59 protein-coding genes (1 of these 59 running past the window's edge) are annotated in these 54509 nt (G+C 69.8%); 23 read left to right on the forward strand and 36 right to left on the reverse strand.

All coding sequences use genetic code 11. The annotated features are described in order from the left end of the window. Positions 1 to 400 precede the first annotated feature (400 nt). Positions 401 to 607, forward strand: a complete 207-nt coding sequence (locus ACFY9N_RS16605; protein ID WP_391480002.1) for a CsbD family protein — start codon at positions 401 to 403, stop codon at positions 605 to 607. 94 nt (positions 608 to 701) lie between these two features. Here the strand turns inward: ACFY9N_RS16605 and ACFY9N_RS16610 are convergent, their stop codons facing one another. Next, a complete protein-coding gene (locus tag ACFY9N_RS16610; RefSeq protein WP_391480004.1) occupies positions 702 to 866 on the reverse strand; it encodes a hypothetical protein in 165 nt (54 codons plus the stop codon). A gap of 166 nt (positions 867 to 1032) precedes the next feature. Between ACFY9N_RS16610 and ACFY9N_RS16615 the strand changes: the two genes are divergently transcribed. The 3 genes from ACFY9N_RS16615 (at position 1033) to ACFY9N_RS16625 (ending at position 3914) form a co-directional block, all read left to right on the forward strand. Beyond that, the gene (locus ACFY9N_RS16615; protein WP_391480005.1) at positions 1033 to 1299 is read left to right on the forward strand and encodes a Rho termination factor N-terminal domain-containing protein; all 267 of its coding nucleotides are present in this window, start codon (positions 1033 to 1035) and stop codon (positions 1297 to 1299) included. Between the two features lie 9 nt (positions 1300 to 1308). Then, positions 1309 to 2430 carry a YbdK family carboxylate-amine ligase gene (locus tag ACFY9N_RS16620; RefSeq protein WP_391480006.1) on the forward strand — a complete coding sequence of 374 codons (1122 nt, stop codon included), beginning with the start codon at positions 1309 to 1311 and terminating at the stop codon, positions 2428 to 2430. A gap of 74 nt (positions 2431 to 2504) precedes the next feature. Then, positions 2505 to 3914 carry an MFS transporter gene (locus ACFY9N_RS16625; protein WP_391480008.1) on the forward strand — a complete coding sequence of 470 codons (1410 nt, stop codon included), beginning with the start codon at positions 2505 to 2507 and terminating at the stop codon, positions 3912 to 3914. Positions 3915 to 4047: 133 nt separating this feature from the next. Here ACFY9N_RS16625 and ACFY9N_RS16630 read toward each other — a convergent pair whose 3' ends face one another. Together ACFY9N_RS16630 and ACFY9N_RS16635 are read right to left on the reverse strand one after the other, a co-directional pair. Continuing rightward, positions 4048 to 6264, reverse strand: coding sequence for a glycoside hydrolase family 10 protein (locus ACFY9N_RS16630; RefSeq protein WP_391480009.1), 2217 nt, complete (start codon positions 6262 to 6264; stop codon positions 4048 to 4050). A 144-nt stretch (positions 6265 to 6408) separates the two neighbouring features. Continuing rightward, positions 6409 to 6978: an NADPH-dependent FMN reductase gene (locus ACFY9N_RS16635; RefSeq protein WP_391480010.1), complete on the reverse strand. Its 570-nt coding sequence runs from the start codon at positions 6976 to 6978 to the stop codon at positions 6409 to 6411. Positions 6979 to 7067: 89 nt separating this feature from the next. On the opposite strand from ACFY9N_RS16635, the gene ACFY9N_RS16640 reads away from it, so the two are divergent. From ACFY9N_RS16640 to ACFY9N_RS16660, 5 genes are all read left to right on the forward strand, one after another. After that, positions 7068 to 7967 carry an endo alpha-1,4 polygalactosaminidase gene (locus ACFY9N_RS16640; protein WP_391480011.1) on the forward strand — a complete coding sequence of 300 codons (900 nt, stop codon included), beginning with the start codon at positions 7068 to 7070 and terminating at the stop codon, positions 7965 to 7967. Positions 7968 to 8000: 33 nt separating this feature from the next. After that, complete coding sequence (locus ACFY9N_RS16645) at positions 8001 to 8960, forward strand: hypothetical protein (RefSeq protein ID WP_391480012.1); 960 nt, start codon at positions 8001 to 8003, stop codon at positions 8958 to 8960. A 100-nt stretch (positions 8961 to 9060) separates the two neighbouring features. Continuing rightward, positions 9061 to 9741 (forward strand): CPBP family intramembrane glutamic endopeptidase, encoded by a 681-nt coding sequence (locus ACFY9N_RS16650; RefSeq protein WP_391480014.1) that lies wholly within the window; start codon positions 9061 to 9063, stop codon positions 9739 to 9741. 50 nt (positions 9742 to 9791) lie between these two features. Next, positions 9792 to 10223 carry a DUF3995 domain-containing protein gene (locus ACFY9N_RS16655; protein WP_391480015.1) on the forward strand — a complete coding sequence of 144 codons (432 nt, stop codon included), beginning with the start codon at positions 9792 to 9794 and terminating at the stop codon, positions 10221 to 10223. A gap of 87 nt (positions 10224 to 10310) precedes the next feature. After that, positions 10311 to 10505, forward strand: coding sequence for a hypothetical protein (locus tag ACFY9N_RS16660; RefSeq protein ID WP_391480017.1), 195 nt, complete (start codon positions 10311 to 10313; stop codon positions 10503 to 10505). A gap of 51 nt (positions 10506 to 10556) precedes the next feature. Here ACFY9N_RS16660 and ACFY9N_RS16665 read toward each other — a convergent pair whose 3' ends face one another. Next, positions 10557 to 10775, reverse strand: a complete 219-nt coding sequence (locus tag ACFY9N_RS16665; protein WP_391480018.1) for a DUF6458 family protein — start codon at positions 10773 to 10775, stop codon at positions 10557 to 10559. A gap of 198 nt (positions 10776 to 10973) precedes the next feature. Beyond that, entirely contained in the window at positions 10974 to 11939 is a 966-nt protein-coding gene (locus ACFY9N_RS16670; RefSeq protein ID WP_391480019.1) for a LacI family DNA-binding transcriptional regulator, read from the reverse strand. 91 nt (positions 11940 to 12030) lie between these two features. Between ACFY9N_RS16670 and ACFY9N_RS16675 the strand changes: the two genes are divergently transcribed. From ACFY9N_RS16675 to ACFY9N_RS16695, 5 genes are read left to right on the forward strand one after another with little or no spacing between them, the layout of a single operon-like run. Beyond that, positions 12031 to 13587 carry a mannitol dehydrogenase family protein gene (locus ACFY9N_RS16675; RefSeq protein WP_391480020.1) on the forward strand — a complete coding sequence of 519 codons (1557 nt, stop codon included), beginning with the start codon at positions 12031 to 12033 and terminating at the stop codon, positions 13585 to 13587. Next, on the forward strand, positions 13584 to 14588 hold the full coding sequence (locus ACFY9N_RS16680) for an L-idonate 5-dehydrogenase (RefSeq protein ID WP_391480021.1): 1005 nt from the start codon (positions 13584 to 13586) through the stop codon (positions 14586 to 14588). The genes ACFY9N_RS16675 and ACFY9N_RS16680 overlap by 4 nt, the downstream gene beginning before the upstream one ends. A gap of 38 nt (positions 14589 to 14626) precedes the next feature. Beyond that, complete coding sequence (locus tag ACFY9N_RS16685; RefSeq protein ID WP_391480022.1) at positions 14627 to 16018, forward strand: MFS transporter; 1392 nt, start codon at positions 14627 to 14629, stop codon at positions 16016 to 16018. 22 nt (positions 16019 to 16040) lie between these two features. Beyond that, positions 16041 to 17267, forward strand: a complete 1227-nt coding sequence (manD, locus tag ACFY9N_RS16690) for a D-mannonate dehydratase ManD (RefSeq protein WP_391480023.1) — start codon at positions 16041 to 16043, stop codon at positions 17265 to 17267. 7 nt (positions 17268 to 17274) lie between these two features. Beyond that, positions 17275 to 18282 carry a sugar kinase gene (locus ACFY9N_RS16695; RefSeq protein WP_391480025.1) on the forward strand — a complete coding sequence of 336 codons (1008 nt, stop codon included), beginning with the start codon at positions 17275 to 17277 and terminating at the stop codon, positions 18280 to 18282. Positions 18283 to 18288: 6 nt separating this feature from the next. On the opposite strand, the gene ACFY9N_RS16700 is transcribed toward ACFY9N_RS16695, so the two are convergent. After that, positions 18289 to 18639: a hypothetical protein gene (locus ACFY9N_RS16700; RefSeq protein ID WP_391480026.1), complete on the reverse strand. Its 351-nt coding sequence runs from the start codon at positions 18637 to 18639 to the stop codon at positions 18289 to 18291. 114 nt (positions 18640 to 18753) lie between these two features. Between ACFY9N_RS16700 and ACFY9N_RS16705 the strand changes: the two genes are divergently transcribed. Further along, complete coding sequence (locus ACFY9N_RS16705) at positions 18754 to 19023, forward strand: hypothetical protein (protein WP_391480028.1); 270 nt, start codon at positions 18754 to 18756, stop codon at positions 19021 to 19023. Positions 19024 to 19046: 23 nt separating this feature from the next. Here the strand turns inward: ACFY9N_RS16705 and arr are convergent, their stop codons facing one another. Together arr and ACFY9N_RS16715 are read right to left on the reverse strand one after the other, a co-directional pair. Next, positions 19047 to 19457, reverse strand: a complete 411-nt coding sequence (gene arr / locus ACFY9N_RS16710) for an NAD(+)--rifampin ADP-ribosyltransferase (protein ID WP_391480029.1) — start codon at positions 19455 to 19457, stop codon at positions 19047 to 19049. Positions 19458 to 19483: 26 nt separating this feature from the next. Next, entirely contained in the window at positions 19484 to 20119 is a 636-nt protein-coding gene (locus tag ACFY9N_RS16715) for a hypothetical protein (protein ID WP_391480030.1), read from the reverse strand. 142 nt (positions 20120 to 20261) lie between these two features. On the opposite strand from ACFY9N_RS16715, the gene ACFY9N_RS16720 reads away from it, so the two are divergent. Continuing rightward, positions 20262 to 20669 (forward strand): hypothetical protein, encoded by a 408-nt coding sequence (locus tag ACFY9N_RS16720; protein WP_391480032.1) that lies wholly within the window; start codon positions 20262 to 20264, stop codon positions 20667 to 20669. Between the two features lie 3 nt (positions 20670 to 20672). Here the strand turns inward: ACFY9N_RS16720 and ACFY9N_RS16725 are convergent, their stop codons facing one another. Further along, a complete protein-coding gene (locus ACFY9N_RS16725; protein ID WP_391480033.1) occupies positions 20673 to 21161 on the reverse strand; it encodes a pyridoxamine 5'-phosphate oxidase family protein in 489 nt (162 codons plus the stop codon). Between the two features lie 193 nt (positions 21162 to 21354). Here ACFY9N_RS16725 and ACFY9N_RS16730 point away from each other — a divergent pair, with 193 nt between their 5' ends. Together ACFY9N_RS16730 and ACFY9N_RS16735 are read left to right on the forward strand one after the other, a co-directional pair. Further along, the gene (locus tag ACFY9N_RS16730; RefSeq protein ID WP_391480035.1) at positions 21355 to 22899 is read left to right on the forward strand and encodes a LuxR C-terminal-related transcriptional regulator; all 1545 of its coding nucleotides are present in this window, start codon (positions 21355 to 21357) and stop codon (positions 22897 to 22899) included. A gap of 91 nt (positions 22900 to 22990) precedes the next feature. After that, positions 22991 to 23680: a DedA family protein gene (locus tag ACFY9N_RS16735; protein WP_391480037.1), complete on the forward strand. Its 690-nt coding sequence runs from the start codon at positions 22991 to 22993 to the stop codon at positions 23678 to 23680. Positions 23681 to 23691: 11 nt separating this feature from the next. On the opposite strand, the gene ACFY9N_RS16740 is transcribed toward ACFY9N_RS16735, so the two are convergent. The 4 genes from ACFY9N_RS16740 to ACFY9N_RS16755 form a co-directional block, all read right to left on the reverse strand. Next, positions 23692 to 24006: a DUF2277 domain-containing protein gene (locus ACFY9N_RS16740; RefSeq protein WP_391480038.1), complete on the reverse strand. Its 315-nt coding sequence runs from the start codon at positions 24004 to 24006 to the stop codon at positions 23692 to 23694. A gap of 42 nt (positions 24007 to 24048) precedes the next feature. Next, positions 24049 to 25047 carry a proline racemase family protein gene (locus tag ACFY9N_RS16745; protein ID WP_391480039.1) on the reverse strand — a complete coding sequence of 333 codons (999 nt, stop codon included), beginning with the start codon at positions 25045 to 25047 and terminating at the stop codon, positions 24049 to 24051. Then, the gene (locus ACFY9N_RS16750; RefSeq protein ID WP_391480040.1) at positions 25044 to 26057 is read right to left on the reverse strand and encodes an Ldh family oxidoreductase; all 1014 of its coding nucleotides are present in this window, start codon (positions 26055 to 26057) and stop codon (positions 25044 to 25046) included. The genes ACFY9N_RS16745 and ACFY9N_RS16750 overlap by 4 nt, the downstream gene beginning before the upstream one ends. Before the next feature lie 83 nt (positions 26058 to 26140). Beyond that, the gene (locus tag ACFY9N_RS16755) at positions 26141 to 26995 is read right to left on the reverse strand and encodes a LuxR C-terminal-related transcriptional regulator (RefSeq protein ID WP_391480042.1); all 855 of its coding nucleotides are present in this window, start codon (positions 26993 to 26995) and stop codon (positions 26141 to 26143) included. 94 nt (positions 26996 to 27089) lie between these two features. Here ACFY9N_RS16755 and hxlB point away from each other — a divergent pair, with 94 nt between their 5' ends. Together hxlB and hxlA are read left to right on the forward strand one after the other, a co-directional pair. After that, positions 27090 to 27671, forward strand: a complete 582-nt coding sequence (gene hxlB, locus ACFY9N_RS16760) for a 6-phospho-3-hexuloisomerase (RefSeq protein WP_391480044.1) — start codon at positions 27090 to 27092, stop codon at positions 27669 to 27671. Between the two features lie 44 nt (positions 27672 to 27715). Next, on the forward strand, positions 27716 to 28339 hold the full coding sequence (hxlA, locus tag ACFY9N_RS16765) for a 3-hexulose-6-phosphate synthase (RefSeq protein ID WP_391480046.1): 624 nt from the start codon (positions 27716 to 27718) through the stop codon (positions 28337 to 28339). 161 nt (positions 28340 to 28500) lie between these two features. Here the strand turns inward: hxlA and ACFY9N_RS16770 are convergent, their stop codons facing one another. Together ACFY9N_RS16770 and ACFY9N_RS16775 are read right to left on the reverse strand one after the other, a co-directional pair. Further along, entirely contained in the window at positions 28501 to 29589 is a 1089-nt protein-coding gene (locus ACFY9N_RS16770; protein ID WP_391480166.1) for an alkene reductase, read from the reverse strand. Between the two features lie 71 nt (positions 29590 to 29660). Beyond that, positions 29661 to 30203 carry a TetR/AcrR family transcriptional regulator gene (locus ACFY9N_RS16775; RefSeq protein WP_391480047.1) on the reverse strand — a complete coding sequence of 181 codons (543 nt, stop codon included), beginning with the start codon at positions 30201 to 30203 and terminating at the stop codon, positions 29661 to 29663. A gap of 90 nt (positions 30204 to 30293) precedes the next feature. Between ACFY9N_RS16775 and ACFY9N_RS16780 the strand changes: the two genes are divergently transcribed. Next, positions 30294 to 31259 carry an SDR family NAD(P)-dependent oxidoreductase gene (locus ACFY9N_RS16780; protein WP_391480049.1) on the forward strand — a complete coding sequence of 322 codons (966 nt, stop codon included), beginning with the start codon at positions 30294 to 30296 and terminating at the stop codon, positions 31257 to 31259. Positions 31260 to 31332: 73 nt separating this feature from the next. On the opposite strand, the gene ACFY9N_RS16785 is transcribed toward ACFY9N_RS16780, so the two are convergent. The 10 genes from ACFY9N_RS16785 to ACFY9N_RS16830 all read right to left on the reverse strand — a co-directional run bounded on the left by ACFY9N_RS16785 (position 31333) and on the right by ACFY9N_RS16830 (position 44938). Then, a complete protein-coding gene (locus tag ACFY9N_RS16785) occupies positions 31333 to 35505 on the reverse strand; it encodes a PQQ-dependent sugar dehydrogenase (protein ID WP_391480050.1) in 4173 nt (1390 codons plus the stop codon). 216 nt (positions 35506 to 35721) lie between these two features. Beyond that, entirely contained in the window at positions 35722 to 36849 is a 1128-nt protein-coding gene (locus tag ACFY9N_RS16790; RefSeq protein ID WP_391480052.1) for a glycerate kinase, read from the reverse strand. A gap of 10 nt (positions 36850 to 36859) precedes the next feature. Further along, the gene (locus ACFY9N_RS16795; protein WP_391480053.1) at positions 36860 to 37753 is read right to left on the reverse strand and encodes a sugar phosphate isomerase/epimerase family protein; all 894 of its coding nucleotides are present in this window, start codon (positions 37751 to 37753) and stop codon (positions 36860 to 36862) included. Next, complete coding sequence (locus ACFY9N_RS16800) at positions 37750 to 38952, reverse strand: dihydrodipicolinate synthase family protein (RefSeq protein ID WP_391480054.1); 1203 nt, start codon at positions 38950 to 38952, stop codon at positions 37750 to 37752. The genes ACFY9N_RS16795 and ACFY9N_RS16800 overlap by 4 nt, the downstream gene beginning before the upstream one ends. Positions 38953 to 38957: 5 nt before the next feature. Beyond that, a complete protein-coding gene (locus ACFY9N_RS16805; RefSeq protein WP_391480055.1) occupies positions 38958 to 40175 on the reverse strand; it encodes a Gfo/Idh/MocA family protein in 1218 nt (405 codons plus the stop codon). 42 nt (positions 40176 to 40217) lie between these two features. Beyond that, positions 40218 to 40967, reverse strand: a complete 750-nt coding sequence (locus ACFY9N_RS16810) for an ABC transporter ATP-binding protein (protein ID WP_247633912.1) — start codon at positions 40965 to 40967, stop codon at positions 40218 to 40220. Continuing rightward, positions 40957 to 41709: an ABC transporter ATP-binding protein gene (locus tag ACFY9N_RS16815; protein WP_391480057.1), complete on the reverse strand. Its 753-nt coding sequence runs from the start codon at positions 41707 to 41709 to the stop codon at positions 40957 to 40959. Before ACFY9N_RS16815 ends, ACFY9N_RS16810 begins: the two co-directional genes overlap by 11 nt. Continuing rightward, the gene (locus tag ACFY9N_RS16820; RefSeq protein WP_391480058.1) at positions 41706 to 42824 is read right to left on the reverse strand and encodes a branched-chain amino acid ABC transporter permease; all 1119 of its coding nucleotides are present in this window, start codon (positions 42822 to 42824) and stop codon (positions 41706 to 41708) included. Before ACFY9N_RS16820 ends, ACFY9N_RS16815 begins: the two co-directional genes overlap by 4 nt. Continuing rightward, positions 42808 to 43692, reverse strand: coding sequence for a branched-chain amino acid ABC transporter permease (locus tag ACFY9N_RS16825; protein ID WP_391480060.1), 885 nt, complete (start codon positions 43690 to 43692; stop codon positions 42808 to 42810). The genes ACFY9N_RS16820 and ACFY9N_RS16825 overlap by 17 nt, the downstream gene beginning before the upstream one ends. A gap of 10 nt (positions 43693 to 43702) precedes the next feature. Further along, positions 43703 to 44938 (reverse strand): amino acid ABC transporter substrate-binding protein, encoded by a 1236-nt coding sequence (locus ACFY9N_RS16830; protein WP_391480062.1) that lies wholly within the window; start codon positions 44936 to 44938, stop codon positions 43703 to 43705. A gap of 127 nt (positions 44939 to 45065) precedes the next feature. Between ACFY9N_RS16830 and ACFY9N_RS16835 the strand changes: the two genes are divergently transcribed. Then, positions 45066 to 46094, forward strand: coding sequence for a LacI family DNA-binding transcriptional regulator (locus ACFY9N_RS16835; RefSeq protein ID WP_391480063.1), 1029 nt, complete (start codon positions 45066 to 45068; stop codon positions 46092 to 46094). Between the two features lie 80 nt (positions 46095 to 46174). Here ACFY9N_RS16835 and ACFY9N_RS16840 read toward each other — a convergent pair whose 3' ends face one another. From ACFY9N_RS16840 to ACFY9N_RS16860, 5 genes are all read right to left on the reverse strand, one after another. Beyond that, on the reverse strand, positions 46175 to 46960 hold the full coding sequence (locus ACFY9N_RS16840) for an ABC transporter ATP-binding protein (RefSeq protein ID WP_391480065.1): 786 nt from the start codon (positions 46958 to 46960) through the stop codon (positions 46175 to 46177). Beyond that, positions 46957 to 48012: a FecCD family ABC transporter permease gene (locus tag ACFY9N_RS16845; RefSeq protein WP_391480068.1), complete on the reverse strand. Its 1056-nt coding sequence runs from the start codon at positions 48010 to 48012 to the stop codon at positions 46957 to 46959. Before ACFY9N_RS16845 ends, ACFY9N_RS16840 begins: the two co-directional genes overlap by 4 nt. Before the next feature lies 1 nt (position 48013). Beyond that, entirely contained in the window at positions 48014 to 49123 is a 1110-nt protein-coding gene (locus ACFY9N_RS16850; protein WP_391480069.1) for a FecCD family ABC transporter permease, read from the reverse strand. 7 nt (positions 49124 to 49130) lie between these two features. Then, positions 49131 to 50087, reverse strand: a complete 957-nt coding sequence (locus tag ACFY9N_RS16855; RefSeq protein ID WP_391480071.1) for an ABC transporter substrate-binding protein — start codon at positions 50085 to 50087, stop codon at positions 49131 to 49133. A gap of 184 nt (positions 50088 to 50271) precedes the next feature. Continuing rightward, positions 50272 to 50643, reverse strand: coding sequence for a thiol-disulfide oxidoreductase DCC family protein (locus tag ACFY9N_RS16860; protein ID WP_391480073.1), 372 nt, complete (start codon positions 50641 to 50643; stop codon positions 50272 to 50274). Between the two features lie 75 nt (positions 50644 to 50718). On the opposite strand from ACFY9N_RS16860, the gene ACFY9N_RS16865 reads away from it, so the two are divergent. Then, positions 50719 to 50925: a hypothetical protein gene (locus ACFY9N_RS16865; RefSeq protein ID WP_391480074.1), complete on the forward strand. Its 207-nt coding sequence runs from the start codon at positions 50719 to 50721 to the stop codon at positions 50923 to 50925. Between the two features lie 10 nt (positions 50926 to 50935). Here the strand turns inward: ACFY9N_RS16865 and ACFY9N_RS16870 are convergent, their stop codons facing one another. From ACFY9N_RS16870 to ACFY9N_RS16895, 6 genes are all read right to left on the reverse strand, one after another. Then, positions 50936 to 51880 carry a PDR/VanB family oxidoreductase gene (locus ACFY9N_RS16870; RefSeq protein WP_391480075.1) on the reverse strand — a complete coding sequence of 315 codons (945 nt, stop codon included), beginning with the start codon at positions 51878 to 51880 and terminating at the stop codon, positions 50936 to 50938. Continuing rightward, positions 51881 to 52507, reverse strand: coding sequence for an MSMEG_1061 family FMN-dependent PPOX-type flavoprotein (locus tag ACFY9N_RS16875; RefSeq protein ID WP_391480077.1), 627 nt, complete (start codon positions 52505 to 52507; stop codon positions 51881 to 51883). It lies immediately after the preceding gene. 115 nt (positions 52508 to 52622) lie between these two features. After that, entirely contained in the window at positions 52623 to 53114 is a 492-nt protein-coding gene (locus ACFY9N_RS16880; protein WP_391480079.1) for a hypothetical protein, read from the reverse strand. A 169-nt stretch (positions 53115 to 53283) separates the two neighbouring features. Beyond that, positions 53284 to 53793 carry a MarR family winged helix-turn-helix transcriptional regulator gene (locus tag ACFY9N_RS16885; protein ID WP_391480081.1) on the reverse strand — a complete coding sequence of 170 codons (510 nt, stop codon included), beginning with the start codon at positions 53791 to 53793 and terminating at the stop codon, positions 53284 to 53286. A 68-nt stretch (positions 53794 to 53861) separates the two neighbouring features. Then, positions 53862 to 54317, reverse strand: coding sequence for a MarR family winged helix-turn-helix transcriptional regulator (locus ACFY9N_RS16890; protein ID WP_391480082.1), 456 nt, complete (start codon positions 54315 to 54317; stop codon positions 53862 to 53864). Between the two features lies 1 nt (position 54318). Continuing rightward, a protein-coding gene (locus ACFY9N_RS16895) for an MDR family MFS transporter (RefSeq protein WP_391480084.1) crosses the window boundary here: on the reverse strand, positions 54319 to 54509 show its final stretch. 1576 nt of this gene lie beyond the right edge of the window; 191 of the gene's 1767 nt are visible here — the last part of the coding sequence; its start codon lies beyond the right edge, outside the window — the gene reads right to left on this strand; it ends in the stop codon at positions 54319 to 54321.

Below are 54509 nucleotides of genomic sequence, written 5' to 3' on the forward strand. Positions count from 1 at the left end.
GCGACCACCGACATTCGGACACGAAAAGACCAGGCCACAGCAACTATCGACACGAACAGTGGAGAACCCGAGGGGACACCACACCGGTGCAGAACAAGTGACCGCGGGGCGGGACCCTTCGACAAGCTCAGGAACCCAGTTACGCGACCAACAAGCGCCAGCGCGGCGGGCCCTTCGACAAGCTCAGGGACCCAGTTACGCGACCAACAAGCGCCAGCGGGGCGGGACCCTTCGACAAGCTCAGGAACCCAGATGTGTGAGCAACCGGCATCCGCGGGGCGGGACCGTCCACCGGACGCTATCTGTCACGCGCATCGCCGGTTGTCAATCCCGTGGCCGCCTCGCGCGCGCGGTGCGAGGGTGGGATCTCCATCGACCCCCATCAGGAGAGGAAGACGCCATGAGCGCTGGAGACGACATCAAGAACACCGCCGAGAAGCTGGTCGGAAAGGCCAAGGAGGGCGTGGGCAAGCTCACCGACAACGAGAAGCTCGAGGCCGAGGGCCGTGCCGACCAGACCAAGGCGTCCGCCAAGCAGGCCGGCGAGAACGTGAAGGACGCGGCGGAGAACGCCGGCAAGAACGTCCGCGACGCGTTCGAGCGCTGATCACGCGCAACCAGCGCTGATCACGCGCAACCGGCCGCAGACGCAGAGGAGGCCCGCCACTCGGGCGGGCCTCCTCTTTCTGGCTCTGGACGCGCTAGCTGCGACGGCTGCCGGTGATCGACCGGAGCAGCCAGGCGATCACGGCGATCGCGAGGAGCACCAGGCCCACCCACAGGAGGAACTGCAGAGACTGCACGAGTCCTCCGGTGATCGCGAGGATCACGGCGATGACGATGACGATGATGAGGAGGATGTTCATCGTTCTTCCCTTCTCTTCGAGGCGGGCGCCCCGATTGCTGTGACCCCACGGTAGCGACGACCACCCATCGCGGCAGAGGGGGTTGACGCGGATGCCTCGGCAATGCGAGTACGCGAGAACACCCCCCTCCTCGAAGACGAGGCAGGGTTCGAGAAAAGGAGAGATCATGCCCGGACGGCGGAACAACTCACTGAAGGATCCGGAACTCTACGAGGAGCTCCGCGATGACGGCGCGTCGAAGGAGAAGGCCGCGCGCATCTCGAACGCCGCGGCCCGGGACGGCCGCAAGGCCGTCGGCAGGCGCGGCGGCGAGAGCGGCGACTACGAGGACTGGACCGTCGCCGAACTGCGCGCACGCGCGAAGGAACTGGGGATCACCGGCTACAGCGGCAAGCGCAAGGCCGAGATCATCTCGATGCTGCGGAACCACTAGGCGGATTCGGTGGCGCGCTTCGGCATCGAGGAGGAGTTCCTGCTGGTCGACCGCGAAACGCTCGTGCCGCTGGCATCGGCACCGGGTTCACGCGAGCGACTCGCGCGCGAGGTGTCCGACCGGCGCATCGGCGGACAGATCTACCCCGAATTCCTCACCTCGCAGGTCGAGTGCGTCACCGATCCGCTCCTCTCGCGGGCGGATGCCGTGACGCAGCTCGACGGACTGCGACGGATGCTCACCGCACACGCCGCCGCGAACGACGCCGTCGTCGCCGCATCCGGAACGCCTTTCCACACGACACGGCAGGCGATGATCTCCTCCTCACCGCACTACGACCGAGTCGCGACACAACTCGGTTCCATCGCTCGCGGTCACGAAGTCAACGGTCTTCACGTGCACGTGGAGGTGGCGGACGCCGAGGAGCGCGTGCGCGCTCTCAACCGCCTGCGCGGCTGGCTTCCCGTCCTGCTCGCCCTCACCGGGAACAGCCCTTTCACAGAGGGCGCCGACACCGGCTTCGCGAGCTGGCGGAGCATCCTGATCCGACGTCTCCCGGCGACCTGGACGCCGCCGTACTTCCGTGACCTCGACGACTACGTACGACAGGTCGAGCGCCTGCTCGCCCTCGGAGCGATCCCCGAGCGATCGTCGCTGTCGTGGGCGGCGCGCGTCTCGGACCGCTTCCCCACGGTCGAGGCCCGGGTGTGCGACGCGCAGCTCGACATCGATGACACGGTCTTCGCGGCGACGCTGATCCGCGCGATCGCGGTCAACGGCGACCTGCCGGCGGCATCCGCTCCTGTGGAGGAGATCGACGCCGTCCTCTGGGTGTCCGCACGGTACGGGATGCGGGCGATCGTCGTCGATCCCACCACCGGCGAACACACGGATGCCTGGACTGCCGCACAGCGTTTGGTCGATCTGGTGCGCCCCGGCCTCGAGGAACTCGGCGACGCGGAGTTCGTCATCGACCACCTCGCTCGCCTCCGCGTCGAGGGAACAGGCGCCGAGCGGCAACGGCGCGCGTATGCGCGCGAGGGCATGGACGGGCTACGCCGGCTGCATCTTGCGGGAGCCGCAAGCGTACCCGCGTCCACACCACCATCGGCGGCGGCCGCGGCGGAGTGAGTTCCCGGATGCCGCGCACGACCAGGTTCTCGGCATCCGCCCTCGATGTCCTTGGCCGGGAGTAGCCTTCGCCTGTGGCATCCTTCTCCGGCCTCCAACGCCTGGTCATCTCGATCGCGGTCCTCGCGTCGTTCGTGACGTTCCTCGACGGCACGGTCGTCAACGTCGCGCTGCCCGCGATCAGCCGCGAACTGGGCGGCGGCATCACGACCCAGCAGTGGGTGGTCGACGCCTACCTGATCACGCTGAGTGCGCTGATCCTGCTGGCCGGTTCGGTCTCCGACGCCTACGGGCGCGTACTCGTGATGCGGGTGGGACTCATCGCGTTCGGTATCGCCTCGATCGCGGTGGCCGCGGCCCCCGACCCGCTGGTGCTCATCATCGCCCGCGCAGCCCAGGGCGCGGCGGGCGCCCTGCTGGTGCCGAGCTCTCTCGCCCTGATCACCGCCACCATGCGCTCGGACGTGCAGTCGCGCGCGATCGGGGTGTGGACGGCGTTCACGACCGCGGCGCAACTGGTCGGACCTCTGCTGGGCGGACTCTTCGTCGATTACCTGTCGTGGCGCTTCGTGTTCCTCATCAACGTGCTGCCCATCGCGGTGAATCTGATCCTGCTGTCCCGTCTGAAGCTGGCCGAGAAGCCGAGCGGTCGCCGCGTCGACTGGTTCAGCGGCTCGCTGTGCGCCATCGGCCTCGGAGCCGTGGTGTTCGCCCTCATCGAGCAACCGAACTACGGCTGGGGTTCCCCCGCGATCTGGATCCCCGGAGTCGCCGGAGCCCTGCTGTTCGCGTGGTTCCTGCTGCGCCAGCGGGGCTCGGAGTCTCCGCTCATGCCGCTCTGGCTGTTCCGCGTGCGCGACTTCGGGTGGGGAAACCTCGCCACTCTCTTCGTCTACGCCGCGCTCTCGCTCAACGGGTTCGTCGTGGGTGTCTATCTGCAGCAGGGCGCCGGTCTCAGCGCCACCGCCGCCGGCCTCGCCAGCCTGCCGATGACGATCCTGATGATCCTCGTCAGCTCACGCGCGGGCGCCTGGGCCGGGCGCTTCGGTCCGCGCATCTTCATGACGGTCGGCCCCGCGGTCATGGCCGCAGGCGCCCTCATGCTGTTGCTCGTCGGCACCGAGTTCGACTACTGGTGGCAGGTGCTCCCGGCCATGATCGTCATGGGCCTGGGCCTCGCCCTGACGGTCGCGCCGCTGACCGCCGCGATCCTCGGCGCGATCGACCAGGAGCACTCCGGCATCGCCTCGGCCGTCAACAACGCCGTCGCCCGCGTCGCCGGACTCCTCGTCGTCGCGATGCTGTCGACCATCGTCGGCGGCATGCTCGACCTCGACGGATTCCACAGCGCCGCCTGGGTCACCGCCGCACTGCTCGTGCTGGGAGCGATCGTGTCGTGGATCGGCATCCGCCGCAACCCCGCCGAGGTCGAAGACGCCGTGACCCCGGCATCCGCCCCCTCCCCGGCGTCGCCCACCACCTGACCCACGACCTGACCCACGACCTGACTCGGGCCCTGACTCTGGTCCCCGCTACGCGGGATCTCGCAGATCTGCAGTCGTCTCACACGAATCCGATCGATTCGCTCCGAGATCTCTGCAGATCTGCGAGATCCGCTCAGGCGCGGCGACGCCGGCGCAGTGCAGCTGCGCCCGCGGTCGCGGCACCGGCGGCGAGCAGACCGCCGGCCAGGAAGAGCGCGGCGGCCGGCACGTCCCCGCCGGTCGTCGCGAGGTCGTCCTGGACACCCGCATCGGATGCTCCGCCCGAGCCCGAACCGGAGCCCGTGCCCGAACCCTCACCGGGCGTACCAGGGTCGACGGGGTCCACCGGATCGACCGGATCGACCGGATCGACCGGATCGACCGGATCGACGGCATCCGCGACCGCGACCGGCGCGCTCTCGACCGCTGCCGCGTCCAGCGCGGTCACGACCCAGCTCTCCCCCGCCGCGCGCGCAGCAACATCCGCGACATCCGCATCATCGGTACCCGCATCACCGGTACCCGCATCACCGGCATCCGCACCCGTACCCGCACCGGCGCCCGAATCACCGTCCGCAGGAAGCGCCCACGCGAACTCCCCCGATCCCCCGGCCCACACCGTGTCGACCAGCGTTCCCGGGGCGGCGACGATCTCCTCGGCCGTACCGGTGCCGCGGTAGATCGCGTACTGGCGCGCCTCCACCGCATCACCGGCCGCCCAGACGAGCGCGTCGTCGTCGACCGCGACGTCCGTCGGGGCGGCGACCGCGCCGTCCGACAGCCACGGCTTCGCCGGAACAACGGTCGGATGTGCGAACGCCTCGGCCTTCAGAAGTTCGATGGCGGAGTTCTTCGCCTGGTTCTTGGGCTGCTGATCGGCGGGCAGCGCCGCGATGTCGCTCGGCTTCATGTCGTTGTAGCTGAACAGCACACTGCCATCGATGCCGTCGAGCTTCTGGTTGAAGCGGATCTGGTTCGGCACCTCTTCGGGGTTCATCCACGCGGCCTCCCAGCCGCCGTTGTTGACGTGCTTGTAGAGCGCATGCCCGACGTAGATCTGGGTGCGACTATCGGCGGCGGTGGCGCTCCACCACTGCGCGAGCTCCCCATAGGGGGCTGCCGCCTGGTCGAAGCTCCAGTAGATCTGCGGAGTGAGGTAGTCGATCAGCTCGTCCTGCACCCAGCCGCGAGTGTCGGCGAACACCGCGCTGCTGTAGGTCTGCGACGAACCGGTCGGGGTGTTCGATCCGGCGGGGTCGAGTGCCTTGTGCTCCCAGATGCCGAACGGGCTGATGCCGAGCTGCACGGCGGTGCCGGCATCCGCATTGTGCGCGTCGATGACATCTCCGACCTGCGTGACGAGGCCGGTGATGTTGTCGCGTCGCCACGCCTCGATACCCGCCTGCGTGTCGGAATACCCGGCGGTGAGCCCGAACTCCTCGAAGGTCGCGCGGTCCTCGCCCTGCGCACCGAAGAAGACGTTCGCACCGTCGACCGTGATCCGGTACGGGTAGAAGTAGTCGTCGAAGTGGATCGCATCGACGTCGTAGTTCTCGACGATCTCGGCGACGGATGCCGCGACGTAGGCCGGCACCTCGGGCTGCCCCGGGTCGAGGAACAGCTTCTCCTCGAACGACAGCACCCAGTCGGGATGCTGCACGGCGAAGTTGTCGTCGGCGAGGATGCCGGCCCCGTTGAGGGCGGCGATGTACTCCGGAATCGTGAGCGCCTTCACCTCGTCGGCGGTCAGGCCGAGGGCGGTGAGGATCGCGGGGGCGGTCATCTTGGTGTTGGTGACTCGGTACGGGTTGAGCCACGCGTGGAACTCCATGCCGCGCGCGTGCGTCGCATCGACCATCTTCTGCAGCGGGTCGTAGCCCGGGTCGGTTCCCTGCGGGCCACCGAGGAACTCCGACCACGGGTTCAGCTCCGAGGGGTAGTACGCGTCGAGCAGCGGACGCACCTGGAAGATCACGGCGTTCATGTTCCACGCCTCGAAGTCGTCGAGAACGGTGGCGTACCTCGCGTCGAAGTCGGCGGCATCCGCGGGCTTGCCGAAGTTGAGGTTGCCGATCGTCCCGACCCACGCACTCGAGAAGCGCCGGTTCTCCGCGTCGAAGGCGGTGGGGATCGTGACCTGCTCCCCCGAGCCCGGGAACGTCTCGACGGGATCGGTGCCGTAGCCGTAGGTGCCGTCGGCATCCTTCACATACTTGTAGAGCGGCTCCTCGTCGGAAGCGGCGACGGCCGCGGCCGGGAGCGCGAGCATCAACAGGGCGGCTGTCGCGGCGGCGGTGGTTCTTCTCAGCATCGAGTCCTCGTTCACTTCGGCGTTCACGGTGATAACCATTTCCACATTTGGCATTGTTAGTGGAACTAACTAACAGCGTGCCACAGCATCCGCCCAATCACCACCCCGTCACGACCCCGACGCCCGTCCCGAGGACATAGAAGAGGCCCGCAGCCGACGGCCGCGAGCCCCTCCGAGAAGAGATCAGCTGACGGGGCTGAGCGTCTTCGCGATGTGCGTATGCACAGCGGTGAGCCACGAAAGGAGGAACTCGGTGGTGGACTCGTCGGTGACCTCTCCGTCGTCGGTGATCAGCCCTTCGCGCAGGTGCACGTAGGCCTCCGGCTGCGAGAGCTCGGGCGAGGCGAGGAACGAGAGGATCGAGCGCAGGTGCTGCTGGGCGACCGCAGTGCCGATCGCGCCGATCGAGGCGCCGATCACGGCCGAGGGCTTGCCGGCGAAGCTGTTCTGACCCCACGGGCGGCTGGCCGTGTCGAGCGCGTTCTTCAGCACGCCCGGCACCGAGCGGTTGTACTCGGGAGTGATGACGATGATGCCGTCGGATGCCTCGATCGCCTTCTTGAACGACGCGGCCTCAGCGGGGATCGCACCGTCGTTGTCAGCCGAGTAGAAGGGGAGGTCTGCTAGGGGGATCTCGGTGAGGTTCAGCCCGGCCTGCGGCGCGAGCTTCACGAGCGCCTTCGACAGACGGCGGTTGATGGAGGTCGAGGAGATGCTGCCGACGACGAAGCCGACGTCATAGGTGGTGGTCATGGGAAATCCTTCCGAATACATGCACGTGCATGAAGACGGAACGGTGAGCGCTGCATCCGCATTCCCGACGCGCCGGGTAGATTTCTGACATGCGCACCTCCCCCCACTCCCGTCGCACTTTCCGTCGGAATGAGCGCGCCAGGGCGACAGGAAATGCGACGGGAGCGGCGGTTCTCGCGCTCGTCGCGCTCGTCGCGACGGGGTGCGCCGCATCGGGGGCGGACGGAGCGGATGGGACGGACGCGACGGATGCTGCGGCATCCGGCACCTTCACCGCACCGCCCGCCGGCGCGCAGCCCGACTACCAGCTCGGCGGCGCCTACGACCCGGCATCCGACGTCGGGATCGTCGGCCGCGACCGCGCGGCCGAGCCCGCCGACGGCGTCTACTCGGTCTGCTACGTCAACGGCTTCCAGACCCAGCCGGGCGAGTTCGACCTGTGGGACGACGATCTGCTGCTGCAGCGCGACGATGAACCGGTGTTCGACCCGGACTGGCCCGACGAGGCGCTGGTCGACACGTCCAGCAGCGAGAAGCGTGACCGCATCGCGGCCCTCGTCACGCCCTGGATCGAGGGATGCGCGGGTGCCGGCTTCGACGCGGTCGAGTTCGACAATCTCGACTCGTACACCCGCTCCGACGGCGCGCTGACCCTCGACGGCAACCTCGCCCTCGCGACGATGCTCGTCGACGCCGCCCACGACGCCGGCCTGGCCGCCGGCCAGAAGAACGCCGCCGAGGATGCCGCGGTGCTGCACGACGAGGCGGGATTCGACTTCGCCGTCACCGAGGAGTGCGCAGCCTACGAGGAGTGCGGCGCGTACACGGAGGTCTACGGCGACGCCGTGATCGACATCGAGTACACCGATGAACTGCCCCGCACGTTCGCCGAGATGTGCGCCGACCCCGAGTCGCCGGCGTCGATGGTGCTGCGCGACCGCGACCTCGTCACACCGGACGACGACGCCTACGTGTTCGAGACCTGCTGAGAGCCTCGGGACCGACGCCGATACGGTGGACGCATGACCACGGATGCCCGCGTCACCGCGATCCTCGACGAACTGCCCGGACTCGTCGACGCAGGCCTCCACGACGGACGCCGGTGGTTCGCTCGCTGGCACGAGGGCGCGGTCCGGCTGCTCGACGACCGGTTGAGCGAAGTCAGCGGCCGTGCCCTCGCGCTGACCGGCGACGTGCGCGTGCGTGCGGCATCCGCCGTCGGTCGCCTGGTGCTCAGCGCGGGGAGCGACGCCGTGCTCGTCGGAGAAGACACCGTGACAATCCCCGGGCTCGCCATCGATTCCGCGGCGTTCATCGGCGATCTCGTACTCGCGACCGCGCCCGCGCCCGGCGATGGTGGCGGTCATCGAGTACTCCTGCTCGATCTCGCGACGGGGACTCTGCTCGACGAGAAGACGGTCGATGCCGACGATGCGATAGCGGCCATCCACCCGCATCCGCACGATCCCGTGGCCGTGATCGAGTTTGCGATGGGGCAAGACGGATGCCTGGCCCTCCGCGCCGACATCGACGCCACCGGCGAAACGAGCCCGAACCTCCGGTTGACCGAGATCCTTGCGGGGCAGGATCCCGTGATCGCGGGCTTTCGCCCCGCGGGCGACCGGCTGTTGGTGACCCCGTACCCCAGCGACCCCGAGACCGCTCGGGTGTTCGCCTGGCCGTCTCTCGAGGAGATCGGTCAGGTCTCGGCCACCGAGATCGGTGCCGAGTACGGCCTCGGGATCGCCGGCTGCTGGGTCGACGACGAGCGTGCCGCGATCTTCGCTCCGGAGGACGCTCTCGTGCTCACCGGCGCGGCGCTCGATTCGCCGGAACGCGCGGATCTGCCGGACGTGATCGGCGAGGAAGCCGGTGAGGTCGAGTCGCTCGTCGCGCTCGCTCCCGGCCGCATCGCCGCCGGCGTCTGGACTCCCGAGGGGCGGTCGACCCTGGTGATCGAATGCGGAGCCTCAGCCCGCTGAGACCGCGTCGCCCCTTCCCGCTGAGGGCTTCAGCATCCTCGTCGTCGGTCCGGTCTGGGGCGGCGAGGTCGGCACCGACCTCTTCGCCAGCCCGCAGGGAGTGTTCTTCGGACTGTTCCTGCCGTTGCTGTTCGGAACGATCGTGCTGCTGCTTTTCGTCGGCAGCGTCGACTGGTTCGGCACGCTGTTCGGTCGGCAGCCGATCCGCGGGCGCTGGTGGATGTGGATCGCGGTCGCCCTCGTCGCCGCCCCGATCGCGCTGCGCCTCGCGGGTATCGACTTCGGCGGCTACGACGTGCGGGTCATCGCGCTCACCTTCGCCTCCGGCCTGCTCATCGGCCTGACCGAGGAGGTGCTGACGCGCGGCATCGCCGTGAAGCTGCTCCGGGATGCCGGCTACCGCGAGGTCGCCGTCGCAGTGATCTCGTCGGCGATCTTCGCGCTGCTGCACGCGACGAACATCCTGTCGGGCCAGCCCGTGCTCACGGTGCTGGCCACGGTGGGCTTCGCGTTCGGCTTCGGCATGATGATGTATCTCGTGCTCCGCGCGACGGGCAATCTCGTATGGCCGATCCTGCTGCACGCGCTCACCGACCCCACGACCTTCCTCGCCACGGGCGGCATCGATGTCGCGCACGGCGATCAGAACACCCTGATCGGGCTCGCCGGACCGTTCAATCTCGTGTCCGTCGTGTTCGCGCTCGTCGCACTGTTCCTGATCCGTGGGCGCGTGAAGGCCATCGATCCCGCGCCCACGATGCCGGAGGACGGGAAGGCGTGACGCGGGCGCGAGATCCTCATCATCGCCGTCGCGCGCACTAATCTGGCCGCGTGCCTTCCGGAATCAGAGTCATCGCACGCACGACGAGTGTTATCGGACTGAGTTCCCTTGCCGCGCTGCACGCGATCTGGGCCAGCGGTTCGCCGTGGCCAGCGCAGAGCCCGAAGCGCCTGGCAGAGGCGGTCGTCGGGCAGAAAGTCACGATGCCCTCCGCAGCGCCGACGGCCGTCGTCGCCGCGGGAACCGCCGGGGCTGCACTCGCCGCGAGTGGAGCGCTCGGGAACGGTCGACTGATCCGCATCGGTCTGCGCTCACTGAGCATGGTGATGCTTCTCCGCGCAGCACTGGGGGGCGACGCAGCACTCGCCGCACTCGGAATGCCACCCGCCGGTAAGAGGTTCCAGCGACTCGATCGCCGCTGGTATCGCCCGTTCGCGGCGATCCTCGGTGCGGCGCTGTGGCTCAGCAGTCGACGGCGCTGACCTCGTTGTCAACGGGCATGCCCGTTGCCGACGGATGCCCCAGGCTGAAGCATCCGCCATCGATGAAGAACCCCGAGAGGACGACGCATGAGCGATGCGAGCACGACAGCCGACCAGGGCCCGAGTTCCTACCCCGATGACGAACGCGGCCCCTACGACGCCGCAGCGGATGCCGCCGCCGAACCCGCCGCGGACGGCAAGGTCTTCACGGCCGATGACGGGGAAGACCACGACGCCGACGACCGCGACGCGCTCGACCAGAGCGAGGGTCTGGCCCGCTGACGCCCGCGCCACGAACGTCGAGACCCACCGTGCGCGGGCGGGTGCGAGAGGTCAGACGCGGTCGTCGTCGACGACGGTCGTGGCCGTCGCGCCGCGGGCACGGCTGCGGCGCGTGATCAGCAGGATGATGCCGATCAGGAAGATCAGCACACCGGCCGCCATCAGGATGTAGCCGACGAGATCGAGATCGATCCAGTCGAGGCGAACCTCGAGCGCGAAGGTCAGGATGGCGCCGACCACGAACAAGAAGATTCCGGTTCCGATGCTCATGCGAGTGCTCCTTCCGGCATCCGGCGACGCCGTCCCGCCTCATGATGCCGGAATGCCGGGCCAGCGGAAAGGGCTTGACGTGGCCGGGGAGTCACGGGGCGGGACCCTTCGACAGGCTCAGGGACCCAGTCCCTGAGAGAGGGACCCAGTCCCTGAGAGAGGGACCCAGTCCCTGAGAGAGGGACCCAGCGTCCGGAGTTACGCGCGCTGCGGCGCCGCGGTCGAAGCGCGCACGATGAGCTGCGAGCCGAGCGTCGCGGCCTCGCCGACCACCGCGCCCGCGATCGCCTGCAACAGAAGATCGACACCGAGGGCTCCCGTGCGCTCGATCGGCATCTGCACGGTGGTGAGTCCGGGCGTGACGGCGCCGGCGAGATCGATGTCGTCGATCCCGACCAGACTCACGTCGTCGGGGCAGGAGAGTCCGAGGTCCAACAACCCGGCTTCGAGACCGATCGCGACGAGGTCGTTGTAGGCGACGACGGCGGTCGCCCCGCTGGCGGCGGCGAGCGCGGCGGCAGCCCGGCCGCCCTGGATGGATGCCTCGTGATGACTCAACCGGGTGAGGCGGATGCCGTGGCGCTCGCACGCGCGCTCGATCGTGTCGAATCGACGGGCGTCGGCCCACGACCCGCGCGGGCCGGAGGCATAGGCGATGTGCCGGTGCCCGAGCGCGACGAGGTGCTCGATCGCCTGGGCTGGGCCGTGCTCGGCATCCATGAGCACGGAGGGCAGACCGTCGATCTGCCGGTTCACCACGACCGCGGGCGTGCCGCCGACGAGGGAGACGACCTCGGCGTCGGGCAGTCGCGGGGAGCAGAGCAGGATGCCGTCGAGCTTGCGGGCCTGCTCGATCTGTTCGCGCTCGCGACGGAGGTCCTCGTCGGCGTCGAACAGCACGGTGCGGTGGCGTCCGTGCCAGGCCTGCCCCTGCACCGCCTTGAGGAGTTTGCCGTAGACGGGGTTGGCGACGTCGGGAACGATGACCCCGAGCGTTCGGGTCGCGGTGCCCGTCTGCGGACCCGCGTAGCCGAGGTCGGCCGCCGCTTCGAGCACGCGTTCGCGGGTGGTCGGGGCCAGGCGCTCGGGTTCGCCGAAGGCACGCGATGCCGTGGCGATCGAGACGCCTGCGCGCTTCGCCACGTCGGTCAATGTCGCTGCCACGTCCACCCCTCCGGTTCCCGCAATCCTATGGCACGCCGTCCGTCATGAAACGGGCTTGACATGTTTGTACAAATCATTCACACTGCTTTACATGACGATCAACGCCGATCTCCGGATCCTGAGCCGCGCCACCCCCGCGACCACCGCTCCGCTGGTCACCCCCTCAGGCTCCGGCATCCTCCACCTCGGCCTCGGTAGCTTCCACCGGGCGCACCAGGCGATGTACACCGCCGCCGCCATCGCCCAGGGCGACGGCGACTGGGGAATCATCGGCGCCGCCTCCCGCTCGCGAACGGTCGTCGACGCGATGCACGCACAGGACTTCCTCTACTCGGTCGCCACGATCTCCCCCGCGGGCACGAGCCTCGCGATCCCCGGAGTGCACACCGACGCCTTCGTCGCGGGCGACGAGCCCGCGCGCGTCGTCTCGCACATCGCCGATCCCGGCATCCGCATCGTCACGCTGACCGTCACCGAGAACGGCTACAGCTATTCCCCCGCCACCGAGCACCTCGACCTCGATGACGAGACCGTGCGCGCCGATCTGCAGGGCGGTTCCCCGCGGTCGACGATCGGCCAGCTCGCCCGCGGCCTCCAGGCCCGCGCCCTTGCCGGTGGCGAGCCGATCGCGATCCTCAGCTGCGACAACCTCGCCGCGAACGGCAAGCACACCGAGAAGCTCGTGCGCGAGTTCCTCCAGGCGCTGCCCGGCGACGAGGCATCCGATGCCCTCGCCTTCCTCGACCGCGCCGTGACCTTCCCGTCGAGCATGGTCGACCGCATCGTGCCGTCGACCACCCCGCACCTGCGCGACGAGGTCACCGGTCTGCTCGGCGCGGTCGACGCCATCCCGGTGCCCGGCGAACCGTTCACGATGTGGGCCATCGAGGACGCGTTCGCCGGCGGACGCCCGGCCTGGGAGGCCGGCGGCGCCGTGTTCACCTCCGAGGTCGGCCGCTACGAGCAGATGAAGGTGCGCCTGCTCAACGGCACGCATTCCCTCATCGCCTACCTCGGCGCCCTCCGCGGGGTCGGCACGATCCCCGAGGCGATCGGCATCGACCGGATCGCGGATGCCGCACGCGGCGTCATGCGCGGCGAGTACGAGCCGTCGGTCGACGTGCCCACCGGTGTCGACATCCGTGCCTACGAGGCGGAGCTGTTCGAGCGCTGGGGCAACAGCGCGCTCGGCCACCAGACCCGCCAGGTCGGCTCGGACGGCTCGGTGAAACTGCGCCAGCGCATCCCGGAGCCCGCGCTCCTCGCGCTCGGACAGGGGCGGATGCCGCACCTCATCGCTCTCACGGTCGCCGGGTACCTGTCGTGCCACGCGCCACTCGGCGGTTTCGACCCCGGCGTGCACGCGAAGGCGATGACCGACCCCGTCCGCGAACGCCTCGCCGTGCTGGCGGCAGGAGCGCGCGACGGCGTCGACCTCGCCCGCCGCGTGATCATCGATCACCGCCTGTTCGGCAGCGAACTCGCTCACCAGGACGCCTTCGCCGCGCGGGTCGGTGAGCTGGTCGACACGATCCGCCGCTCCGGCGTCGACGCCGCGATCGCCGATGCCCTCTCCGCCTCCCCCTCCCCTGGGGAAGAGGGCAAGCTCGACAACCACACCACCGCCACGAAGGAGGCCCGCCGATGAAGTCGCTCGTCATCCACGGCAAAGAAGACATCCGCTGGGACGACCGGGAGACCCCGGAGCCCGGAGCGGGCGAGGTGCGACTGCGCGTCGGCTTCGTCGGCATCTGCGGATCCGACCTCCACTACTACTTCCACGGCGCCAACGGCGAGTACACGATCCGCGAGCCCCTCGTGCCCGGCCACGAGCTCTCCGGCGTCGTCGACCTCGACCCCTCGGGCCGCCTCGCCCCCGGCACCCCGGTGACGGTGCACCCCGCGCGCTACGGAGCATCCGTCCCCGGCCTCGAGGACCGCCCGCACCTGCGTCCCGGTGGCGACTACCTCGGCAGCGCCGCGGCGAACCCGCACCGTCAGGGCGGAGCATCCGAGCTGCTGATCGTCGAGGAGCACATGATCCGTGTGCTGCCCGACGGCCTGCCCCTCGAGCGCGCCGCGCTCGCCGAGCCCCTCGCCGTCGCACTGCACGCCGTGGGCCTCGCCGGCGACATCAGCGGGAAGCGCGTGCTCGTGATCGGCGCCGGCCCCATCGGTCTGCTCGTCGTGGCCGCGGCCGTGCACGCGGGAGCGGGAGTCGTCGGCGCGAGTGACGTGCGCACCGAGCCGCTCGAGCGCGCGCAGGCTCTCGGCGCGACCGAGGTCGCCCTCGTCGGCCGCGACACGATCCAGAACGAGTCGTACGACGTCGTCTTCGAGTGCTCGGGCGTGGGCGTCGCCCTCACCCAGGCCGTTCGCGCCACCCGCCGCACCGGCACCATCGTGCAGGTCGGCATGCTCCCCAACAGCGACATCGGCGTGAACCTCGCGCCGCTGCTGGCGAAGGAGCTCACGATCCGCGGCGCCTTCCGCTTCTCCACCGAGATCGATGACGCCGTGCGCATGCTCGCGGAGTCGGATGCTCTCGACCCCGTGATCTCGCACGTGCTCCCGGCATCCGACGCCGTGAACGCATTCACGATCGCCCGCGACTCCTCCGCCTCGGCGAAGGTCCTGCTCTCCCTCTAGTTCACCCCTCACGTTTCCCGTACGAAGGAGTACCTCCCATGTCAGACGCCACCACGGCGGCCCCGGCCGCCGATCCCACCGCGAAGAGGTCAGTGCGCGACCTCGTGCGCGCCGCCATCTCGGGCTGGCTCGGCACCGCGCTCGAGTTCATGGACTACCAGCTCTACTCGCTGGCGGCCGCACTCGTCTTCGCCGATCTGTTCTTCTCGTCCGAGAACCCCGCCGTCGCGGTCGTCGCCGCGATGGCCACCTACGGCGTCGGCTACGTGGCCCGCCCGGTAGGCGCGTTCTTCTTCGCCCGTCTCGGCGACAAGACCGGCCGCACGAAGGTGCTCTTCTACACGATCCTGCTCATGGGTCTCGCGACGACGCTCATCGGCTTCCTGCCGACGTACTCGCAGGTGGGCGTTCTCGCGCCGATCCTGCTCGTGCTGCTGCGCATCGCCCAGGGCTTCGGTGCGGGCGCCGAGATCTCGGGTGCCGGCGTCATGCTCGCCGAGTACGCGCCGGCGAAGCGGCGCGGCATCATCGCCTCGCTCGTCGCGCTCGGCACGAACTGCGGCACGCTGCTCGCCTCGGGTATCTGGGCGATCCTGCTCGTCGCCTACAGCGAGGACGAGGTCATCGCGTGGGCGTGGCGCATCCCCTTCATCGCCAGCGCGGTCATCATGCTCTTCGCGATCTGGGTGCGTTTCAACCTCAAGGAGACCCCGGTCTTCGAGGAGCGCGACGACGTCGTCGACGGCAAGGCGCTTTCGAAGGCCGAGACCATCCAGCTCGCCACCGAGACCGGTGACATCCGCACGCTCGAGGCCATGCAGCGCAAGCCCTGGAAGGCCTTCTCGATCGCGCTGCTGCTGCGCTTCGGTCAGGCCGGCAACTCGGGCATGATCCAGACGTACCTCATCAGCTACATCACCGTCGTGCTGCTGCTCGACCGCTCGATCGGCGTCAACGCCGTGATCGTCTCGTCGCTCGTCGCCTTCATCACGGTGCCGCTGTCGGGCTGGCTCGGCGACCGCTTCGGCCGCAAGCGCATGTACATGGTGTGGGCGATCATCGCCCTGATCGTCATCGTCCCGACCATGCTCATGATCAGCAGCAAGGACACCCTGCAGGTCTTCATCGGCTACGTCGTGCTGCACAACCTCGCGGTGATGAGCTTCGCGTCGCTCGAGAACCTCACGCTCCCCGAACTCTTCGGCGCCCGCAACCGCTACACGTTCACGGCCATGGCCCGCGAGATCGCCGCGATCGTCGCGACCGGCGCCGGCCCCGTGATCGCCGCCGCGTGGGTGTCGGCCGTGACCGGATCGTTCATCCCGATCATCATCATGCTCGTGTTCTTCACGCTCTGCGCGCTCGTCGCATCGATCTGGATGCCCGAGGTCGCCGGTCGCGATCTGACCGACCCGCGCGACGCGATCTGACCCCTCTACCCGGAGAAACACCATGACCATCGAACTCGTCGACGTCAACATCACCAGCCCGGGGCGCAACTTCGTCACGCTCAAGATCACCACCTCCGACGGCATCACCGGCCTCGGCGACGCGACCCTCAACGGGCGCGAGCTCGCGGTCGCGTCGTACCTCGCCGACCACGTCGCCTCGACGCTCGTCGGCCGTGACGAGGACCGCATCGAGGACACCTGGCAGTACCTCTACCGCGGACCGTACTGGCGGCGTGGTCCGGTCACGATGGCCGCGATCGCTGCGGTCGACATGGCCCTGTGGGACATCAAGGCGAAGAAGGCCGGGATGCCGCTCTACCAGCTGCTCGGTGGCGCGAGCCGTGACGGGGTGCGCGTCTACGCTCACGCCTCGGGCACCGATTACGCCGCGCTCAAGAACGCGATCACCGGCTACCAGGAGCTCGGCTACACGGCCGTGCGCGTGCAGACCGGAGTGCCGGGCCTCGGCCAGATCTACGGCGTCTCGTCGTCGGGTCCGGGCGTGCGCTACGACTACGAGCCGGCCAAGCGCTCGGGCGACCGCCCCAGCGAGGAGCGCTGGGACACCCGCAACTACCTGAACCACATGCCCGGCGTCTTCGCCAGCATCCGCGAGGACTTCGGCACCGATCTGCGCATCCTGCACGACGGCCACCACCGCATGACCCCGATCGAGGCCGCCCGCTTCGCGAAGGACATCGAGCCCTACGACCTCTACTGGCTCGAGGACTGCACGCCCGGCGAGGACCAGACGGCGCTGCGCCTGGTGCGCCAGCACTCCACGACGCCGCTCGCGATCGGCGAGGTCTTCAACTCGGTCTACGACTACCAGACGCTCATCACCGAGCGCCTGATCGACTACGTGCGCTCGGCCGTCACCCACACCGGCGGCATCACGGCCATGAAGAAGCTCCTCGACTTCGCCGCGATCTACGGCATCAAGTCCGGCATCCACGGCCCGACCGACATCTCGCCAGTCGGCATGGCCGCAGCCCTGCACCTCGATCTCGCGATCCACAACTTCGGGATCCAGGAGTACATGCCGCACAACGCCCAGACGCTCGAGGTGTTCCAGACGTCGTTCACCTTCGACCGGGGCTTCCTGCACCCGGGCGACAAGCCCGGTCTCGGCGTGGAACTCGACGAGGATGCCGCGGCGGGACACGAGTACACCAAGGCGTACCTGCCGGTGAACCGTCTGCTCGACGGCACCGTGCACGACTGGTGACACGTCCGTGACGGATCCACGCCTCCGGGTGGCCGCACACGGCGGCGTGGTCACGCTCGGCGAGACCATGGCGCTGATGCGCACCGTCGAGATCGGCTCCCTCCGGCACGCGAGCGCGATGGCGCTCGGTGTCGGAGGGGCCGAAAGCAACGTGGCCATCGGGTTACGCCGGCTGGGGGCATCCGCCTCGTGGCTCGGCCGGGTCGGCGACGACTCGCTCGGTGAACGGGCGCTGCGCGAGATCCGCGCCGAGGGCGTCGAGGTGCACGGCATCGTCGATGCGGATGCCCCCACCGGCCTCATGGTGAAGGAACGGCCCTCCGCGGCATCCACCGCCGTGCACTACTACCGCACGGGCTCGGCCGGATCGCGGCTGCGGCCGGAGGACCTGCCGGACGGGTGGATCGAGCGGGCGGCGATCCTGCACGTCACCGGAATCACCCCGCTGCTGTCGACCTCGGCCCGGGAGGCCGTGCTCGTCGCGGTCGACCGCGCGACCGCTGCCGGAGTGACCGTGAGCGTCGACATCAACTACCGTTCCGCTCTGGCTCCGGTCTCCGTGGCCGGCCCCATCCTGCGCGAGCTGGCGGAGCGCGCCGACCTCGTGTTCGGGGGCGCCGAGGAGTTCGCGGTGCTGTACCCCGCGGCATCAACGACCGCGGCATCCGAGATCGACCCATCCGCCGCCGAGGCCGCCGCGCTGCTGCACGCCGCCGGCGTCGGGCAGGTCGTGGTGAAGCAGGGCCCGGGCGGCGCGACGGTGCTCACGCCCGACGCGGTGGTCGCCGCCCCCGGCTTCGCGATCGACGTCGTCGACACGGTCGGCGCGGGCGATGCGTTCGTGGCGGGGTATCTCAGTGCGTGGCTCGACGGACGGGGCCTCGAGGACACGCTCCGGCGCGCCAATGCCTGCGGCGCGATCGCGTGTCTCGTGCCGGGAGACTGGGAGGCCGCACCGACGTTGCGCGATCTCGATCGGTTCCTCGACGGCGGGGGCGACCCGGTCCGGCGCTGAGCGCGGTCACTCCCCCGCTGGGTCCGGTGATTCCGCTGCGTCCGGCGCCTCCGCCGTCTCGAGCATCTCGTCGACGAGGCTGATGCCGCCCGAGGAGTTCGCCGACATCATCAACTGCTCGATCCACTTCAGATTGAGCTGCGGCGCCTCCGGTTCGTCGAACGTGAAGCGCAGCGGGATCGACGGGTGCAGCCAGATCGTCGACCGCCCCTCCACGTCGTCGGTGGTGTGACGCCACGACAGCGTGAAGCTCTCATTGCGGCGCAGCTTGGTGGCGATGGCGACCTTGAGGTGCGCGAGCGCGCGGTCGTCGATGCGGATGGCATCCTCGGAGCCGCCGTAGTGCAGTGAACCCATGCTCGAAACCCTAGCCCCCGTCGGCGGGAACGGATGCCACCCGGCGGCTACCAACGGCATCCGTCTCGCGCAACCCCCTCAGCATCGGCTCGGTCCGGGTCTACCGTCGAGCGCATGGACGGGTCGAGAACGAAGCCGAGAACACGGATCGAGATCGACGGCCGCGAGTTCCTGCTGGACGGCGACCGCGACCTCGTCGATCTCATGGCGCGCATCGAAGCGGCCGCGCGGTCGGAGCCGACCTTCGTCGACATCTCCAGCCGCGGTGGCCTCGTGAGTGTGCTCGTCTCTCCCGGCGCACGCGTCGTCATCTCGGTCGCGCACGAAGGGCGAGACCACGACCACGCCCCGCCCATCCCCCCGATCGGCGACTGGGATCTCTGAACGTCCGAGGGGCGATCGCCTGCTCAGTTGATGATCTCGGCGCGATCATCGGCGTGCAGGGTGGCGAGCTTCCGACGCCACTCGGCGAGTGCCTCCGGGGTCAGACGGGTCCAGTCCTCGACCTCGCGCACGATCCGTAGCGCAGCGGCGCTGCGATACGAGCGGGTGGGGTTGCCCGGGAACTTCTTGTCGGTCACGTTGGGGTCGTTCTCGAAATCGCCGATCGGCTCGACCTCGTACACGCGCGGGGCACGGTCGCCGGGAGCGAGCTCGGCGGCGAGACCCGCACCGTTCGGCATCGCCGTGAAGTAGATGTGGTTCATGACGATCTCGGGGCGGTAGTTCGAGGGGAACCCCGCGGTGAGGAGATCACCCGGCCGCAGGTCGGCCTTCGTGCCGTGGAAGAAGGGTCCGTCGTCGAGTGCGTCGCTCACGCCGACAGCCTACGCTCGCGGAACCGCTAGCGCCCGAGGGCGACGGCGACCACGCAGACCGCCGCGGTCGCGCCGACGATGATCGCGCCGACGGGGAGGAGGTGCGCGAGTCTCTCGCCCCGACCCACCGACCCCGGGTAGCGACGGGTCGCCTCGGGCGGAGTGAGCGGATCCGCGATCACGACGGGATCCCATCCGCACCTCGCGAGTACGGCGGCGAATCCCGCGGCGCGCGGTGTGAACGCCGCGACCTGAGCACCCTTCCGCCGCAGGAGAACCCGTCGCGTCGCCGTCGTCCCCAGGCGCGTGGGCAGGATCAGGGAGAAGAGCACGACCTCGTCCACCGAGGCGCGATCGATGGTCCTGCTCCTCCCCCACACCCGCCGGAGCGTGACGCTGCGCTCATCGACGGTCGCTTCGACGAAGCGAACGGTGAGCACGGCGGCGGCGATCCACAGAACCGCCGCGATCACGGCGAGGGCCAGCAGGACGCCCAGACCCGCGGCATCCGGCCCCTCGCCTGGCCACGCCCAGCCCGCCCACGCGACAGCGACGAGGAACACCGACCCGGTGATCGCGAGGAAGACACGACCGGCGAATACCGACACGGCACCGTCCTCTCCGCGGATGCGCCCATCGAGGCATCCGTCGTTCACCATCATGACGGATCGCCACCGACAGAAAACGACGCGATCCTCGTCATCCGTACGGGACTCGAACACGCACCACCTCGGGATTCGGTCCCGAGACGCGTCGGAGTCAGCCGCCGCTCTCACGACTCCCGGGCGTGGAGAGGACCGACCTGTGATCATCTGGACCCGATGGGGAATTCTCGTTCTCGGCGCACTCCTGGCGGGCGCTGTGGTCGGCAGTCAGACCTTGACAGCCCTGGGCGTGCCCGCCGAGTATCCGCAGAGCATCGCGATGATGCTCTGGTTCGGTGCACTGATCAGCCTGGCGCTCACGCTCTGGGCGTTTCCGCGCATCGACAAGCCTCGCCCGGCGATGCTCGAACGCGCCCTCCCCGAGCCGATCGTCGACGAGAAGGGGCGCACAAAGGAGACCGAGATCGTGCAGGCCGTCGATGCCGACGGCAACGGACTCCTCGTCACCCCGCAGTCGACGTTCTTCTTCATCCCAGCGCGGTTCTACTGGATCATCTTCGCCGTGATCGCCCTCGTGCCCACGGCCGAATGGATCTTCCGTCGCTGAGGCTCACCTCTCCGGCAGCTCGACCGTCTCGTTCTCGCCTTCATACGCCTCGCCGGTGATCTTCGACTTCACGAAGCTGAACAGCGAGGCGATCTTGCCGCCCGGGCTGTCCCAGTACTCGGCGGACTCGGCGGTGAACTTCAGCAGACCCACGTCGGGATCGTCCGGCCCGTTCGTGAACCAGGCCTCGACGGTGGGACTCCACAGCTCGCGCACCTTCGCCGGGTCGTCGACGAGCCCCGCGGTTCCCGACAGCGACACCCACGAATCGTTCGAACTGAACGAGACCCCCACCCTCTCGTCGGCCTGCGCGTCGAGCACGAGTGTCGCGCTCTTCGACACGAGGAACCACAGGTCGCCGTCGAACTCGGCCTCCTGCACGGTGAGCGGATGCGCCACGAGACGCCCCTCGGCGTTGCGGGTGGTGAACATCGCGAAACGGAAGTCGTGGAGGAGTTCGGCGACCCGCTGAACGGGCGTGGTGTCGGTCATGAGGATGTCCCTTCTGCGCCGCGATCCGTGCGGCATCACCGCCATCTTGCAACCCGTGGATGCCGGGGCCGAGGGGGTTGCGATCTCGGCCGGGAGGGCTTATCCGCGGCACGCGATGGTTGCGCAACCCACCCTCACGAGGCTCTGACAGACTGGACGGGTCGAGGGGAACGACGAGGGAGAGATCAGTTCGATGACCGCAGGAGCCGCCGAAGATCTCGAAAGAGCCGTCGCCGCCGCGAGGCACGACGACGACTGGACCGGGGTGCTCGGCATCCTCGGCTCCCGCTGGAGCGATCTCTACCAGAGCCACCCCGAACTCCTGATCCGCACGATCGAGACCCTGCCCCCGACCGTGCTCGACGCGAACCCGCGCCTGCGTTTCGCCGAGGAGCATCTGCGTCGACGCTCGAATCGGCGACCCGAGAGCCGCGCCTACCGCGACATCCTCTCCGACGACCCGGACGCGCCACCCCTCGATCGCCTCGCCGCACTCACCGGTCGCGTGGCCGTCGCCCGCGGAGAGGGTCGCCTGGACGACGCGACGGCGGCCGCCGATCAGGCCGTCGCCACTCTGAGGGCCGTGCCCGTCGAGGTGGTCCCGACCTTCGCGAACGCCCTGCCCGAGCTCCACTACCACTGGGGCGTGACGTACTTCCTCGCCAGCCGTTTCGACGATGCGCTCGAGCAGTTCGCGCGCAGCCACGACTGGGCGGTCTCGGTCGACAACCGACTGGTGCGCACCACGTCGGGCGGCGCGAGCGCGCTCATCCACGCACTCCACGGTCGCGGACGCGATGCCGTGCGATTGCTCGATCAACTCCCCGAGGTCCCGGCGGACGCCTGGTGGGCGGCGGATGCCCCGACCGCGGCGCGCCTCGCCGGCGCCGTGCTGCGCATGGACCGTCTCGACATGGCGGGGGCCCGCGACGTCCTCGACGGCATCGACATCGCTCTCTCCCTGGATTTCTGGGGCCCCTACTTCGCGCTGCGCGCATTCGCCGTCTCCGAGCGGCGCGACGATGCGCAGGTGCTGCTGTCGGAGTTCGACGGCTTCGTCGCCTCGCTCGCCCCCGAGTACGCCCGGGTGCCGGTGAACGCCGAGTACACCCGGCTCGTGCGCTATCTGCTTCTGCTCGTACTTCACCAACCGGAGAGCGCGGTGCGGAGCCTCGGCGCCACCGCCCCGACCGCCGACGGCGGACTGGTGGCGCAGACATCCGCGGTCCTCCACGGGCGCCGACTCCTGCAGCGCGGACAGGCCGCTGCGGCTCGGCGGATGGTCACCCCTCTCCTGCACGTGTCGAGCGCTCGCCCGCGCGTGCTCATCTCGGCGCTCGCGATCGCCGCCGAGACGGTCGCCGCCGACCAGCGCGACGACCTCCTGCAGCGGGCGGCCGCACTCGCGACATGGAACGGCGTGTTCTCGTCCTTCCCGCCGGCATCCGCAGCGGCTCGCTCGCGCCTCGCCGATCTGATCGAGGAGCGGGGGCACGCCGACATCGCCGCACACCTGCGCGGGATGGCGGACGCGATCTCCGTCGCCGGAACGGATGCGCTCACCCGCCGCGAGACCGCCGTCGTGGCCTCGGCGCTGGCCGGGCTGTCGAACACCGACATCGCCGCGAAGCAGCACGTGAGCGTCAACACGGTCAAGTCGCAGTTGCGGGGTGCGTTCCGCAAGCTCGAGGTCGCGAACCGGCAGGAGCTGATCGACCTGTTCCAACTCGGACGTTGAGTCGCGCTCGGTGAACACGGAGCCGTATCCCAGGTGCGCCCGGTAGCGTCGTCGGGTACGACCACCGCGATCCCCGACACCTGAGGACACGATGAGCCGCATCACCCCCGCTCTGGAAGCATCCGCCCCCGCCTACGACGGTTTCGTCGGCTGGGTGCTGAGCCTCATCGAATCGCTCGGGGAGGTGGGCGTCGGCATCGCGATCCTCATCGAGACGTTCGTGCCGCCGATCCCCTCGGAAGCGATCCTTCCCGTCGCCGGTTTCCTCGCGTACGAGAGCCGGATGAGCGCTGTGGGCGCGTGGGCGGCGGCCACCCTCGGCGTGCTCGTCGGCGCTCTGCTCTGGTACGCGATCGGCGCGGCGGTCGGCCGTGACCGCACGCGCCGCATCGTCGGCCGCATCCCGCTCCTCGACTACGAGGACTTCGACAAGGCCGAGGCGTTCTTCGCCCGCTGGGGCGGCGGGGCGGTGCTCTTCGGCCGCTGCGTCCCGCTCGTGCGTTCGTTCATCTCGATCCCGGCCGGCATCGAGCGGATGCCGCTGTGGAAGTTCACGCTCTACACGCTGATCGGCTCGGGCATCTGGAACGCGATCTGGATCGGTCTCGGCTTCGCCTTCGGCCCGGCCATCAAGCCGGTGCTCGAGGAGTGGAGCGGACTCATCTCGAACATCGCGGTCGGCGCGATCGCCCTGCTCGTGCTGATCTTCATCGCCTCGCGCGTGCGCCGCCGCCTGCGCGAGGGCGGCCCGCGACGGATGCCGCAGCCCGACGCCGACTGACGGGAGCCGGGTCAGGCCTCCGCGCGGGCGGCGCGCTTCGCCTCCTGGAACACCCGGATCGCCTCGTAGCGCTCCGCCGAACGCGCCTGGCGCTTCGCGGCCTGCTCCTGACGGTTCTTCGGCGCAGCGGACGTGACGAGTCCGTCGAGCAGGCTGCGCACCGATCGTTCGATCTCGGCGACCGCATGGTCGAACACCTCCTGGTTCGCGCGCGAGGGTGCGTTCGACCCCGAGATCTTGCGGACGAACTGCACGGCGGCGTCGTGGCACTCGTCGTCGGATGCCGGGGGCTCGAGGTTGTTCAGCGGGATGATGTTGCGGCACATGCCAGCAAGGCTAGATCGGCCCGGCGAACAGCGCCAGGGCGTTCAGACGGTGTAGCCCGCGGGGAACGGATCGGTGGGGTTGAGCAGGTACTGCGCCGTGCCGGTGACCCAGGCGCGTCCGGTGATCTCGGGGATCACGGCATCCGCTCCTCCCACCGTCGCCCGCTCGCGCAGCCGCCCCGTGAACGTCGTGCCGATGAACGACTCGTTCTCGAAATCCGTCTCGAGGGCCAGCTCTCCGCGCGCGTGCAGCACGGCCATGCGGGCGCTCGTGCCGGTGCCTCCGGGCGAGCGGTCGAGCCATCCGGGGTGGTTGATCAGGGCGTGGCGCGAGTGAACGGCATCCGATCCCTCCGCGAGGAACACGACGTGCTCGCACCCGGCGAACCCGGTCTCGGGATGCACGGGCATCTCGTGTGCGTCGATCGCCCGCATGATCGCGCGGCCGGCGGCGACGAAGGCGTCCGCCGACGCGCGCTCGAAGGGGATGCCGACGGCGGATGCTTCGACGAACGCGTAGAAGTTGCCACCGTAGGCGAGGTCATATGGCACCCGGCCGAGGCCCGGCACGTCGACCGCGCGGTCGAGCCCCACGACGTACGAGGGAACGTTGACGATCGTCACCGCGAGTGCCGCCCCGTCACGCACCTCGACGCGGGCGACGATCAGCCCGACCGGGGTGTCGAGTCGCACCTCGGTGATGGGTTCGGTGACGGCGACCATGCCGGTCTCGACGAGGGCGGTGGCGACCCCGATGGTTCCGGCACCGCACATCGGCAGCACTCCGGTGACCTCGATGAAGAGGACACCCCAGTCCGCGTCGGGTCGCGTCGAGGGCTGCAGGATCGCGCCGGAGAGCGTGCCGTGCCCGCGCGGTTCGTTCAGGAGGAACGTGCGCAGGTCGTCGGAGTGGGCGATGAACCACTGTCGCCGCTCCTCCATCGTGTCGCCGGGGAGAGCCGGGACTCCCCCGGTGACGACGCGCACCGGCAGCCCCTCGGTGTGCACCTCGACCGTCTGGATCGCGCGGGTGCTCCTCATCGTGCACCTCCGTCCTGCGGCGCCGCGTCCTGCCGCGCCGCCGCGGTCAGGGCCGCGTGCAGGGAGGCGGGGAGGGTCGCGTTCTCGGGGAACGGATGCCGTCGGCCGAAGTCCGCGCCGTGCCGTTCGGCGAGTGCGCGGAGGTGCTGTTCGACGCGTTCGGAGTACCCCGGGTCGAACGCCTCGGGGTCGAGGGCGAGCACGAACAGTCCGAGGCTCGGCGAGGTGGATCCGGAGTCGAAGGGCGCGGCATCCTGCGAGAACATGCCGCCGGAGAGCACGGCGAGCATCTCGACCATCAGCGCGATGTTCGACCCCTTCGCCCCGCCGAAGGGCAGGAGGGCGCCATCGAGGGCAGCGCCCGCGTCGGTGGTCGGCGCGCCCGCGGCGTCGAGGGCCCACCCTTCGGGGAGCGGTTCGGAGCGGTCGGCCGCTGCCCGCACCGACACCCAGGCGGTGGCGCTGCTCGCCTGATCGAACGAACGCGGCCCGGAGGCGTGCGGCAGCGCGAAGGCCATCGGGTTCGTGCCCGTCACGGGCACCGGCGCGGAGTAGACGCTCATCAGCGCAGGCGAGTTCGCGCACACCAGGGCGATGAGTCCGCGGTCGGCGACCCGACGCGCGTAGTAGCCGAGCTCGCCGGCGCTGTAGCCGTCCCGCAGCGAGAGCACGGCGACCCCGACCTCGCCGGCCGCCCGCACGAACGCCGGGAATGCGGCATCGAAGGCGGCCTGCGCGGTGCCGCCCGCGGCATCCACGCGCACGACGCCCGCCCGGGTGGACTGCACCCCGGGGATGGCGTCGGGGACGAGCCGCCCCTCGGCGAGCGCATCGAGGTAGTCGAGCAGGTGCGCGGCTCCGACCGCGACCTTGCCCTGCTGCTCGGCGGCGACGGTGCTCGCGGCGAGCGCCGCCGCCGTGCGCTCCGAGCCCCCGGATCCGCGCACCGCCGCGCGGCAGAGAGTGTCGAGTTCGTCCCAGGTCAGTGTCGTCTCACGCGCGGCATCCATGTCTCTCCACGGTATCCAGGGCGGGCGACGGGCGCGAACCGGACCCACCCGTTCGGAGGGGTGCTTCCCCTCCGAACGGGTGGTCAGCCCCGCGCGATGGCCGCGAGCTCGACCCGGGAGGTCGCCCCGGATTTGCGCAGCAGGTTCGACACATGGAACTTCACCGTGTTCTCGCTGACGCTGAGCGTGTGCGCGATCTCGCGGTTGCGCCGGCCGGCGGCGATCAGCCGTAGCACGTCGCGCTCGCGCGGGCTCGCGTCGATCGCGGCGGGCAGGTCACCGGCATCCGCGGGCGGGTCGAGCGGCAGGCGGATGCCGACCTCCGACCCCCAGCCCGGGGTCGCCGAGACCGAGAAGTCGCCGGCGAGCGCCGACACCTGCTCGCCGATCGAGCGCAGCGTGTCGTCGTGGGTGGTGAGGTCGCCACGGCCGTCGTCGCGGATGCCGATGAGCAGGTTGAGGCCGTCGCAGTCCCACTGGATGCGCACGCGCCGGGTGTCGCCGCGGTCGACGATTGCCAGGACGGTGCTGCGCACGATGGCGCGCGCCGAGTGCGCGATATCGCCCGGCAGTGCGCGGCCGTTGGCGGGCGGCTCGACGAACTGCACGTCGAGTTCGCTGTACCGCACGAGGGGCCGCAGGTCGCCGCGCAACCGTTCGAACGCCCCGGTCACCGGTTCGAGGCCCGCGCCCTGCTCGTCGTTCAGGGTGCGCAGCCCCACGAGGGCACCGGCGGCGACGTCGACCGCGATCGTGCGCGCCGCCCGGTCGTCGAGCCGCGTCGACCGCAGCGTCGCGAGAAGGGACTCGAGTGTGAGCGCGTACCGGTCGCGCTGCTCGGCGAGGGCACGTGCGTGATCCGCGGTGATGCGGCGCGATGTCGCCTGCGCGGTGTGACCGGTGTGATCGGTGGCCGCGGTGTGGTCGGTGGCGCTCATGGACACCCACTCTATCCCGCCCCCTCCTTTCGGGTAGGGGGAACGGTCCCGACGCAGGAGCGCCCGGCGATCGGATGCTCGGAAGGCTGGATGCATGCCCCTCACCGCCACCATCTCCCCGGGAGCGGCGATCTCCCTCGTCGCCAACGAACTCCTGCACGCCGCCGAGCGCACGAGCGTCGCGAACGCGCGACAGCTCGACGACCTCGCCACCCTCGTCACCGACGCCGAGCGCGTCTTCGTGATGGGCGCCGGCCGGTCGGGGCTCGCGCTGCGCATGACGGCGATGCGCCTCATGCACCTGGGACTCGAGGTGCACGTCGTCGGCGATACCACCACCCCCGCGATCGCGGCGGGCGACGTGCTGCTCACCGCGAGCGGCTCGGGCACCACCGAGTCGATCGTGCGGGCCGCCACCCGCGCCTCCCGGATCGGCGCGCGGATCGGCGTGATCACCACCGCCGAATCCTCGCCGCTCTCCGATCTCGCCACGGTGCGGGTGCGGGTGCCCGCGGCACAGAAGCTCGATCGCAGCGCCGAGACATCCGCCCAGTACGCGGGCGGGCTGTTCGAGCAGATCGTCGTCGTGATCGGCGACGGCCTCTTCCATGCGCTGTGGCAGCGCCAGGGTTCGAGCGCCGACGAGCTGTGGCCGCGGCACGCGAACCTCGAATGACCCGCGCCCCATCCCCTGAACCACCCCAGAAGAACGGAACACCCATGAAACTGCAGTTCGCCATCGACACCCTCAGCACCGAGAAGGCCCTCGAGCTGGCCGCGGCCGCCGCCGCGCACGTGGACATCCTCGAGCTCGGTACCCCGCTCATCAAGAGCGAGGGCCTGTCGGCGATCACCGCGCTGAAGGAGGCCCACCCCGACAAGGTGATCTTCGCCGACCTCAAGACCATGGATGCCGGCGAGCTCGAGGCCGATATCGCCTTCGGCGCGGGTGCCGACCTCGTGACCGTGCTCGGCGCCGCCGACGACAGCACCATCGCCGGTGCCGTGAAGGCCGCGAAGAAGCACGGCAAGGGCGTCGTCGTCGATCTGATCGGCGTCGCCGACAAGGCCGCACGCGCCCAGCAGGTCATCGGCCTCGGCGCGGAGTTCGTCGAGATGCACGCGGGCCTCGACGAGCAGGCGCAGGAGGGCTACTCCCTCGACAGCCTCCTCACCGACGGCGCGGCATCCGGCGTCGCGTTCTCGGTCGCGGGTGGAGTGAACGCCTCGAGCATCGCCGCGGTGCAGGCATCCGGCGCGCAGGTCGCCGTCGCCGGCAGCGCGATCTACAGCGCCGACAACGTCGGAGACGCGGCGGCGGCGCTGCGCGCAGCCATCGCCTGACGCAGACGGGGTCTCGGCGCTCTCCCCCCGGCGCCGAGACCCATCGAACGCGCCGAGACCCGCCGCCCCCGACGTCAGGGGTGGTGGGTCTCGGCGTTCGTGGTGGGTCTCGACGTTCGTGGTGGGTCTCGGCGCGGCGACGCGCGGGAACCCGGATGCCGTCAGGCCTCCGAGCGCGACTCCGCGAGGCTCGGGTAGTCGGTGTAGCCCTCGGCGGTCGAGCCGTAGAACAGCTCGGGGCGAGGGTCGTTCAGCTCGGCGCGGCTCTCCCACCGGGCGACGAGGTCGGGGTTCGCGATCACGGGGCGCCCGGCGGCGACGGCATCCGCCCATCCCTCCTGCACCAGGTCCTCGGCCTCTTCCCGCGTGGTCGGAACGGCGAAGCCCGAGTTCACGATCAGCGGAGCCTTCGCCGCCGCGCGGATCGTCTGCACCAGGTCGGCGCGCGGGTCGGCGTTGAGCACGTCGACGAAGGCGAGTCCGAGCGCGGCGATACCGTTCGCGACCGCCGTGTAGGTGGCGCGCACGTCGGCGTCGTCCTCTTCGAGCACTCCCTGGATGTTGTGCTGGGGCGACAGACGGATGCCGGTGCGCTCCGCGCCGACCGCCGCGGCGACGGCGCGCGTCACCTCGACGGCGAAGCGCGCGCGGTTCTCCGGCGATCCGCCGTAGGAGTCCTCGCGCACGTTCGACACCGGCGAGAGGAACTCGTGCACGAGGTAGCCGTTCGCCCCGTGCACCTCGACCCCGTCGAAGCCCGCCGCGATCGCGTTGCGCGCCGCCTGCGCGAACTGCTCGACCACCACCGGGAGCTCCTCGAGAGTGAGCGCGTGCGCGACGGGGAGGTCGGCCTTGCCCTCGGGCGTGCGGGTCTGCCCCGGGGCGGCGAGGGCGCTCGGGCCGACGACGCGGTTCTCGCCCGAGATGAGCGGGTGCGAGATGCGTCCGCCGTGCATGAGCTGCATCACGATCGTGCCGCCCTCGGCGTGCACGGCATCCGCGACGCGGCGCCAGCCGTCGATCTGCGCGGGCGTGGCGATCCCCGGCTGCCCGGGGTACGACTTGCCCTCGGCCGCGGGCCACGTGCCCTCGCTGATGATCAGGCCCAGTCCCGCGCGCTGGCGGTAGTACTCCACCATCACGTCGGTCGGCACGCCCGCGTCATCGGCACGGGTGCGCGTGAGCGGCGCCATCACGACGCGGTTGGACAGGTTCAGGGCGCCGAAGACGGCGGGCGAGTAGAGAGTCACATCGAAGGCAAGGCGCGTGTGCGGCGTCGTATTCCCGGTTGCCACCCGATCAGGCGGATGCCGCGCCCCGGTCACTCCTCCGGACGGATGCCGGCGAGCATGATGTCGAGGAACAGCTGTCGATCACCCGGGTTTCCGATGCGCACGGCGTGCTCGACCCCGCAGATCAGTCGCTCGAGCTGCACGATCGTGAGTTCGGGGCGCACGATGCCCTCCCGGCGCGCACGCTCGAGCACGCCCTCGAACGCGGCGAAGATCTCGATCTTCATCGCGCGCACCCGCTCCTCCTCATCGTCGGGAGAGAGCAGCACGGCCTGCAGGCCGCCGTCCTCGAGCTGCAACGCAAGAGCGTTGTCGAGGAAGGTCGATAGGGCTGCGCGGGTATCGGGATCATCCGTCGCGGTGCGGGCGATGGCCAGCATCCGCTCGAGCGTCTCGACCGACAGCGCCTCGACGAGGGCGTGCACGGTCGGGAAGTGGCGGTAGACGGTGCCGACGCCGACGCCGGCCTCGCGGGCGACGGCGTTCAGGCTCAGTCCGTCGCCGCGCTGGGCACGAGCGACCTCGAGGATCCGCGCGCGGCTGCGCGCAGCATCCGCCCGTATCTGCCGCATGCGACCAAGCGTATCACTGCAAGCGGATAACTCATCCGTTTGTGTTATGGTCAAGCGGATAACTCATCCGTTTAGCACTCGAGGACACTCATGACCTGGAACCCCGCCCGCCTCCCCGACCAGACCGGACGCACGCTCGTCGTCACGGGCGCGACCGCCGGCATCGGTTACTTCGCCGCCGAGCAGCTCGCCGCAGCCGGCGCCGACGTCGTGCTCGCCTCGCGCTCCGAGAGCAAGCTGCGCCTCGCCGAAGCATCCATCCGCCAGCACGTGCCCGCGGCGTCGGTGCGCAGCGTCGTGATCGACCTCTCGTCGCTCGCCTCGGTCGACCGCGCGGCGGAAGAACTGCGGGCGCTCCCCCGTCTCGACGGCGCACTCCTCAATGGCGGCACCATGCCGGGCCGAACCGGTACTCCCACCGCCGATGGCCTTCCGCTACTGCTCGGAACCCACGTGATCGCGAACGTGCGCCTGCTCTCCGGCATCCTTCCCGCCCTCGTCGCGACCGGCGAGCGCGAGGGCACGACCACCCGCATCGTGCACACCTCGACCGGATTCGTGAGCCAGTTCCGCTTCGACGTCGACGACGTTCGCGCGACGCCGCGTCTCGCGATCGGCGCCTATACGAAGGCCAAGACCGTCACCGAGGTCTTCGCCTTCGAGCTCGATCGCCGTCTGCGCGCGAGCGTCCTGCCCGTGTCATCGCTCGTCGTGCGTCCCGGAGTCGGCGTCGATGCGAAGACGCCCGAGCGAGCCGGCATCCGCGACGCCTCGACGCCGTACCAGCGCAACCCGTACACGCCGTGGGCACAGGGCAAGGACACCGCGGCGTGGGCCGCCGTGCGCGCCCTCACCGACCCCGCAGCACAGGGCGGCGAGTACTACTCGCCCGCCGGACGCCTGCGCGGGTTGCCCGTGCGCGTCGAACCCCTGCCCCGCACCCACACCCCGCCCGTGGAGCTCGCCGCGTCGGTCTGGGCGCAGCTCGAGGACCTCGCCGGGGTGTCGCTCCGGATGCCGACACCCACCGGAAGCGCCGAGACCCACCGCCCCTGACGTAGAGGACGATGGGTCTCGGCGGGCGCGGTGGGTCTCGACGACCTCAGCCGCACACCAGCGGATGCCGCGACTACGGCACGAGCGTGAACCTCACCTCCGTCGCATTGCCCGCCACGTCGTGCACGGTGAGCACGTTCTCGCCGAGCACGGCGCCGAACGACCCGGGCTTGACGTTGTTGAGGTCGGACCAGACGTTGTCGCTCAGGTCGGTGCCCGTGTCGTTCACGGTGACGCGGTCGATCTCGAAGGCGTCGTTGAGCTTGAACGACACCTTCGAGAACACCCCGTCGGCACCGATCGTGAAGGCCGACCCGGTCTTGAGCGTGACGGTGGGCGGCGTGACGTCGAGCGTGAACCGCACGGTCGTCTCGTTGCCCGCCGCGTCGCGCACGACCAGGGTGTTCGCGCCTTCCACCGCGCCGAACATCCCGGGCTTCACGCCGTTGAGGTCGGACCAGACGGCATCCGTCACGTCCTTCTCGACGCCGTTGAGCGCGAGCCCTGAGACCAGCCCCTCGTCGTGCAGCTTGAACGAGACCTTCGAGTAGACGCCGTCACGGCCGACCGTGGCTCCGGCATCCGTCTTGACCGTCACGGCCGGAGCCGTGGTGTCGGTCACCGCCTGCGTGATCGACAGGTCGCGCAGGCGCCCGAAGTTGTCGAACGAGCCGAAGCCCACTCGCCCCTCGGGGAACGTGGTGTCGGTCGCGGTCAGCAGCGGGGTGTCGAGGCCGTCGAGATAGACCGCCACCTCACCCGTGTCGCAGCGCACCACGCGCACGTCGTGCCACTCCTCGTCGGTGATCGCCGGCGGAGCGCCGATCGCGCCGTCCCACTGGTCGTCGACCCGCACGCGGTCGGCGTTGTTCACCGTGAAGATGCCGTTGTGCGGGTAGATCGTGTTGTCCTTCGACAGGTGCACGTACGAGTACTCGGTGTCGGACTTCCAGCCGAACACGATGATGACGTCGCGGTTGTTGACCGACGCCTTCTCGTCGATGCGCACCTGGGCCGAGAGATCGAAGGACCCGAGCTCGGGACCCTCGCTCAGCACGGCGTACTCGAAGGGACGACGGATGCCGTCGTTCGGGTTCGTGCCCGCCTCGGTGAGCACGATCTGGTCGCCCGGGAACTCCCACTTCGCGGGGGTGCGCGGCGCCCAGTTCTCCTCGCCCATCACGTCGGTGATGACCTGGCCGTCGGGCGTGCAGGCGGCGGGCGCCGGCGGCTCGACCGGCGGCACCGCGTACAGCGCGTACTGCGCCGCGATCTGCTCGGCGGTCGGCACCGTGTCGAGCAGCATCACGTCGTCCATCCGCCCGTGGAACGGGTTCGCCTCGCGCGTGTTCTGCGGGAAGCTGCCGCCGATCTTGATGCCGGCGGGAACGGTGTCGCTGGTCGCGCCCGCACCCCAGGGGTTGGATGCCGTGTACTTCCCGGCGAGTTCCTCGCCGTTCATGTACAGCTTCATCTCGCCGCCGGCGAAGTCGAAGGTGGCGGCGAGGTGCACCCACTGCCCCTTCTTCAGGATCTCGTCCCACGGCAGGTCGGCCGCGAACGTCCACGACCCCGCTCCGTCGACGCGGCGGCCGAGGGCGACGAGCTTGAGCTCGCCGTCGACCGTGATCACCTCGAGCAGCGCCCGCACCGCGTGACCGTCGGAGGTGCCGGTGAGCACACCCGCCAGGCCGATCGCGTTGTACACGTCGTCGGGGTTCGCGGTGCCGGAGTTGAGTGCCGGGTGATCACCGGTGGGCTTGAACCAGCCCATCACCGAGATCTCCTCGGCACCGGCGAAGTCGCCGAGCGTGTCCACGCCCGCGGCGTCGTAGACCCCGGCCTTCCAGTCGTCGTTCGACGCGGTCACAGGGCTCATCTGCTGCGTCTGCAGCGCCTTGCCCGCTCCCGGGTAGGCGCGGTCGGCCACCCGCTGCTCGACGCCGCCGTTGATCAGGGCGATATCGGTGCCCGAACGGCCCTGGTCGACCTCGACCGTCGGGTCGGCGCCCGGGTGGTCGAAGTCGTGGTGGGTGACGACGTTCGGGGCGAGCTCCGGCAGCACGAAGGGCGACGACGGACCTGCTTCGCGAGCTCCCGTCACCTTCCAGATCTTGCCGTTCGCCTTCGAGACGAGGTACAGCTCGCCGTCGGCATCCGATCCGAATCGCAGGTCGACGCGCGTGTCGCCCACCAGCTCCTGGAAGGTGGTCTCCTCACCGTCCTCGAACACCCGCAGCTGCTCGATCGTGGCGAGGTCGTCGACGTCGCCGTCGTTGCGGACCATCTCGTCGGCCTGCGTCGACAGCACCCAGCCGCGCACGAGGTCGGTGAAGATGTACCGCCCCTGCAGCGCCTCGATGTCCCCGCGGTAGACGAAGCCGCCGTTCACGGCCACGCCCGCGTCGCCGGTCTGGCCGGGGTCGCGGTTGTGGTCGTAGGCGGCCACCGGATAGGTGAATCCGAACTCGGCGTCATTCTCTGGCAGTGGGAAGATCTGCCGGTTCTCGGCGAGGAACGAGCCCTCGCGCACCGACCAGCCGAAGTTGTCGCCCGGCTCGACGGCGTAGATCGACTCGACCTGCCACTCGCCGATGTGGGCGAGATACATCGTGTGGTCGCCCTCGGGGTCCCAGCTAATGCGGTGCGGGTCGCGCAGACCCACGGCGTAGATCTCGGGCAGCGCGTCCGCGTCGTCGAGGAACGGGTTGTCGGCGGGGATGCCGTACTCGCCGTTCTCGCTGTCGTCACCGGTCGGGTCGATGCGCAGCACCTTGCCCTGCGGGGTCGCGAGATCCTGCGGGTTGCCGTTGCCGACGCCGTTGCCGCCGTCGCCGACGAGGATGTACAGGATGCCGTGCTCGGCGCTGTCTTCCGCGGCGGTCGGGTTGAACGCGATCTGCTGCACCGTGTGCACGCGGCCGCCGAACGGGATGCGCATGACCTCGCGGTGCGTGCCCTCGAACGTCTCGGCCGAGGGATCGGATGCCGTCCACTCGGTGATCACGCTGTGGAACTGCGTGTTGCCGTAGGCCGGGAAGTCGGGGGTGTCCTCCGTGAGCGCCGTCGTGCCCTCGGTGTGCACGGTGTAGAAGAGCCCGTTCTCGGCGAAGTCCGGGTGGAACTCGGCCGCGCCGAGTCCGGTGCCCAGGCCCGCACTGTTGTGGAAGTTGTCGACGAACTCGTCGCGCACGTTGAGGTACGGCACGTACTCGCCCGACGCCTTGTCGACGAGGTAGAGGATCGCGTTGTTGTCGGGCACCATCAGGCGACCCGACCCGTCGGGCACCTCGTCGAGGTGCGTGATGCGGTTGTGCCGCACGAGCCGCGGGTCCTGCGTGGCCGGGGTCGTCGTCGACTCGGGCAGCTGGGCGAGCTCGGTGACCTCGATGCCCAGGCTCGCGAGCTCGGGATCGGGCAGCGGATTCAACAGGGGTTCGGTGGGCGTCTCGCCAGGAGCGCAGTCGCCCTCGTTGCCGGTGGCGATCGTGAGGTTCTCGCCCGCCGTGTCGACCGCGACATCGTCGAGCAGCAGGCGCCCGGTGCTCGTGGCGCCGTTCTTCCAGAAGAACCGGTCGAGGTCGCCGTTCACGGCCTGGCGGAAGCCGAACTGCTCCTCGGTGCCCTCGGGCAGGCGGGTGAGCTCGTCATAGGCGCCGCCCTGGCTGTAGACGGCGACCTTGTCGGTCGCGTTGTCGGCGACGATCCAGACGCACTGCCAGGCGTCGCGCGACCAGACTCCGGCGGGTTTGAAGGCATTGCCGTCGCGCACGCGCAGCACGTCGTCGTTCTGGTTGTTCACGTATGCGCGGCTGTGCGCGTAGTCGTTCGGGGCGTCGACGTCGGTGACGCCGAACGAGGTGTCGACGCTGCCCGTGCGCAGGAAGCGGAAGAACACCGTTCCCGTCGTGCCGTCGGCGATCGCCGGGATCTCACGGAAAGCCTGCTGGCCCCCACCAACCGACTCGACGACCTGGTTGTTGCCGTTGAGGGGGTCGGCGACGACCCGGGGAGCAGCGGATGCCGTCCACCCGTCCTGCCCGTTCAGCGCCGTGCGCTCGTACCCCTCGAAGTCGATCACCTCGGGGAACGTGGTGTCGGCCGCCGCGGGGGTGGCGGCGATCAGAGTACCGATCACGGCGGCCGCGATGGCGGCCGCCCCGGCTCTGCGGCGGCGGCTCCCGCCCGGTGGCACGGCATCCGTTCGCCGGTTCGCGCTCGTCGACCGTGTGTTTCGCTTCTGCATCAGAGACCCTCTCAACGTCATCGTCGTGTGGTGTCGTGCCGGTGTGGTGTCGCGCTCCTCCCCGGGGCGGCACTGCAGAGGGGAGGGCGTCAGCCGCGCGGAAGCGCATGCGTAAGCGCTTTCGCAACCGCTTTCGTCGAGGGTAGCGCGCGGGTGGAAAGGAGGCAAGGGCCGAGCCACTGGGTCCCTGAGCCTGTCGAAGGGTCCCGCCCCTAGTCAGTCCAGCGTGCGTGCGAGCCCGGCCCCGGCATCGCGCAGCCACCGCGCGGGATCCTGCATCGCGGCCTCGCCGGAGCCCGCGAGCTCGGTGAGCGAGGCGTGCGCGGCGAACGCGAAGGTGTCGGCATCCGCGTCGATCCGCCCGGCCACGAGCAGCGCGGGCACCCGGGCATCGGCCGCCGCGTCGGCGACGTATGACGGCACCTTCCCCGCACCCGACTGCCCGTCGAACGCACCCTCGCCCGTGATCACGACGGCAGGCCCGACAGCGGATGCCTCGGCCAACGCACCCGGCAGGCCCACGAGTTCGCCGACCTCGGTCGAGCCGGCCACGAGCCGCGCCCCCCAGGCCAACAGGCCGAACCCCGTACCTCCGGCCGCACCCGCTCCGGGCGTCTCGGGATCGGCGGGCAAGAGGGCGGCGAGACGTGCGAGCGCCGCATCGGTGCGTGCGATCGCCTCACCGGCGAGCCCCTTCTGCGGCCCGAACACCGCGGCGGCACCGGCCGGCCCGAGCAGCTGGTTCGTCACATCGCTGAGCACCAGCACCCCGCCCGGGGGCAGCGAGCGCAACTCCGAGACGTCGACCGACGCGACGTCGGCCACCCCGCGCGCCCCGCCGGCGATCGGCGCCCCGGACGCATCGAGGAACCGCGCACCGAGGGCGGTCAGCATCCCGACCCCGCCGTCGGTCGAGGCGCTCGATCCGATGCCGAGCACGAGGCGCGAGACCCCCGCGTCGATGGCCGCGGCGATCGCCTGCCCGAACCCGAGGGTGTGCGCGTCCTCCCCGAAGCGCCGCTCGCCGAGCAGTTCGATCCCGCTGGTCGAGGCGAGCTCGACCACGCCGATACCGCCGGGCGCGTCCACGGAGGCGGGCAACCTCAGCCAGGCAGCGACCGTCGTCGCTCCGTCCGGCCCCGTCACCCGCACCGGCACGCGCTCCGCCCCCGCGACCGCGGTGGCGAAGGCGTCGATCGTGCCCTCTCCCCCGTCGGCGAGGGGTCGCAGCACCACCCGGTCCTCGGGACGCACCGACGCCCACCCCGCGGCGAGCGCGGCGGCGACATCGGCGGCGCCGATCGTGCCCTTGAAGCTGTCGGGGGCGAAGACGACGGTGTGCACGCTCTCGACCCTATTCGGGGCGCAGGAGGGCGGGGCGCGATGCGAGGAACGGCGAGACGCTGCGCCCGAAGGTCTCCGCCGTGCGGCGCACGACCGCGGCGGGATCGTCGGCCCAGATGTCGGCGTGGAAGATCTCGACCTCGACGTCGCGGTCGTACCCGGTCGCGACGACGGCCTCGGTCAACGTCTGCAGGTCGATCACCCCGTCGCCCGGGTAGTGCCGGCTCAGCAGCACGTCGGCGGGCAGCGGCGTCTTCCAGTCGCACACCTGATAGGTCGCGATGCGCCCCTCGCGGCCGGCGCGGGCGATCTGCGCGAGCACGTCGGGGTCCCAGAAGATGTGGAACGTGTCGACGGCGGCGCCGACCACCCGAGGATCGAAGTCGGCGGCGAGGTCGAGCGCCAGCCCGAGCGTCGAGACGACGCAGCGGTCGGTCGCGTACATCGGATGCAGCGGCTCGATCGCGAGCGTCACCCCGGCCTCCGCGGCGTAGGGCGCGAGGTCTCCGAGCGCGTCGCGCACCCGCTCGCGGGCTCCCGTGATGTCGCGCGACCCCTCGGGGAGGCCGCCGGCGACGAGCACGAGCACGGCGGTGGATCCGGTCGCTCCGGCGGCGGCGAGCGCCGCGGTCTCGTCGATCGCGACGCGGTTGTCGTCGAGCGAGGCGCGGCGGGCGTCGCCGTCGGGCACGGTGAAGAACCCTCCCCGGCAGTGGGTCGTGAACCGCAGCCCCGAGTCGGCGAGCATCGACGCCGCCGTCGCGAGCCCCACGGCCTGCACGGGCTCGCGCCACAGCCCGATCGCCTCGACGCCGGCCGCGCGGGTGACGTCGAGCGCGGTGCGGAGGTGGGCGTGCTTGATGGTCGCCTGGTTGATCGACAGGCGGGGGTCGGGCGCACTCATGCGATCACTCCGTTCAGCGTGAGCAGCGCGTGCCAGCGGCTCGCCGCGAGGTCGGGGTTCTCGAGCGCCCCCGCGTCGTTCGCCAGCTCGACGATGCGCGACAGGTGCGGCAGGCTGCGCGCGGAGTGCAGGCCGCCGACCATCTGGAACGCGGGCTGGTGTCCGTTGAGCCACGACATGAACGCCACCCCGGTCTTGTAGTAGAAGGTCGGCGCGGCGAAGATCTGCCGGCTCAGCGCCTCGGTCGGGCCGAGGATCTCGAGGTAGCGGTCGGGGTCACCGGCATCCAGCGCCTGGATCGCCGCGGACGCCGGCGCGGTCAGCGCCGCGAAGGCGCCGAGCAGCGCGTCGGAGTGCCGCCGCGGGTCGGCCGCCTCGCTCAGCGGCTGCGCGGCATCCGGCACATCCGCCCCGCCGATGAGGCCGACGTAGTTGAAGTCGTCGCCGGTGAACATGCGCACGCCGTCCGGCAGGCGGTCGCGCACGGCGACCTCGGATGCCGCATCCAGCAGGCTCATCTTGACGCCGGCGACCTTGTCGGTGTTCTCGCCGATGATCTCGATCAGCACATCGGATGCCGCGCGCCAGTCGTCCGAGCCGAAATAGCCCTGCAGCACGGGGTCGAAAGCCGTACCGAGCCAGTGCAGCACGACCGGGGTCGTCGCCGCCGCCAGCACCTCGCGGTACACGCGGCGGTAGTCGTCGGCCGAGCGGGCGGCACGCGCGAGGTGGCGCGAGGCCATGAGCACCGGCCCAGCCCCCTGCTCCTCGGTGAAGTGCAGCTGGGTCTTGTAGGCGTCGATGACGGCATCCACCGCGATCTGCTCGTCGTCGACGTGGTCGGTGTTGACCCCGACGACGACCGCGCCGCGCTCCTCGCGGGCGACCTCGGCCGAGCGCGCGATCAGCTCGCGGGTGGCCGCGGCATCCAATCCCATGTTGCGCTGGGCGGTGTCCATCGCGTCGGCCACCCCCAGCCCCCACGCGTAGGCGTGGCGGCGGAAGGCGAGCGTCGCGTCCCAGTCGATCTCGGCCGGGCGGCCGGGGGTGTTGTCGCCCGCGATCTTCGGCACGACGTGCGCCGCGGCGTAGGCCACACGGCTCTGCAGCGGGCCGTCGGGACGGGTGTAGGCGGGCGCCTCGGACAGCTCGACCTGCGAGGTCGAGCCGTCCGGGGCGAGCAGGGTGAGCACGCCCATCGTCGTCACCCCTCGGTCAGCGGGGTCAGTTCGATCTTGCGCCCCTCGCGCGACGATGCGAGCCCGGCCTCGGCCAGTTGCACACCACGGGCACCCGCGAGCAGGTCGAAGGCGTAGTCGGTGCCGAGCACGTACGAGTCGAGGAACTCCTCCCACTGCTGCCGGAACCCGTTCTGGAACACCTCGTTCGTCGGCACACCGGCCCAGTCGGCCGCATAGTCGTGGTCGTCGGCGAGATCCGGATTCCACACCGGCTTGGGCGTGGCGTTGCGGTGCTGGATCTTGGCTCCGAAGAGTCCGACGACGGCCGAGCCGAGCGTGCCGTCGACGTGGAACTCGACGAGCTCGTCGCGGTTGACGCGCACGGTCCACGAGGAGTTGATCTGCGCGATCGCCCCGCCCTCGAGCTCGAAGATGCCGTAGGCCGCGTCCTCGGCGGTGGCGGTGTAGCGCTCACCGTGCTCGTCCCAGCGGTCGGGGATGTGCACCGCGGCCTGCGCGTACACGCTCTCGACCGTGCCGAAGAGGTTCTCGAGCACGTAGTTCCAGTGCGGGAACATGTCGACGATGATGCCGCCACCGTCTTCGGTGCGGTAGTTCCAGCTCGGGCGCTGCGCGGGCTGCCAGTCGCCCTCGAAGACCCAGTACCCGAACTCGCCGCGCACCGAGAGGATGCGCCCGAAGAAGCCCGAGTCGATGAGCCGCTTGAGCTTCTGCAGACCCGGCAGGTAGAGCTTGTCGTGCACGACCCCGGTCTTGACCCCGGCCTCGCGGGCGAGGCGGGCGAGTTCGAGCGACTCCTCGAGCGACTCCGCGGTCGGCTTCTCGGTGTAGATCGTCTTGCCGGCGGCGATGGCCTTGCGCAGCGCCGTCGCGCGCGCCTTCGTCACGAGGAAGTCGGCGTAGATCTCCCACTGCGGATCGGCGAGCGCCGCGTCGAGGTCGGTCGTGTAGTCGGCGATACCGTGGCGCTCGGCGAGCTCGGCGAGCTTCGCCTCGCTGCGACCGACGAGAAGCGGCCGCACGGTCACCCTCGTGCCGTCGGAGAGCTCGATGCCGCCCTCGTCGCGGATCGCGAGGATCGAGCGCACGAGGTGCTGGCGGTAGCCCATGCGCCCGGAGACGCCGTTCATGATGATGCCGATCTCGCGCGTCTTCGCGGGAGTGGCGGGGGCTTCGGGGGATGCGGATGCCTCGGCGGAGGCGGTGGTCGTGAGGGACATCTCGTTCCGTTCTAACGTCGTGGATGTGCGGAGCACGGTGTGTCAGTTGCCGGCTGCGGCGGGCTTGCCGCCGAGGTACAGCGCGGCCAGGGTGGGGTCGGCGAGCAGTTCGGATGCGGGACCCGAGATGTGCACGCGACCGAGGTCGAGCACACAGCCGATGTCGGCGGTCTCGAGCGCGCGGCGGGCGTTCTGCTCGACGAGCAGTACCGCGGTGCCGGCATCCCGCATGCGCACGATCTGCTCGAACACCTTCTCGGTGGTCTTGGGGTCGAGACCCATCGACGGCTCGTCGAGGAGCACGACCTTGGGGCTCACCATGAGCGACCGGGCGAACTCGACCTGCTTCTGCTGGCCGCCCGAGAGCAGGCCCGCGAGCTGCTTCCACCGCTCCCCCACGATGGGGAAGAGGTTCTGCACGAACTCGACGCGCTCCTGGATCACCTTCTGGTCCTTGAGGGTGAAGGCGCCGAGCATCACGTTCTCGCCGACCGTCATCTCACGGAAGACGCTGTGGCCCTGCAGCACGTGGGCGAGGCCGTGGCGCAGCATCGACTGCGGGCCCTCCCCGGTGATGTCGCGGCCGTCGACCTCGATCTTCCCCGAGCGGGGCTTGAGCATGCCGCTGGCGACCTTCAGCACGGTCGACTTGCCCGCGCCGTTCGGCCCGACGAGGCAGACCACCGATCCCGGCGGCACCTCGACCGTGAGACCGCGGAGCACGAGCGCCGCCCGTCCGTACCCGGCCTCGATGTCGCGCAGTTCGAGCAGGTTCTTCGCTTCAGACTCCAAGGTAGGCCTCCAGGACTCGCGGGTCTTGCTGGATGATCTCGGGGGTGCCCGCGGCGATCGGACGCCCGCGGTCGAACACGATCACGTGGTCGCACAGGCTCATGACCATCTCCATGTTGTGCTCGACGATGATGAAGGTCTTGCCCTCCTCGTTGAGCTCGCGCACGAGGGTCGCGATGCGCCCGATGAGGGCCGGGTTCACGCCACCGGCTGGCTCGTCGAGCATGATCGTGTCGGGCTCGCCCATGAGCACGCCCGCCAGCTCGAGCAGCTTCTGCTGCCCGTAGCTGAGGTTGCGGGCCTCGGCGTGCTCGAGGTGGTCGATGCCGACGCGCCGCAGCCAGCCGCGCGCCCGCTCCAACTCCTCCGGATCGTGCGCCGAGCGCAGCTGCTGGCGGATGCTGGTGCTCCGCACCGCGACGAGCAGGTTCTCCATCACGGTCATTCGCGGGAACACCCGGCACAGCTGGAAGCTGCGGCCGATGCCGGCCCGGGCGATGCGGTCGGGCGACTTGCGGGTGATCGCCTGCCCCCGGTACCGCACCTCGCCGGAGTCCGGCTTGATCATGCCGGTGACGCAGTTGAAGAAGGTCGTCTTGCCCGAGCCGTTCGGCCCGATCAGGCCGTTGACCTTGCCCTCCTGGAAGGTGACGGTCGCGGCGTCGACCGCGGTCACACCGCCGAACTTCTTCGTCATCTCGACGGTGCTCAGGCTGTCGAGCGTGGTGGTGGCGGCGTTCATGATGACGTCTCCTTCGCCGAGGCATCCGCTGTTCGTTTCGCGTTCTGCTCGAGCAGTTCACCGGCGGTCACCTCGCGGATCGAGGCGTCGTCGGACTTGCGGTGGAAGAGGTTGCGCACCGCCGGGATCACGCCGTCGGGCATGAAGAGCACGACGATGCCGAGCAGGATGCCGGTGGCGATGAGGTGGAACTGCGTGTCGCCGAACTCGAGCTTGAAGTACTCGAGGGCGATGCCCACGACGACGGCTCCGAGGAGCGGACCGAAGAGGTTGCGCACCCCGCCGAGCAGCGCCATGAGCACCATGTACGAGCCGATGAGGATCGAGAACTGGAAGATCGGGTCGAGATCGCCGAACCACAGGGCGTAGAGCCCGCCACCCAGCGACACGAACAGCGCCGACAGGATGTAGGCGATGAGCTTGTACCGGGTGGTCGGCACGCCCAGCGACTGCGCCTTGTCCTCGTCCTCGCGGATCGACTTGAGCGCGGTGCCGAACTTCGATCGGTCGATCATCCACCACACCAGCAGCGCGACGGCGAGCAGGGCGACGAACAGGTAGAAGAACACGCGGTGGTGCTCGGGGCGCAGCATGCCGGGGAACGGCCGCGGCACGTTGAGCCCCTCGGAGCCACCGGTCACCTCGCGCCAGCTCTGGAAGACCAGGAGCATGATGAGCACGAACGCGATCGAGACGATCACGAACGACGCCCCGCGCACCCGGAGGGCGGCGATGCCGATCGGGATCGAGACGACGGCGACGAGGATCGCCGCGAGGATCCAGGCGACGAAGCCCGGGAGGGCCAGGTACTTGATCAGGAGCGCGGTGCCGTAGGCGCCGAGCCCGAAGTAGGCGGCGTGGCCGAGGGAGATGTACCCCGTGAACCCGCCCATGAAGTTCCACCCCGTCGACAGCACGGCGTAGTTGAGGATGACGACGCCAGCCGACAGGATGTACGGGTTCGGCGCGATGGTCGGGAACGAGAGGATGAGCGCTGCGCCGACGATGAGGGCGGCGAGCTTGATCCACGTCGTCGAGCGACGACGGGTGGGAGCGGGCGGAGCGACGACGACCGTCTCGGTCGCGATCGGTTCGCGGCTAGAAACGCTGGGCAAGACGACCTCCGAAGAATCCTTGCGGACGGAACATCAGCGTGGCGAACAGGGCGACGTAGAAGATCGTCTGCGCCCACGTGGGTCCGAGGGGGAGCTGCAGCAGGCTCTGCGCGACTCCGAGGACGAGCGCCGCGATGGCCGCGCCCGGGATGCTGCCGAGACCACCGACGACGATGATCGCCATGAGCGGTCCGATCCAGTGCCAGTGCAGCGACGGGTAGATCGTGGCGTCGAGCGAGAGCGCGGTGCCACCGATCGCGGCGGTCGCCAGCCCCAGGCCGAAGCCGTAGCCCGCGACGCGGTCGGTGTTGATGCCGACCAGGCGCGCCGCCTCCGGATGCTGGATCGTGGCGCGCAGCGCCTGCCCGAACCGCGTGTACTTCAGCAGCACGAAGAGCCCTGCGAGCGCCACGGCCGCGAGACCGAACGCGATGAGCTTGACCACCGGCACCGAGGCGCCGAAGAAGTCGAGGCTCGCGCTGGCGTACGGCAGCGGGATGCGGCGCTGGGTGCCCGAGAAGAAGAACCCGAGCGCCCCCTCGATGATCAGCGCCACCGCGAAGGTGAGCAGCACCGACATCATCGTGAGTGTCAGCGGCTTGAGCCGCGACACCAGCAGACGCTGCATCACGACACCGGTGAGGAAGAACAGCGGCACCGTGACGACCAGCGACAGGAGCGGGTCGAGACCGGTCTCGCGGTTGAACCACCAGGCGAGGTACGCGGCGAGGATGAGGAACGCGGAGTGCGCGATCATCACGACCCGCATGATGCCGAAGTAGAGGGTGAGGCCTGCCGCCAGGAGGGCGTAGAGCCCTCCCAGCAGCACGCCGAGGATCAGGCTTTGGAGAAGAAGAGAACCACTCACGATGTGCGGATCACCACGTCGGCTTCGGGAAGAGGAAGTCGGTCTCCTTGACGTCCTCGGGGAGGACGATGCGGATCTCGCCGCCGACCCACTGCTGGATGAGGTGGGCGCCGGTGGGCTTGCCCGTCTCGTCCCAGCTCAGAGGACCGACCACGGTCTCGACCTCGTTGTCGCGGAGCCAGTCGATGAGCTGCTGCTGGCACTCGCCCTGCTCGGCGCAGCCGACGGCCTCGACGGCCGCGGCGACGACCTGGCCGGTCGTGTAGGCGTTCGCCTCGTCCTCGGCCGGCGGGTTGCCGTGCATCTCGGTGTACTTCTCTACGAACTCGATGTTGCTGGGGAACTGCGAGTCGGGCGAGTAGCCGGTGGGGGCGAGGATGCCCTCGGTCGCCCCGCCGATCGCCGCGGCGAACTCGGGGTTGGTGGGGGCGGTCGAGAACGCCGCGAGCTCGGGCTGGTAGTTCAGCTGCTGCAGCGCGATGATCAGGTTGACCGCGTCCTGGTACTGGGTGCCACCGATCACGATGTCGGCATCCGACTGCGCGATCTTCGCCGCGATCGTCGAGAAGTCCGTCGTGTTGGGCGGGTAGACCTCGTCGACGAGGATCTCGACGCCCGCCTCTTCAAGCTTGTCGCGGAGGCCGTAAGCGGTGCCCTGCGCGAAGGGGTCGTCCATCGCGGCGACCGCTGCCGTCTCGGGGCGCTGATCCTCGGGAAGGGCGAGCAGGTAGTCGGCGAGATTGTTGTAGTGGTCGTTCGCGATCGCGGGGGCGGCGTAGAAGAGGTTGTCGAAGCCCTGCTCGAACACCTCGGCGGCGGCACCGGCCGGCTCGACGAAGAGCATGCCGTACTCCTGCGCGACACGCGCCGAGGGCACGACGAGGCGGGTCGAGAACGGACCGAAGACGAGGTCGACGCCGTCCTGCGCGATGAGCGACTCGTAGTCCGAGACGACGCGGTCGGCGTTGGACTGGTCGTCGAGGATCTTGAGCTCGACCTGGCGACCGAGCAGACCGCCGTTCTCGTTGACGATGTCCCGCCAGGCCTCGTAGCCCCGCTCGACGCCCTTGCCAGGCTCCGAGAAGTCGCCGGTGAGCGGCAGCGAGATGCCGATGACGATGGGGTCGTCCGATCCACCCCCCTCCGCCTGGTCACCGGTTCCGGAACAGGCCGAAACCGTGAGGGCGGCGATCGTCAACGATCCGATCGCTGCGGCAATCCGTCGTCCTTGGCGGCGTGCAGTCATGCGGGTGTCTCCTACGTCATCGTAAGCGAAAGCGCTTTCGTAAGCGCTTCCGCCACTATACTTGCGTGGAAGAACGAGAGCAACCCACAGCGCGATCAGCGTCGATTTTGCTCCAGGGGAGGTTTTCGTGAAGCGTACAGGTACGCCGCGACTCATCGATGTGGCCGAGGCGGCCGGGGTCTCCCTGGCGAGCGCATCCCGCGCGATGAGCGGAGGCTCGGGCATCTCCCCCGAGGTCGCCGCCCACGTGCGCCGCGTCGCGCAGGAGCTCGGCTACGAACCCAATCTGCACGCCCGCGGGCTCGCCGGCGGGCTCGTGCCGACCATCGGTCTGCTGGTGCACGAGATCGGCGACCCCTACTTCTCCGAGATCGCGAGCGGTGTCATCCGCAGCGCGACCGCCGAGAACCGCTCCGTGCAGATCGCACAGGCCGACCGCACCCCCGAAAGCGAACTCGCCCAGGTGCAGGCGCTGCTGCGCCAACGCGTGGGATCGATCATCATCGCCGGCTCCGGCTACGCCGATCCCGAGCACGAGCAGAAGATGACCGCCGCGCTCGCTGACTTCGCGCTCGCCGGCGGACGCGCCGCGGTCATCGGCCGCCACTACCTGCCGATCGACGCCGTGCTGCCCGACAACCTGCGCGCGGGCGTCTCGGTCGGTGCGCACCTCGCCGCCCTCGGCCACCGCCGCATCGGCGTCGTGGCCGGCCCGCTCGAGCTCAACACCGTCGCCGATCGCATCGCCGGGATGCGCGAGGGCCTCGCGGATGCCGACGTCGAACTCACCGTCGTCTCGAAGGAGTTCACCCGCGAGGGCGGCATCGCAGGTGCCCGCGAGCTGATCGACGGCGAGTTCCAGGGCCGCGGCCTCACCGCGATCGTCGGCCTCAACGACGCCATGGCCATCGGCATCCTGAGCGAACTGCGCCAGCACGGCATCCGCGTCCCCGACGACATCTCGGTCGTGGGCTTCGACGACATCGCGGTCGCCGCCGATGTCGCGCCCGCGCTCACGACCGCCCGCATCCCGATGTTCGAGATGGGGCAGCACGCCGTCGCCCTCATCCTGCGCCCCGCGAGCGACGAGGCCCGCACCGTCACGACCTCGCACGAGCTGATCGTCCGGGCCTCGACGGCGCCGCCGCGGGCCTGACCCCGCTTTCGAATCGCTCACTTTGCAGAAAACCGGCCGCTGAGACGACGAAGTGAGCGATTCGAAACGTCGGTGGGCCGTCAGTTGTGGGGCCAGCGGGGGACAACCAGCGGGCTCGTCGACTCGGGGTCGGGGATCACTCGCGCATCGAGCCCGAACACGTCGGCGACCAGCGCCTCGGTGATGACCTCGGCGGGCGTGCCGGTCGCGACGACCTCGCCGTCCTTCATCGCGATGATGTGATCGGCGTAGCGCGCGGCCTGGTTGAGATCGTGCAGCACCGCGACGAGCGTGTGGCCCTGCGCGCGGTTGAGCGTGCGGCACAGCTCGAGCAGCTCGATCTGGTGGCTCACATCGAGATAGGTCGTCGGCTCGTCGAGCAGCAGGATCGGGGTCTGCTGCGCGAGCGCCACCGCCATCCACACGCGCTGCCGCTGCCCTCCCGAGAGCTCGTCGACCATCCGGCCCGACAGATGACGGATGCCGGTGGCATCCATCGCCTCGGCCACAGCGGCCTCGTCCTCCGGTGACCACGGCGCGAACAGGCGTTGGTGCGGGTAGCGCCCGCGCGTGACCAGATCGACCACGCGGATGCCGTCGGGGGCGACCGGCCCCTGCGGGAGCAGACCGACCTCGCGCGCCACGTGCTTGGTGGGCAGGTCATGCAGGCTCCGGCCGTCGAGCAGCACACTCCCCCGCGTCGGGGGCAGCAAACGGGTGAGACTCTTGAGCAGCGTCGACTTTCCGCAGGCGTTCGGGCCCACGATCACGGTGAATGCGCCGTCGGGGATCTCGACGGACACGTCGGCGCACACGATCTTGTCGGCGTAGCCGAGGGCGGCGCCGTCGACCATCAGTCGGGTCATTTCTTCTTTCCCTCTCGCAGGAGAAGCCACAGGAAGTACAGTCCGCCGATCGACACCGTGACGATGCCGACGGGCAGAGGGGAATCAGGATGGATGCGCTGCGCGACGACATCGGCCAGGAGCAGCAGCAGCGCGCCGACGGCGGCGGTCGGTCCGAGTGCGAGTCCGTCGGAGCGCACCACCCGGCGGGCGATCTGCGGAGCCGCGAGGGCGATGAACGAGATCGGTCCGACGGTCGCGGTCGCGAGAGCGGTGAGTCCGACCCCGATCACGATCGCCGCCACCTGCACCGCGCGCACGTTCTGGCCCAGGGCGGTGGCGAACGGCATCCCGATCTGCATCAATCGCATCGGCCTGCTCAACGCCATCGCGGCGATGAGGAAGACCGCCGATCCGCCGAAGGCACCCAGGAACGTCGCCCACGAGACGCCCGACAGGTTGCCGGCGCCCCACAGGCTCGCCATGATCGCGTCTTCGACCGTCGCCGTCAGCAGGATCCACACGTTCACCGAGGCGAGCATGGCACTGACCCCGATGCCCACGATGATGAGCCGCACGCCGCGCACCGCGCCGCGCTTCGACGAGAGCAGGAACACGAGGAACGCCGTCGCGACGCCACCGGCGAGCGCACCGGCCATGGTCTCGACCGAGCCACCCCCGAGCAGGAGCATCACGACGATCGCACCGGTGTACGACCCCGTCTGGAAGCCGATCACGTCGGGCGATCCGAGCGGGTTGCCGGTGAGGTTCTGGAAGATCGCGCCGCTCATCGCCAGGCACGCACCGAGCAGTACCGCCATGAGGATGCGCGGCGCCCGCCATTCGAGCACGACCATCGAGGTGTAGGCGTCACCCTGACCGACGAGCGCCTGAAGCGCCTCGATCGGGGTGATCTGCGCCGACCCCGAGAAGACGGCGAAGACGGCCAGCAGCACGATCGCGATCCAGAGACCTGCGCAGATGAGGGCCGAACGGGCGTCGACGAGGAGGAACGGGCGGGAGCGCGGACCGACGCGGAGCACGCGGCGACCGAAGTCGAGATCGCTCGTCATGTCACACCTCCGAGACGCGGAAGCGCCGCACCATGTAGATGAGCACGGGCGCCCCGATGAACGCGGTCACGACGCCCACCGGCACCTCGCCCGCGGTGATGACCCGGCCGAGCACGTCGGCGAAGCCCATCACGGTCGGCGCGATGAGCACCGAGTACGCCAGGATCCACCCCTGGTGCGGGCCGACGATCATGCGCGCGAGGTGCGGGGCGAGCAGCCCGAGGAAGCCGATGGGTCCCGCCGCGGCGGTCGCTCCGCCGGCGAGCAGGGCGATCGCGATGAGCACGACGAGACGGATGCGGTTCGGATGCGCCCCCATCGCTACGGCGGATGCTTCACCCAGCGAGAGCACGTCGAGCGAACGCGAACTGAGCATCGCGATCACGAGACCCACGACGATGAAGGGCACGATCGACAGCGTCGCGTCGAGGGGCTGCGAAGCCGTGGTGCCGGCCGACCACCCGCGCATCTTCTCGAGGATCTCGGAGTGCGTGAGCAGCACGGCCGACGAGAAGCCCATGAGCACCGCGCCGAGTGCGACGCCCGAGAGCGTCATGCGCACGGGGTTGCCGCGCGCGGTGCCGGTGTTGCCGATCACGAAGACGAGAACCGAGGTGATCATCGCTCCCGCGAACGACCACCACATGTACTGCGAGATGTCGGTCACGCCGAAGAACGCCAGGCCCAGGACGACGGCGAGCGAGGCGCCCGCGTTCACGCCGAGGATGCCGGGATCGGTCATCGGGTTGCGCGTCACGGCCTGCATCAACGCGCCGGCGACGCCGAGCGCGGCACCCGCGACGAGGATGAGCACGGTGCGCGGGACGCGCGAGAACCACACGGTCTGCGAGATCGCGTCGGCGGGGTCGGGGTGCAGGAGGGCCTGGATCACGTCGGCCGGTGGAACGGCGCGGGAGCCGACGAGCATGCTGGCTGCGAGGGCGGCGAGACACAGGATCGCGAGCGGCACGAGGCCGATCCAGCGGCGGCCGGCGGCGGAGCGTCGGCCGCCGCCGGTGCGGGCGGAGGAACGGGGTGAGGGCGGACGCGGATCCGCCCCGGACACGGAGGTGTTCGGGGCGGACCCGGATGCCGCGGGCTGCGGGCTCATCCGACGATCAGGAGACCTTCGTCGACGACGAGACGAGGTCGGCGACGTCGTTCAGCCACGCGGCGTACGTCGTGGCCGTCATGGCGCCCTTCGAGCTCCACGCACCGAGCTGGTCGGCCTGCACGGCGGGCAGCGCGTCCCACAGGTCGGCGGTGAAGGAGAAGTCGTCGTTGTAGCCCTCGATGAGCAGGATGTCGGCGGGGTAGGTCGAGGCATCCTCCCAAGCGACCTGTCCCCACGGGTTGCCGGTCTCGGGAGCGTCGGCACCGACGATCGTCGCGCCGAGCTCTTCGAGCAGCTCGGCCTGGGCGAAGCCGACACCGGTGTAGAGCATCTCCTTCGTCGGGCTGGTGAGCATGATGTTGAGGCCGCTGTCGGTGATCGCCGCGCTGAAGGCATCCTTGGCGTCGGCGAGGTCGGCGTCGGACTGCACGATCGCGTCGGACTCGACATCGGCGCCGAAGAAGGCGGCGATCATGCGGGTGTCGGCGATGCGACCGTCGATCGTCTCACTGCCGGGCAGCGGCACGAAGGGGGCGACGCGGGTGATCTGGGCGTTCACGTCCTCATCGAACCACTGCCAGCCGTCGGCGGTGCCCTGACCGATGATCGCATCGGGACGCAGCTCGGCGAGCTTCTCGACGTCGATCTCGCCGTCGGTGCCGACCTTGGGGATGTCGGAGATGTCGGCGTCGCCCATCACGAAGGGGTTATCGCACTCGTAGCCGAAGAGGGCGACCGGCTCGATCCCGTACTCGTGCAGCGAGCTGTAGGCGTAGCAGTCCATCACGATGCTCTCGGGCTGCGCGGCGAAGTCGATCGACAGGCCGTCGAGCGAGGGGTGTTCGAGCGTGACGCCCTCCCCCGATTCGGGTTGTTCGCCGGAGTCTGCGGTGGAGGCGCAGGAGGCGAGCAGCAGCACGGAGGCGGCGACGAGGGCAGCGAGGGAGGACCGGCGGAGCACGGCGAAGACCAATCTGTCGGTGAAGGGGGATCCCTTCGACCGTAACAAGTTTTTACTTAGGGTAGGTAATCCTAAGTTCGTCGCCGGGCGTGTCTTTCGAGGCATCCGTCTGGATTTCGAATCGCTCACTTTGCGGAAATTCGGCCGGCAAAACGACGAAGCGAGCGATTCGAACGCCACGGGGCTAGCGCGGGAGGGCGCAGGCAGCCGTGCCGCCAGGGAGGCGGTGCCGGAAACGGGCGATCAGAGCGTAGCCGAGCGCCGCCGCCCACGAGAACGGCGGGGTCGCCAGCATCCGCCCGACGAAACGGATGCCCCAGGACCGCTGCATTTGCAGCATCACAGCGAAGGCCGCATGACCGCGGAACCGCCGCTCCCCCGCGATCAACCAGACGTAGTGCGTCACGTCGTGGCGGCTCAGGCCGAGAGCGTCGAGATCGAGCCATTGCCAGGGCTGGGCGTCAGGGAAGCGTGCGAGCCGCTTCTCGAGCAGGCCCACCGCGGTGGTGCAGAACCCGCAATCGCCGTCGAAGACGAGAAGGGGCCGGGCGCGCATACCCCGACCCCACCACAGCATCCGGCCGTTCTCAACCCCCTGGCCGTTCGGCCGACGCCGGCGGAGCGTGGAGGCATGAGCCACAACCCCGATGACATCAAGCAGCCGCTCGATCACCTGCCTCCGCTCGACGAGCGGGACAAGGCGGTCGAGATCGAGGAGCCGAGCTATCCCACCTCCGATGCCCCGGCCGAACACGGGAGCGTCTCCCCCGACACGGCCGCCGAACCCGGTGCGCCGAACCGGCACGGCGTCGACAAGCTGCCTCCGGGCGCACGCTGACCGGGAGCTGTCAGGCGTCGATGACGAGCATCGGCGACAGCGCCCGCGACACACAGGGGTAGATCGTCATGGATGCGTCGTCGGCGGTCAGCGAGTCACGGTGCTCGGGGGTGCCGTCGAGCACGCTCACGGCGCATGAGCCGCAGATGCCGCGCAGGCACGACCCCTCCATCGGCACGCCCGCCCGCTGCAGCGAGACGATCATCGAGCGATCGGCCGGTACCTCGACGGTGACCTCCGAGCGCGAGCACACCACGGTGAACGGCTCGTTCGGCCGGAACTCCCGCGGCTTGGGTTCGAAACGCTCGACGTGGATGCTCGCCCCGTCGGGAAGCACGTCGGCCTGCGCGTCGAGCGCATCGACGAAGCCCTGCGGGCCGCACGCGTACACGGCGGTTCCGGGAGCGAGCCCCGCGCACAGTTCGGCGAGATCGAGTCGCCCTGACTCCGCGCTCACGTGGAGGTCGACCCGGTCGCCGAACGCCGCCAGCTCCTCGTCGAAGGCGACGTCGTCGCGATTGCGCACGAGGTACGTCATCCGCCAGTCGGCACCCTCGGCGGCGAGGTGCCGCGCCATCGCGAGGATCGGAGTGATGCCGATGCCCGCCGCGAGCAGGTGGTAGGCCGGAGCATCCGCCAGCGTGAAGAGGTTGCGCGGCGGGCGCACCCACACCCGGCTCCCGACGCGCAGGAACGAGTGGATGTAGTGCGATCCCCCGCGCGACGCGGGCTCGCGCAGCACCGCGATCCGGTACCCGGTGACGTCGGCGGGGTCTCCGCAGAGGGAGTACTGGCGCTCGTGCCGAGTGATCAACTGCACGTCGACGTGCGCGCCCGGCTGCCACGGCGGCAGCGGCGAACCGTCGGGCGCGGCGAGCCGCAGGCTCACGATCGTGGGCGTCTCGCGCACGATCTCGGTGACGACCAGGGGCAACAGCCCCTCCCGGGAGCGCATTCAGTACAGGTTCCGGTAGGCGCCGGCCATCGCGTCGTCGATCACATCGCCCACCGACGCGTCGAAGCCCGACATGCTCGCCCAGATCTTGCCGGAGGTGGGCACCTCGTTGGCGAGGTCCTGCATCTCGGCGTCCCAGAGTCCGGCGCGAACGAGCGCCCGCCCGCAGTGCAGATACACCTGTTCGGTGCGCACGACGATCGCGAGGTCGGGCACCGCGTGGTCCTGCTCGAGCATCGCCAGCAGCGAGGGGTCATTCGTGACAGTTGCCGTGCCGTTGATGCGTAGCGTCTCGGTCATGCCCGGTACGAAGCACAGCAGGCCGATGTGCCCGTTCTCGATGATGTTGGTCATGGAGTCGGCGATCTTGTTGCCGAGCCGGTCGGGGATCACGACCGTGCGCGGGTCGATCGCCCGCACGAATCCGGGATAGTCGCCCCGCGGCGAGCTGTCGCAGTTGCCCTCGGCATCCGCGGTCGCCAGGGTGCAGAACGGCGAGTGCGCGAGGAAGGTCAGACAGTTCTCGTCGAGGAAGTTCGTGATCTTCTGCGTGGTCGGCGCTTCGGGTTCGCCGAGGACCGACCGGAGGTACGCCAGGTCGACGGCGGGGAAATCGGGGCGGTCCATTCCTCCAGGCTAACCACGCGGATGCCGCGGGTCACCGTCGCGGGGCCACAACGTCACCCCGGCCGGCTGTGATGAGGGCACATCCGTTTACGTAACGCATGCGTCCTCGCGGGGCTCAGCCGCCGACGAAGCCTTCGGCGACGACCTGGTATCCCTCGGCCTCGCAGGCCTCTCGGAGTTCTCCACCCGCAGCGTTCCAGGCATCCGATTCGATACCGGTCGAGCCGCCCGCTCCGATCGCCACGGCGGGTGCCGCCTCCTGCGTGGCGGTCAGGGCATCCGAGATCGGTCCCTCCCCCGTGGCCGGCACGCGGTCGAGCACGCGCGTCGCGAGCGCGTACCACCCCGACTTCTCCTGGTCTGTCATGCGACCGTCGTGCACGGCCGCCCCGACGTTGTGCAGGATCGTCATCACGTCGCTGAAGCCGGCGCAGGATTCCTCGTCGGTCGCGGTGCCGGCATCGGCGTCCGCTGGCACCGAGGTCGACGTCGCGGTCGGCGCGTCGTCGGCCGGGGATTCAGCGGCCGCGCATCCCGCGGCGAGGAGAACGGCGAGGACGGAACTGAGGGCGAGCGCGCTACGAAGCGGCAGTCGTGCGTGGGTCATAGGCGCAGAATAGTCGAAAGCGGCCGAGCACCCGCGATGTTATCCACAGCCCCGGCATCCTCCGTCGCCGAGGCGCCGAGGCGCCGAGACACCACTTTCGAATCGCACACTTGGCGGTTTTCGGGGGCGGAAAGCGGCAAAGTGAGCGATTCAAAGACTCGTGCGGTGCTCAGTCGCCGAAGGCGGCCAGCAGCTCCGAGAAACGATCGAGGTCCTCGGCCGACCAGCGGCGCAGTCGCTCGGCGAGACGGGCCTCGTAGCGGGAGCGGGCGAGCGCGACCTTCTCCTGCGCCAGTTCGGTCGCGACGAGAACGCGGGCCCGCCGGTCGTGGGGGTCGGGCACGCTCTCGACGAGGCCGAGCTGCTCGAGCTGTCGCACGTGGCGGCTGACGGCCGACTTGTCGGTCTGCAGACGCTCGATGATCGCGCCGGCCGACGTGGCCTTCCCGGTCGCGATCGAGGTGAGCACTTGGTAGCCGAGGGGCTGGAGGTCGGGGTGCACGGTGCTCGCCGCCTCGCGCCAGCTCACCCGGATGCGGGCGAAGAGCCGGCCCAGCTCATGCTCGACGCGGCTGACCGCCTGATCGATGTCGACGCTTCCGGAAGAGGCGTCGGATCGGGCGCCGGGCTGCGCGGCGGGCTCGCCCGTGCGGGCGGGGTCGTCGGTCGAGGCGCTCATGGTCGCCAGCCTAACGGCGAAGCCCCGCCACGGAATGCGCGACGGGGCTTCGTGTCAGGCACGTCGCGTCAGACCTCCGACAGCAACCGGAACACCTTGGATGCCGCGTGGATCTCTTCCGGCGTGAGCTCGGCGACCACCGTCCGCAGCCGCACCCCGTGGTCGCGCCGCAGCTCGGCGAGCTCCGCGCACGCCGACGGCGTCGCCGTCAGCACGCGCAGGCGCCCGTCGCGTTCATCGGGGCGAGACTCGATGAGGCCCAGCTCCTCCAGCATCCGCACCTGCCGACTCACCACCGACTTGTCCATCTCGAACCGCTCCGCGAGCTCGTGGGCGTTGACCGCCCCGGCCCGATCGATGAAGGTCAGCAGCTTGTAGCCGCCCACCTGCAGCTCGGGCGAGATGCGGGCGGCCGACTCCCGCCACAGCGTCCGCGTGCGCGCGAAGATGAGGTTGAGGTGCGTCTGCAGGTCGCCCAGCGCGGTCTCCACGTCGGGCGATGCGACGGCATCCGAGGCCATCATGTCAGCCCCTCGACTCCCGGCCCTCGCGTTCGAGCACGGTCACCGACCCCGTCGACGGAGAGGACGGAGAGGCGGATGCCGTGCCCGCGATGCGGATCGAACCGGTCTGCATCGATGCGCCGACCTCGGCCTCGGAGACCTCGATCACCGACTCCTCGGCCTGCTCGCGCAGCTGCTCGGCGGCGTTCTTGG

Origin of the sequence: Microbacterium sp. NPDC008134 (genome assembly GCF_042957055.1) — a bacterium.
In the GTDB taxonomy this organism is placed as follows: domain Bacteria; phylum Actinomycetota; class Actinomycetes; order Actinomycetales; family Microbacteriaceae; genus Microbacterium.

Bases quoted from the DNA above. Each gene is read 5' to 3' on its own strand.
- ACFY9N_RS16605 (WP_391480002.1), top strand. From the start codon at position 401: ATGAGCGCTGGAGACGACATCAAGAACACCGCCGAGAAGCTGGTCGGA.
- ACFY9N_RS16610 (WP_391480004.1), bottom strand. From the start codon at position 866: ATGAACATCCTCCTCATCATCGTCATCGTCATCGCCGTGATCCTCGCG.
- ACFY9N_RS16615 (WP_391480005.1), top strand. From the start codon at position 1,033: ATGCCCGGACGGCGGAACAACTCACTGAAGGATCCGGAACTCTACGAG.
- ACFY9N_RS16630 (WP_391480009.1), bottom strand. From the start codon at position 6,264: ATGGTTATCACCGTGAACGCCGAAGTGAACGAGGACTCGATGCTGAGA.
- ACFY9N_RS16635 (WP_391480010.1), bottom strand. From the start codon at position 6,978: ATGACCACCACCTATGACGTCGGCTTCGTCGTCGGCAGCATCTCCTCG.
- ACFY9N_RS16640 (WP_391480011.1), top strand. From the start codon at position 7,068: ATGCGCACCTCCCCCCACTCCCGTCGCACTTTCCGTCGGAATGAGCGC.
- ACFY9N_RS16645 (WP_391480012.1), top strand. From the start codon at position 8,001: ATGACCACGGATGCCCGCGTCACCGCGATCCTCGACGAACTGCCCGGA.
- ACFY9N_RS16660 (WP_391480017.1), top strand. From the start codon at position 10,311: ATGAGCGATGCGAGCACGACAGCCGACCAGGGCCCGAGTTCCTACCCC.
- ACFY9N_RS16665 (WP_391480018.1), bottom strand. From the start codon at position 10,775: ATGAGCATCGGAACCGGAATCTTCTTGTTCGTGGTCGGCGCCATCCTG.
- ACFY9N_RS16675 (WP_391480020.1), top strand. From the start codon at position 12,031: ATGACGATCAACGCCGATCTCCGGATCCTGAGCCGCGCCACCCCCGCG.
- ACFY9N_RS16680 (WP_391480021.1), top strand. From the start codon at position 13,584: ATGAAGTCGCTCGTCATCCACGGCAAAGAAGACATCCGCTGGGACGAC.
- ACFY9N_RS16685 (WP_391480022.1), top strand. From the start codon at position 14,627: ATGTCAGACGCCACCACGGCGGCCCCGGCCGCCGATCCCACCGCGAAG.
- manD (WP_391480023.1), top strand. From the start codon at position 16,041: ATGACCATCGAACTCGTCGACGTCAACATCACCAGCCCGGGGCGCAAC.
- ACFY9N_RS16700 (WP_391480026.1), bottom strand. From the start codon at position 18,639: ATGGGTTCACTGCACTACGGCGGCTCCGAGGATGCCATCCGCATCGAC.
- ACFY9N_RS16705 (WP_391480028.1), top strand. From the start codon at position 18,754: ATGGACGGGTCGAGAACGAAGCCGAGAACACGGATCGAGATCGACGGC.
- ACFY9N_RS16715 (WP_391480030.1), bottom strand. From the start codon at position 20,119: ATGATGGTGAACGACGGATGCCTCGATGGGCGCATCCGCGGAGAGGAC.
- ACFY9N_RS16725 (WP_391480033.1), bottom strand. From the start codon at position 21,161: ATGACCGACACCACGCCCGTTCAGCGGGTCGCCGAACTCCTCCACGAC.
- ACFY9N_RS16730 (WP_391480035.1), top strand. From the start codon at position 21,355: ATGACCGCAGGAGCCGCCGAAGATCTCGAAAGAGCCGTCGCCGCCGCG.
- ACFY9N_RS16735 (WP_391480037.1), top strand. From the start codon at position 22,991: ATGAGCCGCATCACCCCCGCTCTGGAAGCATCCGCCCCCGCCTACGAC.
- ACFY9N_RS16740 (WP_391480038.1), bottom strand. From the start codon at position 24,006: ATGTGCCGCAACATCATCCCGCTGAACAACCTCGAGCCCCCGGCATCC.
- ACFY9N_RS16745 (WP_391480039.1), bottom strand. From the start codon at position 25,047: ATGAGGAGCACCCGCGCGATCCAGACGGTCGAGGTGCACACCGAGGGG.
- ACFY9N_RS16750 (WP_391480040.1), bottom strand. From the start codon at position 26,057: ATGGATGCCGCGCGTGAGACGACACTGACCTGGGACGAACTCGACACT.
- ACFY9N_RS16755 (WP_391480042.1), bottom strand. From the start codon at position 26,995: ATGAGCGCCACCGACCACACCGCGGCCACCGATCACACCGGTCACACC.
- hxlB (WP_391480044.1), top strand. From the start codon at position 27,090: ATGCCCCTCACCGCCACCATCTCCCCGGGAGCGGCGATCTCCCTCGTC.
- hxlA (WP_391480046.1), top strand. From the start codon at position 27,716: ATGAAACTGCAGTTCGCCATCGACACCCTCAGCACCGAGAAGGCCCTC.
- ACFY9N_RS16775 (WP_391480047.1), bottom strand. From the start codon at position 30,203: ATGCGGCAGATACGGGCGGATGCTGCGCGCAGCCGCGCGCGGATCCTC.
- ACFY9N_RS16780 (WP_391480049.1), top strand. From the start codon at position 30,294: ATGACCTGGAACCCCGCCCGCCTCCCCGACCAGACCGGACGCACGCTC.
- ACFY9N_RS16785 (WP_391480050.1), bottom strand. From the start codon at position 35,505: ATGCAGAAGCGAAACACACGGTCGACGAGCGCGAACCGGCGAACGGAT.
- ACFY9N_RS16795 (WP_391480053.1), bottom strand. From the start codon at position 37,753: ATGAGTGCGCCCGACCCCCGCCTGTCGATCAACCAGGCGACCATCAAG.
- ACFY9N_RS16800 (WP_391480054.1), bottom strand. From the start codon at position 38,952: ATGGGCGTGCTCACCCTGCTCGCCCCGGACGGCTCGACCTCGCAGGTC.
- ACFY9N_RS16805 (WP_391480055.1), bottom strand. From the start codon at position 40,175: ATGTCCCTCACGACCACCGCCTCCGCCGAGGCATCCGCATCCCCCGAA.
- ACFY9N_RS16815 (WP_391480057.1), bottom strand. From the start codon at position 41,709: ATGAACGCCGCCACCACCACGCTCGACAGCCTGAGCACCGTCGAGATG.
- ACFY9N_RS16830 (WP_391480062.1), bottom strand. From the start codon at position 44,938: ATGACTGCACGCCGCCAAGGACGACGGATTGCCGCAGCGATCGGATCG.
- ACFY9N_RS16840 (WP_391480065.1), bottom strand. From the start codon at position 46,960: ATGACCCGACTGATGGTCGACGGCGCCGCCCTCGGCTACGCCGACAAG.
- ACFY9N_RS16845 (WP_391480068.1), bottom strand. From the start codon at position 48,012: ATGACGAGCGATCTCGACTTCGGTCGCCGCGTGCTCCGCGTCGGTCCG.
- ACFY9N_RS16850 (WP_391480069.1), bottom strand. From the start codon at position 49,123: ATGAGCCCGCAGCCCGCGGCATCCGGGTCCGCCCCGAACACCTCCGTG.
- ACFY9N_RS16860 (WP_391480073.1), bottom strand. From the start codon at position 50,643: ATGCGCGCCCGGCCCCTTCTCGTCTTCGACGGCGATTGCGGGTTCTGC.
- ACFY9N_RS16865 (WP_391480074.1), top strand. From the start codon at position 50,719: ATGAGCCACAACCCCGATGACATCAAGCAGCCGCTCGATCACCTGCCT.
- ACFY9N_RS16870 (WP_391480075.1), bottom strand. From the start codon at position 51,880: ATGCGCTCCCGGGAGGGGCTGTTGCCCCTGGTCGTCACCGAGATCGTG.
- ACFY9N_RS16875 (WP_391480077.1), bottom strand. From the start codon at position 52,507: ATGGACCGCCCCGATTTCCCCGCCGTCGACCTGGCGTACCTCCGGTCG.
- ACFY9N_RS16880 (WP_391480079.1), bottom strand. From the start codon at position 53,114: ATGACCCACGCACGACTGCCGCTTCGTAGCGCGCTCGCCCTCAGTTCC.
- ACFY9N_RS16885 (WP_391480081.1), bottom strand. From the start codon at position 53,793: ATGAGCGCCTCGACCGACGACCCCGCCCGCACGGGCGAGCCCGCCGCG.
- ACFY9N_RS16890 (WP_391480082.1), bottom strand. From the start codon at position 54,317: ATGATGGCCTCGGATGCCGTCGCATCGCCCGACGTGGAGACCGCGCTG.